This window comes from Myxococcus xanthus (assembly GCF_013116825.1).
Classification (GTDB): domain Bacteria; phylum Myxococcota; class Myxococcia; order Myxococcales; family Myxococcaceae; genus Myxococcus; species Myxococcus xanthus_B.
This window is the reverse complement of sequence record NZ_JABFNS010000061.1, coordinates 1-50,037: the sequence shown is the minus strand read 5'-3', so window position 1 is coordinate 50,037 and position 50,037 is coordinate 1. Positions and strand designations below refer to the sequence as shown.

The 50,037-nt window shown below is 68.9% G+C and carries 33 protein-coding genes and 1 pseudogene; 12 read left to right on the top strand and 22 right to left on the bottom strand.

Going from position 1 to position 50,037, the window contains the following annotated elements; genetic code table 11:
* The 11 genes from HNV26_RS19205 to HNV26_RS19155 form a co-directional block, all read right to left on the bottom strand.
* Window positions 1–723, bottom strand: a 723-nt coding sequence (locus HNV26_RS19205; protein ID WP_171452844.1) for an HsdM family class I SAM-dependent methyltransferase, incomplete at its 3' end; no start/stop codon positions are given.
* 347 nt (window positions 724–1,070) lie between these two features.
* On the bottom strand, window positions 1,071–1,784 hold the full coding sequence (locus HNV26_RS19200; protein ID WP_171444726.1) for an MBL fold metallo-hydrolase: 714 nt from the start codon (window positions 1,782–1,784) through the stop codon (window positions 1,071–1,073).
* 148 nt (window positions 1,785–1,932) lie between these two features.
* Window positions 1,933–2,760, bottom strand: a complete 828-nt coding sequence (locus HNV26_RS19195) for an ion transporter (protein WP_171444725.1) — start codon at window positions 2,758–2,760, stop codon at window positions 1,933–1,935.
* 43 nt (window positions 2,761–2,803) lie between these two features.
* Entirely contained in the window at window positions 2,804–4,438 is a 1,635-nt protein-coding gene (locus HNV26_RS19190; RefSeq protein WP_171444724.1) for a sodium:solute symporter family transporter, read from the bottom strand.
* 7 nt (window positions 4,439–4,445) lie between these two features.
* Window positions 4,446–4,730, bottom strand: coding sequence for a DUF485 domain-containing protein (locus HNV26_RS19185; RefSeq protein WP_171444723.1), 285 nt, complete (start codon window positions 4,728–4,730; stop codon window positions 4,446–4,448).
* Window positions 4,731–4,746: 16 nt separating this feature from the next.
* Window positions 4,747–6,711 (bottom strand): acetate--CoA ligase, encoded by a 1,965-nt coding sequence (acs, locus tag HNV26_RS19180; RefSeq protein ID WP_171444722.1) that lies wholly within the window; start codon window positions 6,709–6,711, stop codon window positions 4,747–4,749.
* A 28-nt stretch (window positions 6,712–6,739) separates the two neighbouring features.
* Complete coding sequence (locus HNV26_RS19175; protein ID WP_253816782.1) at window positions 6,740–7,846, bottom strand: hypothetical protein; 1,107 nt, start codon at window positions 7,844–7,846, stop codon at window positions 6,740–6,742.
* A 154-nt stretch (window positions 7,847–8,000) separates the two neighbouring features.
* Window positions 8,001–8,828 (bottom strand): hypothetical protein, encoded by an 828-nt coding sequence (locus HNV26_RS19170; protein ID WP_171444720.1) that lies wholly within the window; start codon window positions 8,826–8,828, stop codon window positions 8,001–8,003.
* Between the two features lie 136 nt (window positions 8,829–8,964).
* Window positions 8,965–10,347 (bottom strand): sigma-54-dependent transcriptional regulator, encoded by a 1,383-nt coding sequence (locus tag HNV26_RS19165; protein WP_171444719.1) that lies wholly within the window; start codon window positions 10,345–10,347, stop codon window positions 8,965–8,967.
* Entirely contained in the window at window positions 10,344–13,316 is a 2,973-nt protein-coding gene (locus HNV26_RS19160) for an ATP-binding protein (RefSeq protein ID WP_171444718.1), read from the bottom strand. The genes HNV26_RS19165 and HNV26_RS19160 overlap by 4 nt, the downstream gene beginning before the upstream one ends.
* A complete protein-coding gene (locus HNV26_RS19155; protein ID WP_171444717.1) occupies window positions 13,313–13,507 on the bottom strand; it encodes a hypothetical protein in 195 nt (64 codons plus the stop codon). The genes HNV26_RS19160 and HNV26_RS19155 overlap by 4 nt, the downstream gene beginning before the upstream one ends.
* Window positions 13,508–13,718: 211 nt before the next feature.
* Between HNV26_RS19155 and HNV26_RS19150 the strand changes: the two genes are divergently transcribed.
* From HNV26_RS19150 to HNV26_RS19140, 3 genes are all read left to right on the top strand, one after another.
* Window positions 13,719–14,927, top strand: a complete 1,209-nt coding sequence (locus tag HNV26_RS19150; protein WP_171444716.1) for a GNAT family N-acetyltransferase — start codon at window positions 13,719–13,721, stop codon at window positions 14,925–14,927.
* 77 nt (window positions 14,928–15,004) lie between these two features.
* Window positions 15,005–16,000 carry an NAD-dependent epimerase/dehydratase family protein gene (locus HNV26_RS19145; protein WP_171444715.1) on the top strand — a complete coding sequence of 332 codons (996 nt, stop codon included), beginning with the start codon at window positions 15,005–15,007 and terminating at the stop codon, window positions 15,998–16,000.
* 3 nt (window positions 16,001–16,003) lie between these two features.
* Complete coding sequence (locus HNV26_RS19140; protein ID WP_171444714.1) at window positions 16,004–16,870, top strand: WGR domain-containing protein; 867 nt, start codon at window positions 16,004–16,006, stop codon at window positions 16,868–16,870.
* A 67-nt stretch (window positions 16,871–16,937) separates the two neighbouring features.
* Here HNV26_RS19140 and HNV26_RS19135 read toward each other — a convergent pair whose 3' ends face one another.
* Window positions 16,938–17,780, bottom strand: coding sequence for a hypothetical protein (locus tag HNV26_RS19135; RefSeq protein ID WP_253816780.1), 843 nt, complete (start codon window positions 17,778–17,780; stop codon window positions 16,938–16,940).
* 170 nt (window positions 17,781–17,950) lie between these two features.
* On the opposite strand from HNV26_RS19135, the gene HNV26_RS19130 reads away from it, so the two are divergent.
* Complete coding sequence (locus HNV26_RS19130) at window positions 17,951–19,153, top strand: substrate-binding domain-containing protein (protein ID WP_171444712.1); 1,203 nt, start codon at window positions 17,951–17,953, stop codon at window positions 19,151–19,153.
* A gap of 27 nt (window positions 19,154–19,180) precedes the next feature.
* On the opposite strand, the gene HNV26_RS19125 is transcribed toward HNV26_RS19130, so the two are convergent.
* Together HNV26_RS19125 and HNV26_RS19120 are read right to left on the bottom strand one after the other, a co-directional pair.
* Window positions 19,181–19,978 (bottom strand): M14 family metallopeptidase, encoded by a 798-nt coding sequence (locus HNV26_RS19125; protein WP_171444711.1) that lies wholly within the window; start codon window positions 19,976–19,978, stop codon window positions 19,181–19,183.
* 91 nt (window positions 19,979–20,069) lie between these two features.
* Window positions 20,070–20,513, bottom strand: a complete 444-nt coding sequence (locus HNV26_RS19120; RefSeq protein WP_253816778.1) for a Spy/CpxP family protein refolding chaperone — start codon at window positions 20,511–20,513, stop codon at window positions 20,070–20,072.
* A gap of 381 nt (window positions 20,514–20,894) precedes the next feature.
* Between HNV26_RS19120 and dnaE the strand changes: the two genes are divergently transcribed.
* The 3 genes from dnaE (at window position 20,895) to HNV26_RS19105 (ending at window position 26,420) form a co-directional block, all read left to right on the top strand.
* The gene (dnaE, locus tag HNV26_RS19115; RefSeq protein ID WP_171443844.1) at window positions 20,895–24,452 is read left to right on the top strand and encodes a DNA polymerase III subunit alpha; all 3,558 of its coding nucleotides are present in this window, start codon (window positions 20,895–20,897) and stop codon (window positions 24,450–24,452) included.
* Between the two features lie 21 nt (window positions 24,453–24,473).
* Window positions 24,474–25,301 (top strand): crotonase/enoyl-CoA hydratase family protein, encoded by an 828-nt coding sequence (locus tag HNV26_RS19110; RefSeq protein WP_171443845.1) that lies wholly within the window; start codon window positions 24,474–24,476, stop codon window positions 25,299–25,301.
* Between the two features lie 81 nt (window positions 25,302–25,382).
* Window positions 25,383–26,420, top strand: a complete 1,038-nt coding sequence (locus tag HNV26_RS19105; RefSeq protein WP_171443846.1) for a prephenate dehydrogenase/arogenate dehydrogenase family protein — start codon at window positions 25,383–25,385, stop codon at window positions 26,418–26,420.
* An 18-nt stretch (window positions 26,421–26,438) separates the two neighbouring features.
* On the opposite strand, the gene HNV26_RS19100 is transcribed toward HNV26_RS19105, so the two are convergent.
* The gene (locus HNV26_RS19100; RefSeq protein ID WP_171443847.1) at window positions 26,439–29,075 is read right to left on the bottom strand and encodes a U32 family peptidase; all 2,637 of its coding nucleotides are present in this window, start codon (window positions 29,073–29,075) and stop codon (window positions 26,439–26,441) included.
* A 118-nt stretch (window positions 29,076–29,193) separates the two neighbouring features.
* On the opposite strand from HNV26_RS19100, the gene HNV26_RS19095 reads away from it, so the two are divergent.
* The 3 genes from HNV26_RS19095 to HNV26_RS19085 all read left to right on the top strand — a co-directional run bounded on the left by HNV26_RS19095 (window position 29,194) and on the right by HNV26_RS19085 (window position 37,838).
* Window positions 29,194–29,997 carry an SDR family oxidoreductase gene (locus tag HNV26_RS19095; protein ID WP_171443848.1) on the top strand — a complete coding sequence of 268 codons (804 nt, stop codon included), beginning with the start codon at window positions 29,194–29,196 and terminating at the stop codon, window positions 29,995–29,997.
* A 167-nt stretch (window positions 29,998–30,164) separates the two neighbouring features.
* Entirely contained in the window at window positions 30,165–35,729 is a 5,565-nt protein-coding gene (locus HNV26_RS19090) for a lamin tail domain-containing protein (protein WP_171443849.1), read from the top strand.
* A 156-nt stretch (window positions 35,730–35,885) separates the two neighbouring features.
* On the top strand, window positions 35,886–37,838 hold the full coding sequence (locus HNV26_RS19085; RefSeq protein WP_090490379.1) for a M3 family metallopeptidase: 1,953 nt from the start codon (window positions 35,886–35,888) through the stop codon (window positions 37,836–37,838).
* A 15-nt stretch (window positions 37,839–37,853) separates the two neighbouring features.
* Here the strand turns inward: HNV26_RS19085 and HNV26_RS19080 are convergent, their stop codons facing one another.
* The 3 genes from HNV26_RS19080 to HNV26_RS19070 form a co-directional block, all read right to left on the bottom strand.
* Window positions 37,854–38,927, bottom strand: a complete 1,074-nt coding sequence (locus tag HNV26_RS19080; RefSeq protein WP_171443850.1) for a hypothetical protein — start codon at window positions 38,925–38,927, stop codon at window positions 37,854–37,856.
* Between the two features lie 165 nt (window positions 38,928–39,092).
* Window positions 39,093–39,227, bottom strand: a complete 135-nt coding sequence (locus tag HNV26_RS39020; RefSeq protein ID WP_301338515.1) for a hypothetical protein — start codon at window positions 39,225–39,227, stop codon at window positions 39,093–39,095.
* Between the two features lie 189 nt (window positions 39,228–39,416).
* The gene (locus HNV26_RS19070) at window positions 39,417–41,921 is read right to left on the bottom strand and encodes a glycogen/starch/alpha-glucan phosphorylase (RefSeq protein WP_171443851.1); all 2,505 of its coding nucleotides are present in this window, start codon (window positions 41,919–41,921) and stop codon (window positions 39,417–39,419) included.
* 225 nt (window positions 41,922–42,146) lie between these two features.
* Here HNV26_RS19070 and HNV26_RS19065 point away from each other — a divergent pair, with 225 nt between their 5' ends.
* Window positions 42,147–42,731 carry a DUF2378 family protein gene (locus HNV26_RS19065; protein WP_171443852.1) on the top strand — a complete coding sequence of 195 codons (585 nt, stop codon included), beginning with the start codon at window positions 42,147–42,149 and terminating at the stop codon, window positions 42,729–42,731.
* Window positions 42,732–42,778: 47 nt separating this feature from the next.
* Here the strand turns inward: HNV26_RS19065 and HNV26_RS19060 are convergent, their stop codons facing one another.
* From HNV26_RS19060 to HNV26_RS19045, 4 genes are all read right to left on the bottom strand, one after another.
* Window positions 42,779–43,957: a M23 family metallopeptidase gene (locus tag HNV26_RS19060; RefSeq protein WP_171443853.1), complete on the bottom strand. Its 1,179-nt coding sequence runs from the start codon at window positions 43,955–43,957 to the stop codon at window positions 42,779–42,781.
* Between the two features lie 218 nt (window positions 43,958–44,175).
* On the bottom strand, window positions 44,176–45,669 hold the full coding sequence (locus HNV26_RS19055; protein ID WP_171443854.1) for a SpoVR family protein: 1,494 nt from the start codon (window positions 45,667–45,669) through the stop codon (window positions 44,176–44,178).
* A 35-nt stretch (window positions 45,670–45,704) separates the two neighbouring features.
* Window positions 45,705–46,814 (bottom strand): DUF444 family protein, encoded by a 1,110-nt coding sequence (locus HNV26_RS19050; RefSeq protein WP_090490373.1) that lies wholly within the window; start codon window positions 46,812–46,814, stop codon window positions 45,705–45,707.
* Between the two features lie 22 nt (window positions 46,815–46,836).
* Window positions 46,837–48,900, bottom strand: coding sequence for a PrkA family serine protein kinase (locus HNV26_RS19045; RefSeq protein ID WP_171443855.1), 2,064 nt, complete (start codon window positions 48,898–48,900; stop codon window positions 46,837–46,839).
* Between the two features lie 918 nt (window positions 48,901–49,818).
* On the opposite strand from HNV26_RS19045, the pseudogene HNV26_RS19040 reads away from it, so the two are divergent.
* Window positions 49,819–50,037: pseudogene (locus tag HNV26_RS19040) on the top strand (hypothetical protein); the annotation flags it as partial.

The following is a 50,037-nucleotide window of genomic DNA, read 5'->3' as shown; positions in this document are numbered from 1 at the left end:
GTGGGGGCCCGGGAGGGAGCTCCACACGGTGATGCAGGTCCGCACCTGGGTGCCCGCGAAGGCGCCGGGGCCCAGGTCCACCACCTCGCGCAGGGAGAGTGTCTCCAGCAGCGACTGGCGCAGCGGCGCGTACATGAAGGCGTCGAGGAAGCTCGCGGGGATGATGAAGGCGAGCGCGCCGGGGCGGGTGGCCAGCCGGTGCGCGGCCACCAGGAGGAAGAAGGCGAAGTCGTCTCGCAGGCTGGTGCCAGGCATCAGCGCCAGTGGGAGCAGGGCGCGCAGCCGCGCGTAGGTGCGCGGGTCCTTCAGCACGGAGGAGGTGCCGTTGTAGGGCGGGTTGCCCACCCACAGCTCCTGGTGGTCTGGCGGAGTGGTGGCGAGCAGGGGCTCCAGTCCGTCTCGCAGCGCGTCTCCCGCGCGCACGGTGGCCTCGGGCACGCGGGCCTGGCAGAGGCGGGCGACCTCGGGGTCCAGCTCGAGGCCGCAGAGCCGGACGCCGGGCCGCAGCCGCGACGCGGCGGTGAGGAAGGCGCCCGCGCCGCACGAGGGGTCCACGACCGTGAGGGGGCCTCCGCCCACGTGCTGGAGCGCGAGCGCGAGGGTGCGTTCCGCCAGCGGTGCGGGCGTGAAGAAAGCACCCACGGCCTTACGGTCCAGGCTGGGGAATTGAAGGACGAGCTTCTCCTCATCCACTTCCAGCGGCCTATGCGCGGTGCGAGGCATGGAACCGCATCCTACCCAGCGTGGTGCGGAGTGAACGTCGGGGGCCTGCTTTCTGGCGGGTGTTTCATCGAGTTGTGCGCTTGGCATCAACAGACCTGCCCTGGAGTCGCAGGCGTGTGTGATGTCTGGGTGGGGCTCGCTGCCGTGTCGTGACAGGTTGGCCCAGGAACGTGGCGGGTGCGCCAAGATTCCCGGAGGCTCGCGAGTCGATGTCGTGGCGTGCCGGCGCGGGCTCCGGGCCGGACGGGCGGCTTGCTGTTCGGAAATGTCGGGACATTGGCGGCGGGCAAACCCCCGACATTTCCGAACAGCAAGCCTTGAACCGGTGCCGCTCCCTCCCCTGTACCTCAATGTGTGAGGCTGGCTCGCGCGCTGACCGATGCCGTTAGTCCGCAGGCGCGGTTGGCGGGAACCGCCACGTCGATGAGCTTGGGCTTCGGCAGGCCCAGTTTGTTCATGAGCTCGATGAAGCCATCGCGGCTCCGGCCGGCCACGCGCGGGTTGTGTCGCTTCTCCTCGCCGATGGTCGTCACAGTCAGCCCCTTGTAGTCATGGGCCGGGTACACGAGCGTCTCATCGGGGAGCGCGAACAACACCCGGGTGATGGAGTCATACAAGGTGCCGGCGTTCCCATTCTGGAAGTCTGTCCTGCCATTGCCACGGATGAGCAGGGCATCCCCGGTGAAGACGCGGTCTCCCAACAGGTAGCTCACGCTGTCATCCGTGTGGCCCGGCGTCGCGAGCACCTGGAGCGTGAAGTTCCCGGCGCGCAGCGTGTCGCCATGCTTCACGTGGATGTCAGCGCATGGTGCCCCGGCGATGCCGCCCACCACCTTGGCGCCCGTGCGAGCCCGGAGCAGGCCGGACGCAGTGACGTGGTCCGCGTGCACGTGCGTGTCGAGCGCATGGGTGAGGGAGAGGCCAAGCTCCCGCAGCAGTGTGAGGTCCCGGTCGAGCTTCTCCGCGACCGGGTCGATGAGGAGCGCCGTTCCTCGTCCCTCATCACCAAGCAGATAGGTGTACGTCGACGACGTCGTGTCGAAGAGCTGGCGGAAGAGCATGGTTGCCTCCAGGGAATCGAGAGCCAGGGCTCCGTCGATAAGCTTCACCCTGTGAGGGAAATGGGCTGGAAGTGGACGTCCGTTCCGCCTCCGTCCAGTCCAGGAAGCGCCCGGCCGCCGGTGCGGTGACCAAGCGAGCGACCGCGACCTAGAGCCCGTGCCCGCAGTGCTTGCAGAAATGCGCGTCCAAGTCATGCCCCTGCTGGCCACAGGCGGGGCACGCCCGGTTGTCCACCGCGTGCCGCGTGGCGGCGGCCAGCTCCACGGAGACGATGCCCGTGGGCACCGCGATGATGCCGTAGCCCATCACCATCAGAATGGAGGCGATGAACTGCCCCGGCACTGTCTTGGGCGTGATGTCGCCAAAGCCCACCGTCGTCACGGTGACGATGGCCCAGTACATGGCGCGGGGGATGCTGTCGAAGCCGTTCTCCTGGCCCTCCACCACATACATCAGCGCGCCCATGATGACGACGATGGTCAGCACCGTACCCAGGAAGACGATGATTTTCGGGCGGCTGGCGCGCAGCGCGGTGAGCAGCACCTCCGCCTGTCCGAGCAGGTGCGTCAGCTTGAGCACGCGGAAGACGCGCAGCAGCCGCAGCACCCGAATCACCAGCAGGGATTGCGCCCCGGGGAGAAGCACACTCAGGAAGGTGGGCAGGATCGCCAGCAAGTCCACCAGCCCGAAGAAGCTGCGGGCGTAACGCAGCGGCTTGCTGACGGAGAAGAGCCGGAGCAGGTACTCCAGGGTGAACAGGCCCGTGAAGAACCACTCGAAGCCGAGCAGCACGCTCCCGTACTGGGCCCGCACCGAGGCGACGCTCTCCAGCATCACCGCGATGATGCTGAAGAGGATGGCCCACAGGAGGCCGACGTCGAATGCCCTGCCCGCGGGCGTCTCCGCCTCGAAGATGATTTCGTGCAACCGACCGCGGAGGCCCTCGGTGGGGCCCTGCTCTGAGGCGTTGGACACGGGCCCAGTGTAGGCGACCCGTGCCCCAGGGGAATGCCTGTCCTCAGGCCTTGGCCTCGCTGCCCGTGGCGGCGGGGCGGGGCGGCCCCTCCGCGGGCTTCGGTGCCACGGCGGCCACCGCGGGAACTGGCTGGGGCACGCCCACGTGCATCCGGTGCTTCACCTCGGCGAAGCGGGCGGCGGACTCGTGCTCGGGGAAGAGCAGCGACACCGCCGCGCCCACGATGAAGGCCAGGGGAATGGTGATGACGCCCGGGTTGCGCAGGGGGAAGAGCGCGGACGTGTTGCCCAGGAGGTCCACCTGCACCGTGGGGGACAGGAAGATGAAGAGCACCGAGCTGATGGCGCCCGTCAGCATGCTGGCCACCGCGCCATTCGTGGTGAACTTCTTCCAGGCCATGGACAAGAGCAGCGCCGGGAAGTTGGCGCTCGCCGCGATGGCGAAGGCCAGCCCCACCATGAAGGCCACGTTCTGCCCCTTGAAGACCACGCCCAGGATGATGGCCAGGACGCCCAGGAAGAGGCTGGCCAGCCGGGCCACCTTGAGCTGCTCCGCCTCGGGGGCCTGGCCCTTGCGCACCACGCTGGACCACAAGTCGTGGGACAGCGCCGCCGCACCGGACAGCGTCAGGCCGGCCACCACCGCCAGAATCGTGGCGAAGGCGACGGCGGAGATGAAGCCCAGGAAGCCCGTGCCCCCCACGACTTCGGCGAGCATGGGCGCCGCCATGTTGCCGCCCTTGTCCACGCCGGTAATCGCCTGACGGCCCACCAGCACGGACGCGCCGAAGCCCAGGATGAACGTCACCAGGTAGAAGTAGCCGATGAGCCCCGTGGCGTAGAAGACGCTGCTGCGCGCCGCCTTCGCGTCCGGCACCGTGTAGAAGCGCATCAGGATGTGCGGCAGGCCCGCGGTGCCGAACATCAGCGCCACGCCCAGGGAGATGGCCTCCAGCGGGTTGTTCACCAGCTTCCCAGGTGCCAGCACCTCCGCGCCGTACTGGGTGGCGGCCTCGTTGAAGAGCCGCAGCGGGCTGAAGCCGAACCTGGACAGCACCATGCCCGCGAGCCCCGTGGCGCCCGCCAGCAGCAGCACTGCCTTGACGATCTGCACCCACGTGGTGGCAATCATCCCGCCGAAGAGCACGTAGAGAATCATCACCGCGCCCACGATGACGACCGCCGCCTCGTAGGACAGACCGAACAGCAGGTGGATGAGGTTGCCGGCGCCCACCATCTGCGCAATCAGGTAGAAGCTGACCACGGTGAGCGTGCCCACCGCCGCGGACAGGCGCACCGGCGTCTGCTTCAGCCGGTAGGCCACCACGTCCGCGAAGGTGTACTTGCCCAGGTTGCGCAGGGGCTCGGCGATGAGGAACGTCACCACCGGCCAGCCCACCAGCCAGCCCACGGAGTAGATGAGCCCGTCGAAGCCGGACGTGGCCACCAGGCCCGCGATGCCCAGGAAGCTGGCGGCGCTCATGTAGTCACCCGCGAGCGCGAAGCCGTTCTGCGCCGCGCTCACGCCGCCGCCCGCGGCGAAGAACTCCGAGGTCGTCTTCGTCTTGCGCGCCGCCCAGTACGTAATCGCCAGGGTGACGCCGACGAAGAGGAGGAAGAACAGGATGGCCGTCGCGTTCGGCTGGCCGAGCTGCGTCGTCGTTTCTGCCGGGTTCATGCCTGCCTCACTTCCCACCGCGGAGTTGGTGCAGGGCACGGTCGTACTTCCCGTTTGCCCACAGCATGTAGATGCCCGTCAGCGCCCAGGCCGCGATGATGACCAGCGCGCCCAGCAGGATGCCAATGGACAGGCCCGGGACGAGCTGCTGCCCCATGAGCGGCTTGTCGAACGCCACCAGCAGGATGAAGCCCAGGTACGCCACCAGCGTCGTCACGGTGAGCACGCCGGCCACGCGCCAGCGCGCCGCCGCGAGTGCTTCCAGCGCTTCCTCATTCGGATTCATGGACATGGGATGTCTCCTCCGGTCAGCGCTTCGCCTGTGGGGGCGTGGCCTTCGCGAGCAGTTCATCGAGCACCGACGGGTCCGCCAGGGTGCTGGCGTCACCCAGGTTCTCCACCTCGCCCGAGGCAATCTTGCGGAGCATGCGGCGCAGAATCTTCCCGGAGCGCGTCTTTGGCAGGCCGTTGACCAGCACCACCCGGTCCGGCGTGGCGATGGGGCCAATGACATGCCGAACCTGCTCCTTGAGCGCGCCCACCATCTGCTCGGAGGCGGACTCCTGCCAGTCCGGCTTCACCGTGACGAACGCGCACACGCCCGTGCCCTTGAGGTCGTGTGGGAATCCCACCACCGCGGCCTCGGCGACGGCCTCATGGGCCACCAGCGCGCTCTCCACCTCGGCGGTGCCCAGGCGGTGCCCGGAGACGTTGAGCACGTCATCCACGCGGCCGGTAATCCAGTAGTACCCGTCCTCGTCGCGGCGGCACCCGTCACCGGTGAAGTACAGGTTGGGGAAGCGCGCGTAGTACGTCTCCTTGAAGCGCTGGTGGTGGCCGTACAGCGTACGGGCCTGGCCCGGCCACGAGCGCGCCAGACACAGGTTGCCGCTGACGCCGTTGCCTTCGATGACGCGGCCCTCGTCGTCCACCAGCACCGGCTCCACGCCGAAGAAGGGCAGGGTGGCGGAGCCCGGCTTGGTGGGCGTGGCCCCCGGCAACGGGGCAATCAGGATGCCGCCCGTCTCCGTCTGCCACCACGTATCCACCACGGGGCAGCGGCCTTCGCCCACCACGTCGTGGTACCAGCGCCACACCTCCGGGTTGATGGGCTCGCCCACGCTGCCCAGGAGGCGCAGCGACTGGCGCGAGGACTTCTTCACCCACGCGTCACCCTCCTTGATGAGCGAGCGCAGCGCGGTGGGCGCGGTGTAGAGGATGGTGGCCTCCAGGTCGTCCACCACGCGCCACAGCCGCCCCGCGTCCGGGTGGGTGGGCGTGGACTCGAACATCACCGTGGTGGTGCCGTTCATCAGCGGCCCGTAGAGGATGTAGCTGTGTCCGGTGACCCAGCCCAGGTCCGCCGCGCAGAAGTAGACGTCCTCCGGCTGGATGTCGAAGACGTAGCGGAACGTGGTGGCCGCGTAGACGAGGTAGCCGCCGGTGGTGTGCAGCACGCCCTTGGGCTTCCCCGTGGAGCCGGAGGTGTAGAGGATGAAGAGCGGATCCTCGGAGTCCATCCACTCCGCGGGACAGACGCCGCGGTGCTTCGCCATCTCCACGTCCAGCCAGTAGTCGCGGCCGGCGAGCATGGGCACGTCCTTGCCCGTGCGGCGCACCACGAGGATGGACTCCACCAGGGAGAGGCCCTCCACGGCCTCGTCCGCGATGGCCTTGGTGGGCACGAACTTCGGGCCGCGCGGCCCTTCGTTGGCGGTGATGAGCACCTTGGCGCCGGAGTCGAGAATCCGCTCGCGCAGGGCCTCCGATGAGAAGCCGGCGAACACCACCGAGTGCACCGCGCCGATGCGCGCGCACGCGAGCATGGTGTAGGCCAGCTCCGGCACCATGGGCAGGTAGATGCAGACGCGGTCGCCCTTGCGCACGCCGTGGGCCTTCAGCACGTTGGCCACGCGGCCCACGTGGTGCTGGAGGTCGCGGTAGGTGATGGATTCGTACTCGCCCGGCTCGTTCTTCGCCCAGATGATGGCGACCTTGCCGGGGCGCTCCGTCGCGTGCCGGTCGATGCAGTTGTAGGCCGCGTTGAGCTTGCCGCCGCCGAACCAGGAGAAGTCCACCTGTTCGGTGTCCAGGTTCATGATGGCGTCTGGCTTGTGGAACCAGGTGAGCTGTTCGGCCATCTCACCCCAGAAAGCCTCGGGCTGCTGGATGCTGCGCTGGTAGAGGCGCTGGTAGTCCTCCAGGCTCTTCACGTGGGCGTTGCGGCTGAAGGCGTCCTTCGTGGGGATGAGCGCGTCCTGCGTCTGGGCCATCGTTGGCTTCCTTGGGAGTGGAGGAGGGTCAGTAGAAGAGCTGCAGCTGGCTCGTGCCTGTCACGGCGGCACGTGCCTGGGAGATGTCGCCGGTCCAAGAGACGGCGACCTCTGTCCGGAGGTTGAACGTGTGCTTCCGGAACCAGATGTTGAAGCCGGGCTTGAGCGCGAGCAGGTCCTGGCCTTCTACGCGCGCGCTGAAGTACTCGCCGGAGATGAGCGGCTGGAACTTGCCGAAGCGCCAGCCCGTCTCCGCGTAGAACCCCGTGCCGCTCTGCGGGTTGTCCAGGCCCTGGCGGTAGTGGAAGAGGGTGGCGTTGAAGACGAACTCCTGGTCGTTCGCCAGGGGCACGTCGAGGAACACGTCCGCGGCCGTACCCAACGCATCATGGAGACCGGATTCCGTGGCCACCGCTTGGGGCTGGTAGTCGGCGCCGATGCCCACCGACAGGCGCGGCTCGGAGGCGAAGTAGATGCCTTGGAAGAAGAGGTCCTCCTCGCGCGTGAAGAAGTTCCAGCGCGCCATCGCCGTGACGCGAGGCAAATCGTCCGGGTTGAGCACGGTGCCCTCCGGCGTCGTCTTGCCGTTGACGCCATTGAAGATGGCGGCCCGGAATCCCAAGGGGCCGGCGAAGCCGCGGACCTGCACGCCGATGTCCCGCCACACCTTGCCCACGCCAGGCGCCCAGCGGACCAGGCTGGAGTGGTAGTCCACTGCCTGCAACGCGACGGCGCCCTGGAGGACATGGCGCGTCAGCGGCGGCAGCAGCATGCCCACGTCAATCCAGACCTTCTCCGCCACCTCATAGGAGATGAACGCGTCCTGGATGAAGAAGGCGACGTTCCAGTCGCCGTTCTTGCCGTAGTTGGGCTGGTCCGTCTCGGCGAAGAACGACAGCTTCTGGGTGATGTTTCCGAAGACGAGCAGGCGCGTGCGCCGCAGGAACATGTCGGAGCTGGGGCCGCCGGACGGCGCGCCTTCGTCGACAATCTGGAGCTGCGGCTGCAGGAGGATGGCGACGTTGAGGGAGGACTCCTCGCTGAGGGGAATCTTGAATGCGCTCGACGGCGTGGCTGACAGCAGGACCGCGAGCGCGGCCATGAACGACAGCATGCGTGCGGGGGCAGTGCGCATGCTCCAGCACAGAGCAACGTGTCTGCCAATGCGCCGCGCTCGGAGATTCAAGACGTTGCAGGTTGGCTCGGCGCGTCAGGACGTTACCGAAGGTGACGTTCGTGTTACCGCGGTAACGCTTCGTGCGCTGCGTCGTAACGCTTTGCGCGCGGCGTCAGGTCTGCTTGGAGTTCGAGTGGTCGCCTGTCTTTCCTAGCAGGTATCCACCATGACTGATGGCCAGCAGGGCGAGCATGCCTTGCGACAGGGCGGGCATCGCGTGGGTCGTCCCGCGCGCCACCGACATGGCCACGTCCATGAAGTAGCCCACCGCCGCGATGAGCGTGAAATAGAACATCTGCACCTTGGCCAGGTCGATGTGCGCGGTGTTGCCCACCTCGTCTCCCTGGAACATGTCCGCCATGCGTGCGTCTGTCATGTTCGCGTTGGCGTAGAGCACGCCCTGGCGGTGAGCGTCGATGTCCGTGGGGGACTCCGCGAGCTGGACGGAGGTGTTCTGCACCAGCTTCTCGTCCGGGCTGCGCGCACGCTTGCCGCCCAGCACCAGCGGTGTGCCCAGCAGGGACGTGGTGGAGATGCCCATGGCAATCCAGAGCTCCTGGGGGATGTCGACTCCCACGGCGTTGGGCGCGCCCGACTTCACGCGGGAGAGCGTCATCGTCAGGTAGCCCGCCATCACCACCACGGTCCACACGAGCGCCTGGAATCGGGAGAGGCTCATCAGGTTGCGCTCACTGATGAGCAGCGCCAGGGGCACGCCCGCGATGGCCTTGCCCAACACCAGCAGGAAGCCGGTGAGCATGGCGGCCGTTCCGAGCAGGTTCCATCCCGGCGGCAGGAACCACGTCGTGGTGATGATGGCCATGGGCATGACCGTGGTGAGCACCACCATCCGCCCGTACTCCGCGCGAGGAATGACGCCAACGACGTCCCCCGCGCGATTGCCAGCCCCACTGCCAATCACAGGCACGCTGTCTGCCATGAACGCCCCCCTGCGGTGTGTTGGCGGAAATCCTAGCGATGGGGCGCGGCAGGCGTTCCGCCGCGCTGGGGCGGCGCCCCTGGCGGACGGGCTTCCAGCACTGGAGGGCAGTGGACAGGCGCGAGGGCGCCGTGCCTCAGGCGCGAGTGCGAGGGATGCCCAGCTTCTGGCGCTTCTCCCACAGAGCCTTGCGGCTGATGCCCAGGCGCTTCGCCAGCTCCGTCTCGCCCATGTGCTCCTGGTGCTCCAGGACGAAGCGGCGGAAGTACTCCTCCATGGAGTCCGGTGATGCGCCGCTGGCTTCCTCCGCGGCGGCGGGGCTCGTATCGGCGGACTCGGTGGACGCTCCGAAGCTGTCCGCCGTGTCGGGGAGCTCCAGCGCCAGGAGGCCCGCCGTCACCACCGGGCCATCCGCGAGGATGACGGCGCGCTCCAGGGCGTTCTCCAGCTCGCGCACGTTGCCCGGCCAGGGATGGGAGGTGAGCGCTTCCAGGGCCTCGGGAGACAGGCTCGCCGTTGGGCGGCCAAGCTTGCGGCTCGCCTTCTCCAGCAGGTGCCTGGCCAGCGCGGGCACGTCCTCCGTGCGCTCCCGCAGCGGCGGCAGGCGGATCTCCACCACGCGCAGGCGGAAGTAGAGGTCCTGACGGAAGGACCCCTCCTGCACCCGGCGGGGCAGGTCCCGGTGGGTCGCCGCGACGATGCGCACGTCCACCTTGCGGGGCCGCGTCGCGCCCACGCGCCGCACTTCTCCGTCCTGGAGCATGCGCAACAAGCGCGCCTGCGCGGGGGCGGGCAGCTCGCCAATCTCGTCCAGGAAGAGCGTGCCGCCGTGCGCCGCCTCCACGAGCCCGGGGTGCGCGGCCTGCGCGCCGGTGAAGGCGCCCTTCTCGTGGCCGAAGAGCTCGCTCTCCAGCAGGCCTTCGGGGATGGCCGCGCAGTTCACCGCCACCAGCGGCCCGTCCGCCCGGGGACTCTGGGCGTGGAGGGCCCGCGCCACCAGCTCCTTACCGGTGCCGGACTCCCCCAGCACCAGCACGGTGGCGGGGGAGGGCGCCACCTTGCGGACGCGCTCGAAGACCTCGCGCATCGCGGCGCTGTTGCCCACCATGCCGCTGACGGGGTGGGCCTGCTCCACCTCGCGCTTGAGCGCCGCGTTCTGCCGCGTCAGCAGGCCTTCGCGCAGCACCCGCTCCACCTGCATCAGCAGCTCGTCGTGGTCGAAGGGCTTGGCGATGTAGTCCACCGCGCCCAGCTTCATCGCGTCCACCGCGGACTTCACGGTGGCGTAGCTGGTCATGATGAGCACCGGCACACCCGGACACATGGCGATGATGTCCGTCCCCGGGGCGCCCGGCAGGCGCAGGTCCGACAGCACCAGGTCGAACGAGTCCAGCGGGTAGTCGCTCGACGCCTCGTGCACGGAGCCCGCTTCGGACACGTCGTGCCCCGCGCGCACGAGCAGCCGGCGAAGCTCCGTGCGGATGATGGGCTCGTCTTCGATGACCAGGATGCGGCTCATGCCGGGGCCTCCCGCTCGGGGTTCACGCTGGCTTCCATCCGGCGTGGCTCCGGAAGGCTCACCACGACGCTAGTCCCTCCCCCCTGCCGCTTGTCCACCTGCATCGTTCCGCCGTGCTCCCGGACGATGCCCGCCGCGAGCGCCAGGCCCAGGCCCGTTCCCTCGCCGGGGCCCTTCGTGGTGAAGAAGGGCTCGAACACGCGCTGCGCCAGCTCGGTGGGAATCCCGTGTCCCCGGTCCATGACGCGCAGCCGCACCGCGCCACCGTCGATGTCCGCTTCCAGCTCCACCACGCCGTGCTCGGGTGAGGCGTCCATCGCGTTGGTCAGCAGGTTGACGAGCACCTGCTCCAGCCGCTGCGCGTCGCCTTGCACCTCCAGGCCCTCTGGACAGCGATGCTCGAAGCTCACCCCACGCTGCTTGCGCGCCAGCCGCGCCAGTTGCACGGCTTCGCTCAGCAGCGGCGCCACGGCGACGCGCGTGAAGGGCCGCGCCTGCCCGCCCACCGTGCCTTCGTGGCTGAAGCCCACCAGCGTCCGGACGATGGCGTCGATGCGCCGGCACTGCTGGAGGATGAGCCCCGCGCGCTCCTGCACCGCCGCCGGGTCCTCCAACTCGTACTTGAGGTTCTGCGTCAGGCTGGCGATGGCCGTCAGCGGGTTGCCAATCTCATGGGCCACGCCCGCGGCCACGCGCCCCAGCGAGGCCAGCCGGTCCTGATGCGCCATGCGCGCGTCCACGGCCTTTCGCGCCGTGAAGTCCTCCACCAGGAGGGCCATCCCCTCGGACGTGCCCGTGCCCTGCTCCGCGGGGGAGAGCCGGGAGCGGTGCAGCCGGAGGATGCGCTCGGCGCCCGCCACGGTGACGCGCGTCTCCGTGTCCCCGTCCACACCGCTGGCGAAGCCGGACAGCAGCGGGCCCCAGGGCGCGGGCAGGGCCTCCAGGGGATGGCCACGCACGGTGTCCACCGGCACGCCGGAGAGCTGCTCGAGCGCCCCGTTCCAGATGACGACCTCACCGTCCGGCCCCACGGCGCAGACGCCCACCGGGAGGTCCTCCAGGATGCGGCGCAGGTAGCGGCGCACGGCCTCCAGCGCGGGCACCGGGCCTTGCAGCCCTCGCGCGTCGCGGAGGCGCTCCTCGACGAAGCGGAGTTGTTCGGCCAGGGCCGTGCGCGCGCCGGGCTCCAGCCGCAGCGCCTCCTCCACCGTCATCCGCGCGAGCACGGGGCCCAGCAGGCCCGACAGGTTTCGCTCCACGCCGTCGCGCAGGCGGCGCAGCTCGGAGGGCCGGCGTTCATCCTGCGGCAGCGACAGGGACTTCAGCGCCCGGTCCACCTCCGCCGTCGCGGCCTCCTCACCCAGCAGCGGGGCCAGCTTGCGGCGGAACTCGTCGGGCGAGCCCGCGACCACGCCACCCGCGGCGGGCGCGGCCTCTTCGCGTGTGCAGGCCCGCGCGGCCTCTGCTTCCTCGGCGGACTGGCGCGTCGCCAGCGACACGCCGATGAAGGCCAGCCCGTTGAGGCTGAGCGATGCGAAGGTGGCGAAGCCCCAGGGCTCACTGCCGGAGAACCCGAGCAGCGCCGCCATGCGGTGCGTCCACGCGACGACGTCCGGCGACGCCCACAGGGGCACCACCAGCGTCAGGAACCACAGGCTGGCGCCCACCGCCAGGCCCGTCAGCAGCCCGGCGCGCGTGCCCCGCTTCCAGAACAGCAGCCCCAGCACGCCGGGGATGAACTGCGCCACCGCGACGAAGGACACCAGCCCCAGGTCCACCAGTCCCGTGCCGCGGATGTTCAGCAGCCAGTGGAAGCCGTAGCCGGCCAGGATGATGATGCCGATGAACAGCCGGCGCGCCCACAGCAGCCAGCCGTAGAGATGCGGCTGCCCGCGTGCGTAGCCCAGGGGCAGCACCAGGTGCGTGAGGCACATGGGCGCCAGGGCCAGCGTGGTGACGATGACCATGGCGCTGGCCGCGGAGACACCGCCCAGGAAGGCGCCCAGCGCCAGCCACGTGGCGCCGCGGGACGCGGGCACCGCCAGCACGTGGAAGTCCGCGGGCCAGGGCAGTCCCAGCGCCTCGCCGCTCCAGAGCACCACGGGGACGACCAGGTTCATCACCAGCAACAGCAGCGGGAAGGCCCAGGTGGCGGTGGCCAGCCCCTCACGCTCCGGGGCCTCGGTGAAGGCCACGTGGTAGCTGCGAGGCGTGAGGAACGCGGCCGCGCAAGAGAGCACCAGCAGCGGTGACCAGGAGGCATCTCGCGCCGGGCGCTGAAGTGCGTCGATGGCCTCTGGATGCGCGTCGACCCATGCCAGCAGCCCGTCCACGCCGCCGAACACGTTGGAGACCGCCCAGACGCCCACGGCCACCAGTGCGACGAGCTTCACTGCGGACTCGAAGGCGATGGCCAGCATCAGGCCTTCGTGCCGCTCGCGCGGGGTGAGGTGTCGTGCGCCGAAGAGGACGGAGAAGACGGTGAGGACCGCGCAGAAGCCCAGGCCCACCAGCGTGGGAGACGCGGAGGGGCTGAGCACGCGCGCGGACTCCACGACGGCCCGCACCTGGAGCGCCAGATAGGGCAGGCTGCCCGCCAGCAGGAACAGCGTCACCGCGGTGCCGGTGGATTGCCCCGGGTAGCGGAAGGCCAGCACGTCCGCTAGCGACGTGAGCTGCAACTCGCGGGACAGGCGCAGCAGCGGGCGCCACAGCACGGGAATCAGCAGGCACGCAAGGGTGACGCCCAGGTAGATGCCCAGGTAGCGGAAGCCGTGGCGGGCCGCGTAGCCCACGCTGCCGAAGTAGGACCACGACGTGGCGTACACGCCCAGGGCCAGCGCGTAGACGAGCGGATGCTGGGTGATTCGCGCGGGGATGGCGCCTCGCTCCGCCGCGTAGGCCACCAGGAAGAGCACCAGCAGGTAGGCGACGGACGCGGCGACGAGCGAGCCGAGCTCGAGCGTCATGGGCCACGACTCCGGTGCGCCGCCCAGCCGCCCAGGAGGATGATGCCCAGCCACACCGCGAAGGGCAGGTACCCCGGCGCGCCCTCCGCCAGCCACAGCCGGCGCAGGGGAGAGCCGAAGAGGAGCACCGCGACGGCGAAGACGAGCAGCGACGGCATCACGGGGGCGTCGGGCTCGGTAGGGCGCTTCATGGCGGCGAGGATACCAGCCGCGCCGCCTTGGGGTGGCGAAGCCGCCACGCGCGTCGGGTGGAGGCGGTGGGACGGTTCGCCGGGCGCGGGAGGCGCATCCTCACGGCGCGCCTGCTGTCCGGACGTGGGCGCACGGGCCTGCCGGGCCGTGGCTTGTCGCTCGACAGGCAGGCCGGGCCGTCGTGAGAATGCGGGCGGCCGAGGCGCCAGCGTGCGTCATCGGGAAACGGAGATGCGCGTGGAGACGCAGCCTGGCGACTTCGGACCGCCACGAGATGAGCGTGAGATGGCCGCCGTCGCGGACATCATGATGCAGTCGTATGCCGTGTCCCCCGCGGACGGCGCCGCCTGGGTGCAGCGGACGTCGCGGCCGGACCTGCGGTTGTTGCGCGAGGGCGGCGAGGTGGCGGCCACGCTCGTGCTCATCCGCATGGGGCAGTGGTACGGCGGGCGCAGTGTGCCCGTCATCGGCGTGGGAGGGGTGGGCGTGTCTCCCGTCCACCGGGGACGCGGCATCGCCACGCGACTGATGCAGCACCTACTGCGCGAGGCCCGCGCGACGGGCGCCCCGCTGTCGGTGCTCTATCCGGCGACGCAGCCACTCTACCGGCGCGTGGGTTACGAACACGCGGGCACGCGGCAGGAGATCCGCATCCAGGTCCCATCGCTGGACGTCAGTGAGCGGACGTTGTCGCTCCGGGCCATCGAGGAGAAGGACATGCAGGCCATCGTCCTGAGCTACCAGCGCCACGCGCGTCACCGGCCGGGCTGGCTGGACCGCGGAGACTTCTCATGGGGCCGCGTCCGCAACATGCGTGGCGAGGTGGCACACGGCTACCTGGTGGAGGGCAGCGCCGGTGTGGAGGGCTACCTCTACGTCATCCGCCGGCCGCTCAAGGACTTCAAGCAGGAGCTGTTCCTCACCGACGTCGTGGCCCATACGCCCGCGGCGGCGCGGAGGATCCTGAGCTTCCTGGGGGACCACCGTTCCCTGGCCACGGATGTCTGCTGGTACGGCGGCGTGGACGACCCGTTGCTCCTGCTGCTTCGCGAGCAGACGTACTCGGTGAAGCTGTACATGCACTGGATGGTGCGGGTGCTGGACGTGGCCTCCGCGCTGGAGGCGCGCGGCTGGCCGGAGGGACTCTCCGGTACCCTCCATCTGGACGTCGAGGACGACCTCTTCCCGGAGAACCAGGGCCGCTTCGTGCTGGAGGTCGCGGAGGGGCAGGCGCGCGTGCGCCGTGGCGGCGACGGCGGCCTGCGGCTGCACGTGCGGCACCTGGCGCCGCTCTACACCGGCCACCTGTCCGCGGAGTCGCTGCGGGCCATGGGCGCGCTGGAGGGTGATGATGCCTCGGTGCGCGCGGCGGGCAGTCTCTTCGCCGGGCCGCCGCCGTCTCTGCGCGACATGTTCTGACCCGGGCCGGGCGCTCTATCGGGCCCGGCGCGGGAGTGCTAGGAGCGCGAGCAGTCCTTCACAGGAGCGTGCAGGCAATGCGGGCATTCGTCACCGGTGGTTCAGGCTTCGTGGGCAGGCACCTCCTCACCGCGCTGAAGGTGCGCGGGACGCCCGCTCGGGCCCTGGCGCGCTCCGCCGCGGCAGTGGCCTTGGTGGCGGAGGCCGGCGGGGAGCCCTTCGAGGGCGACCTGTCGGACGTGGAGAAGCTGAAGGCCGGCATGGAGGGCTGTGACACCGTCTTCCATTGCGCCGCGGTGGTGAAGGGCTGGGGCGCGCGCAGCGAGTTCTACGAGACGAACGTGCGCGGCACGGAGCGGGTGCTGGAGGCGGCGCGCGCCGCGGGCGTCAAGCGGCTGGTCCACGTCAGCACGGAGGCGGTGCTCGCGGATGGCTCGCCCCTGGAGCGGGTGGATGAGACGATGCCCCTGCCCGAGCGCCCCATTGGCGACTACCCCTCCACCAAGGGCGAGGCGGAGCGCCGGGTGCTCAGCGTGAATGCGCCGGACTTCGTCACCGTGGCGGTGCGCCCCCGCTTCATCTGGGGCGCCGGTGACACGTCGCTGCTGCCGCAGTTCCAGGAGGCGGTGCGGACCGGGCGCTTCCGGTGGTTCGGCGGCGGCCGTTACCTGACGTCCACCTGCCACGTGGCCAACTGCGTGGAGGGCATGCTGCTGGCGGCGGAGAAGGGCCGCGGCGGCGAGGCCTATTTCCTCACCGACGGGGAGCCCGTGGAGTTCCGGGGCTTCATCACCGCCATGCTCGCGACGCAGGGCGTGGACGCGGGCGAGCGCACCCTGCCGTACGGCGTGGCCGCGACGGTGGCCACGGTGGGGGACTTGCTGTGGGGCACCTTCGGCCTGGGCGGCAGGCCTCCGCTCACCCGCACCGAGGTGCTGCTCATGGGGCGGGAGGTGACGGTGCGGGACGACAAGGCCCGCCGGGAGCTGGGGTACGAGGGCCGCCGCTCCCGTGAAGAAGGGCTCCGCGAGATGAAGGCGGAGCATCAGGACACGGCGTCGCGTATGCTCTGAGGCATGCGAAGGTTCGAGTTCGTGGAAGGCTCCAGCTCCAAGTTCTGGGAGCCGGAGCTCAAGGGCAACACCTTCATCGTCACCTTCGGTCGCATCGGCACCGCCGGTCAGCGGCGGGAGAAGGCTTTCGCGGACGAAGCCGGCGCCCGGAAGGAATACGAGAAGAAGGTCGCTGAGAAGCTGCGCGAGGGTTACCTCGAGGTGACGGAGGGCGGCGCCGCGGAGGCCGCGCCCGCGTCCGCGCCACCGCCCGCGCCGAAGAAGGCGGAGCTCCCCCGCCGCGTGCCCGCGGTCACGCCCACGTCCGAGTCGCTGAAGGCCGCCGCCGAGGCGCTGGCCGCGCTCCGGGCCCGGCTGGGGTGGCGGAGCTGGGAGGTGACGTCGCGGGCCCGGCGTGCGAAGCGCGCGCTGCGGGCCCTGGGCGGCGTGGACCCCGCGGCCCACTCGGAGCTGGCGGGCACCTTCACCGCGTTGATGGAGCGCGTCGTCGCTCCGAAGAAGGACGGCCGGCTCCCGCTGCGGCACGCGCTCGCGCTGCTGGGCGAGTTGGACGTGGCCGCCTTCACCCGCGCGGCCGAGGTATGGCTCGCCGTGCCGGACGCCGTCCCCGCGGCGACGACCGTGGCCCGGCAGGCGTCGGCGCTGGGGCAGCCCGAGCTGGCGCTGCGCATGGGCATGCTGCTGGCGGAGCGTCCCGGTCTGGCGGGCGCGCCTTCCGAGGAGGGGTGGAGCAAGCGGTGGACGCGCCTGCGGCCGCACGTGGAGGAGCAGCTGTCCTCCAGCGGCGGCTCGCTGGCCACCTGGGCCCAGTCCGTCGATGCCTCGAAGGACGCGCACCTGGCCAGCCGGTTGGCCCGCCTGGAGGCGTGAGGCGCCAGCGTCGCTGGCTCTCAGGAGCGCGTGGGAGTGCCCCACGCGCTCCGCGAGGGGCGGTGGCCTAGCCCGGGCCGCCGTCGCTGGGCGCGGACGACTTCTTGGCGGCGCCCTGGCCCGAGGACGGAACGCTGTCGGGCTGACGGTCCATCTCCGCCGTCGGATAGTCGCGCGCGGCGTCCAGGTAGGACTGGGGCTTGATGCGCCGGCGCATGCGCCACGTCAGGTTGTCGGGCTGCACGAGCACGGGCTCCCCTTCGGCGCGCTGCTCCACCAGATGTCCGTCGCAGAAGCGCCACAGCTTGCGGCCGTCCACCTCCTGCCGCGCGTAGAACAGGTCCGTCTGCCCCACCTGGGGGTTGGGCGGGCACCAGGTGCGGCGGGCGGCCTCCTCCCGCTCGGGCATCTCCTCGCGCCACTGCCGGCGGGCATCCTTCAGCGCCACGGCGGCCAGCACCTTGGGCCCTTCTTCCAGCCGGGCATCCACCTCCGTCAGCAGCTCCTGGCCACGACGGGCAATCTCCGGGAAGGCCCCGGTGTTGCGGAAGCCGCACTCCTTCAGCCGGTTGAGCGTGTAGCGGTGCACCTCCATGATGGGCGGAAGTGAGCCGGTGGCCTCCCGCATCATCGCCAGTTGGCGAGCGTGGTCCGGCGCGTCCAGCTTGGCGAGGTTCTCCGTCTCCCGGAGGAAGCGGGCCATGGTGCCATTCACCGTCGTCAGCTCGTCCGCCAGCCACCGCGGTTCCGAGGACGCACAGGGGTCCGCTTTCGCCTTCTTGTAGTCCCGGTACTCCGCTCGAGACATGCCGAGCGAATAATGCTCCACCGGAGGAGCGGGCCTGGTCGCGCACGCGCTCAGCGCCGTGCCCAGGCCCGCAAGCACGAGCTGCCGAATGTTTGGCGTCATCCGCCCATTCTGGCATGTCATTTGTGTTCAAACAAACGTGCGGAAGTGGACACTTCGGGTTCCAGGGCTGGGGGCCGAGGCGGACGTGCCGCCCCTGTACGGCGTCGCGGAGGTTGCCTACAAGGATGCTCAGGAGCAGAGCACCCGTTCCCAGAAGTGCGAGCCGGTCCATGAAGCCCGCGGTCCTCATCATCGTCGGGGTGCTCACTGCGTTGGGTGGGGCCCTCTACCTGTCTTCGCGGCGCGCGGCGGAGCGAGCGGAAGAGGTGCGTCCCGCGGCCCAGGCGCCCGTATCCACCCGCGCGGTGCGGACGGAAATCACGTTCCTCTACAGCACGGAGAAGAAGGCGTGGGTGGAGGAGGCCGCGGCGGACTTCCAGAAGGCGCATCCGCTCATCCGGGTGAACCTGGTGGGCCAGGGCTCGCTGGAGGCCGCGCGGGCCATCCTCGAAGGCCGTGAGCGGCCCACCGTGTGGAGCCCCGCCGACAGCGCGGTGCTGCGGATGCTGGAGTCGGACTGGGCCACGGACACCACGCGTGAGCCGCTGTTCGCCTCGGAGGGCGAAGCGGCGCCTCGGCCGTTGGTGAAGACGCCGCTCGTCTTCGTGGCGTGGGAGGACCGGGCGGAGGTGCTCCTGCGCGCCAGCGGCGGGGGCGCGGTGTCCTGGAAGGTCATCCACGACGCGGTGTCCAGTGACCAGGGCTGGCCGGCGGTGGGTGGCCAGCCGGAGTGGGGCTTCGTGAAGCTGGGCCACACGGACCCCACGCGCTCCAACTCCGGGCTCCAGGCGCTGCTGCTGGCGTCGCTGGAGTTCTACGGCAAGCAGAGCGGATTGACGGTGGCCGACCTGCTGGAGCCGCGGTTCCAGACGTGGCTGAGCCAGTTGGAGCGGGGCACGGGCCGCTTCGAGCAGTCCACGGGCGCGCTGATGGCGGACATGGTCCGCTTCGGCCCGTCCCGCTACGACATCGCCGTGGTGTACGAGAACCTGGCCATCGCCCAGCTCTCCCAACCGCCGGGGAAATGGGGGGCGCTGAAGGTCCTGTACCCGACGCTCACGTCCTGGAGCGACCATCCGGCGGCGGTGCTGGACGGGGACTGGGTGCTGCCCCGCCAGCGCGAGGCCGCGCTGGAGTGGCTGCGCTACCTGCACAGCCGGCCGGTGCAGCAGCGCGCGCTGGCCTTCGGCTTCCGCCCCGCGGATGACTCCGTCCCGCTGGAGCCCCCTGGAGAGGACAGCCTCTTTCCCCCGCTGGCCGCGCGGGGCCTCCAGGTGGACGTGCCGGCCGGCGCTGAGGTCCCCGAGGGCGCGGTGGTCCGCAACCTCCTCACGCTGTGGACGCGGCGCGTGGGCAACGCGCGGTCGCCGTAGCCCGCCGCTTCGTCTGGTGCTCCGCCCTCAGCCGCCGCGCGCCACCAGGTCGATGAAGCCGCGAATCCAGATGAGATTCACCGCGTCGCAGACGTCACGCGGCGTCGGCGTCGTCGTCTCCAGCGCGGCCGTGTAGGGCACGCCCTGGCGCGAGTACCAGTCGGTGACGCTGCCATCGTGGTACTCGATGAGGCCGTCCGCGTCGGCGAAGCTGTGGTCGTCCACCTTCTGGCTGCGCACCACCGCGACGTGCTTCGCGCTGGCCTCCACCAGCGGGCGGTAGGCCGCCTTGTCTCCGAAGGTGTACGCATATGTCGACGCCCCGCCCAGGTAGTCGTCCTGGTGGATGTCGAGCGCGGCGGCCGGAGCGGCATAGCGCGCCAGCTCGCTGCGTATCGCACGCGTCTCCTTGGGGCCTCCGTCATACAGCGCCCAGCGGAGGAAGGGGCGCGCGACGTTCAATTCGCCCACCCACTCCCCGGGGGCGATTTCGTAGCGGAGGAAGTCGTTGTTGGGCTTCTCGCCGCTGCGGTTGTACCGGGTCCCCGCCTCGAAGCCGGACGGATTGATGCAGGGATAGACGCGCAGCCCCACGCCGCGCTCCACCGCGTACGCCGCCACCGCCGGGAAGTGCTCGGCCAGGGTGAGGGGACCGGCGGGCTCCTCCCCGTGGAAGCCGGAGGTGATGACCAGCCAACGCTCTCCCGGGACGACGAGCCGGAAGAGGGGGTAGTCCTGGTCCCCCTCCGTCACGCGGCCGTATTCGGAGACGTCCGCGACCTGGGCGTGGGCGCGGATCCGCTTTGCGTAGTCGGTGTAATTCACGCACCTAAACTAGCCGTGCGCCGCCGCCCCGCCCACCCTTTCCCGCAAGCACACACCCCACCTGTCCTGACGCCACGGTGGCGCGCGCGGACTACGGGCCTACGTGCTCGCGGAACTGTTCGGCCAGCGCCTTGCGCTGCTGCGGCGTCAGCGTGCCGTGGACCTCCAGGGCGGCGTCTGTCGCCTGGTGAGCGAAGGCGCGCATGGCCTCGATGCGGGCGTCCACCAGGGCGTGGAGCTTCTGCCGGTCCGGCGTGTCCGACGCGAGCTGTTGGAAGGCCTCCTCGCGCACCGCGCGGTGCTCCTGCATCAGCTGCACTCCGTCTGAGAACAGTCGGTCCTTCACGGCGTGGATGGACTGGCGCTGGGACTCCGTGGCGTCCAGCGAGTCCAGCTTGTCGTCGAGCTTCCACGTCACCAACTGCTTCACGCGCTCCGGGTCCTTGCCCCAGCGGGGGCCTCCCCGCAGCGCGAAGCCGCTGAGCAGCGCGACGGCGAGCATCGCGGAACCGACGATTGCGAACCTCTTCATCATGGCCTTCTCCTGGGTGGAGCGCGGACGGCTCCACGTGAAGTCGCCACCCCTCGCGGCGACGGTGGGCAATGTGCCGGCCCGCCGTTGCTGGGACTTGTACGAGGCGTGAAGAAGTATGAAGCCGCCCGAGCGCTCACCGGCCCAGGGGCCACGTCCTGGCGCCTGAGGGTTGGACGCATCGTGACTTCCACGGAGACGGGCGGTGGGAAGGGCGGGCGTTAGCATTCCGTCCAGGGTTTCCGCTCATGGCGGAACGCCGCAAGAGGCCGATTTTCCGGCCTCTCCCGCGCGTCTCCGCCAGGGGCAACACTGGACTGGCGAGCAGGGGAGCACGGCCCTAGTGTTCGGCGGCACCCCGGCCTCCAGGAGCGGAACGCGCTTATGTCCTTTACCCACCTCCACCTGCACACCCTCTACTCGCTCCTCGATGGGGCGATCCGGATGAAGGACCTCATCAAGACGGTGAAGGAGAAGGGGATGAGCAGCGTCGCCGTGACGGACCACGGCAACATGTTCGGCGCCATCGACTTCTACAAGAAGGCGAAGGACGCCGGCATCAAGCCGATTCTGGGCATGGAGGCCTACGTCGCCGGGCCCAAGGGGCGTGAGGACCGCTCCGAGAAGGTCTCCCACCACCTCATCCTGGTGGCGAAGAACGCGGAGGGTTACGCCAACCTGCGCTACCTCTCCTCCACCGCGTACATGCACGGGTTCTACTACCACCCGCGCATCGACAAGAAGGTGCTCGCCGAGCACAGCAAGGGCCTGTTCGCGCTCACCGCGTGCCTGGGGGGGGAAGTCACCAGCGCGTGCTTCCGCGGCGACATGGACCACGCCCGCCGCGCCGCGCAGGAGTACAAGGACATCTTCGACCCGGGGCACTTCTTCCTGGAGGTGCAGTCCAACGGGATGCCGGAGCAGGACAAGGCGAACGAGAACCTCAAGCAGCTCTCGCGTGACCTGGACATCCCGCTGTGCGCCACCGCGGACGCGCACTACATCAAGCGCGAGGACGCGCGCGCCCACGAACTGCTCATGTGCATCGCCAGCGGCAAGACGCTGGCGGACGGCAAGCGCATGAAGCACTCCACGGACAAGCTCTACGTCACCAGCCCCACGGAGATGCTGGAGTTCTTCAAGGACATCCCCGAGGCGGTCCACAACACCCAGCGCATCGCCGAGCAGTGCAACCTGGAGCTCAAGCTGGGCAAGCCGATGCTGCCCACCTTCAAGGTGCCCGACAGCCACACGCCGGACAGCTACATGGCGGAGCTGGCGTATGAGGGGCTGCGCGAGCGCTTCAACGAACTGGCGGCCACCGTCACGTACCCCATCGACCGCGAGCAGTACCAGGCGCGGCTGGCGCTGGAGATTGGCGTCATCCAGAAGATGGGGTTCTGCGGCTACTTCCTCATCGTCCAGGACTTCATCAACTGGGCGAAGAAGATGAACATCCCGGTGGGCCCGGGCCGTGGCTCCGGCGCCGGCAGCCTGGTGGCCTACGCGCTGCGCATCACCGACGTGGACCCCATCCCGTACAACCTCCTGTTCGAGCGCTTCCTGAACCCGGAACGCGTGTCGATGCCCGACTTCGATATCGACTTCTGCCAGGACCGCCGGGACGAGGTCATCCAGTACGTCGGCCGGAAGTACGGCGAGATGAACGTGGGGCAGATCATCACCTTCGGTTCGCTCAAGGCCAAGAGCGTGCTGCGCGACGTGTGCCGCGTGTTCGCGCTGCCGTTCAGCGAAGGTGACCGCATCGCGAAGCTGGTTCCGGAGGTGCTCAACATCACCTTGAGGGAGGCCATCGAGATGGAGCCTCGCCTCAAGGAGATGATGGAGACGCCCTCCAACATCGGCGAGGTGGAGGGCAAGCCCGTCACCACCAGGGACGTGCTCGAAATCGCGCTCGCGCTGGAGGGCCTGCACCGCCAGCCCGGCATGCACGCCGCAGGCGTGGTGATTGCCGACAAGCCGCTGTGGGAGTTCGTGCCCGTCTACCAGCCGCCGGGTGAAAAGACGCTCATCACCCAGTTCGCCAAGGACGAGGTGGAAGCGGCCGGCCTGGTGAAGTTCGACTTCCTCGGTCTGAAGACGCTCACGGTGATTCAGCACGCGCTGGACCTGGTGAAGCGCAACCACGGCAAGGACATCCCGCGGCACGAGATTCCGCTCAACGACGAGAAGACCTGGGAGTTGATGGCCAAGGGCGACACGGCCGGCATCTTCCAGATGGAGTCCAGCGGCTTCACGGAAATGGTCGTGAAGCTCAAGCCGAACTGCTTCGAAGACGTCATCGCCGCCGGCGCGCTCTACCGCCCGGGTCCGCTGGACTCCGGCATGGTGGACGTCTTCATCAACCGCAAGCACGGCCGGGAGAAGGTGTCGTACCCGCACCCCGCGCTGGAGCCGGTGCTCAAGGACACCTACGGCGTCATCGTGTACCAGGAGCAGGTGATGCAGATTTCGCAGGTCCTGGGTGGCTACACCCTGGGCCGCGCGGACCTGCTTCGCCGCGCCATGGGCAAGAAGAAGGCCGAGGTCATGCAGGCCGAACGGGCCGGCTTCCTCGAGGGCTGCGCGAAAAACAACGTCGACCTCAAGGTCGCCGGTGAAATCTTCGACCTGATGGAGAAGTTCGCTGAGTACGGCTTCAACAAGAGCCACTCGGCGGCCTACGGCCTGGTCACCATCCACACGGCCTGGCTGAAGGCGCACTACCCCTGCGAGTTCATGGCGGCCCTTCTCTCCAGCGAGAAGGACAACACGGACAAGGTGGTGAAGCACATCGGCGAGGCGCGCGAGTCGGGCCTCGAGGTGCTGCCGCCGGATGTGAATCAGTCCGACATGGAGTTCGGCGCGGTGAGCGGGAAGATTCGCTTCGGCCTGGGCGCCATCAAGGGCGTGGGCGAGGGCGCCATCGAGTCCATCCTGGAGGCGCGCAAGGATGGCTCCTTCAAGAGCCTGTTCGACTTCTGCGAGCGCGTGGACAGCCGGAAGGTGAACCGGAAGGTGATGGAAGCGCTGGTGAAGGCGGGGGCCTTCGACTTCGAGAAGCGCTCGCGCCGGCAGATTTTCGACACCATCGAGAAGGCGATGAACCGCGGCTCGGCCAGCCAGAAGGACAAGGCGGCCGGCCAGAGCTCGCTGTTCGGCATGCTGGCGGGGCCGTCCTCGGACGGTGGTGGCGGCGGGCTGAAGGACGACTACGTCGAGGTGGAGGACTGGTCGGAGAAGGAGCGGCTGTCGCTGGAGAAGGAGGCCATTGGCTTCTACGTGTCCGGCCATCCGCTGCACCAGTACGACAAGGAGCTGAAGCGCTACGCGCGGCCGATTACGGCGGTGCAGCGCGCGCGCAAGGACGACAAGCTCACGGTGGCGGGCATCGTCACGGTGCTGCGCGAGCGGCCCACGAAGACGGGCAAGCGCATGGCGTGGGTGACGATTGAGGACTTGTCCGGCTCCATCGAGTTGGTGTGCTTCCCGGGCAAGGACGGCACGCGCAACGTGATGGGCCGGGACGGCAAGTGGGCGAAGCAGGGCCCCAAGCCGGGCTTCGAGAACTGGGAGCACCTGCTCAAGTCGGACGACCCCATCCTGGTGTCGGGCACGGTGCAGATCAGCCAGCGTGACGAGGACACGCCGACGCCGGAGCTCATCGTCGACGACATCCAGAGCCTCAAGGCGGTGCGTGAGAAGCGCACCAAGCGGCTGGAGCTGCGCGTGCCGGCGGACCTGCTCACGGAGGAGCGGGTGGCGAAGCTGCACGAGTTGGCGAAGAAGTACGCTGGCGCCACGCCCGTGGCGGTGAGCGTGCTCTTCAAGGGCGAGGGGGAAGCGCTCATCGGCAACACGTCCATCAAGGTGCAGGTGAATGACGACCTGCTGCTCGCGGTGGACCGCCTGTTCGGCATGCGGGTGGTGGAGTTCGGCTGACGTCTTGAATCGGAGGCCTGAATGGACGGGACCTACAAGTCGCTGCGCATCGAGAAGAATGAAGGCGTCGCCGAGCTGGTGCTCACCGGCCCTGGCAAGGGCAACGCCATGGGGCCTGACTTCTGGCGGGAGATGCCCGAGGCCATCCGCGCGCTGGACGCGGATGACTCCGTCCGCGTCGTGCTGGTTCGCGGAGAGGGCAAGCACTTCACCTTCGGCCTGGACCTGGTGGGGATGATGGAGTCCCTGGGGCCGCTGCTCACTGGCGAAAGCAACCTGGCCCTGGAGCGCTTGAAGCTGCTGTCGCTGATTGGCGACATGCAGCAGGCCACCGAGGGCATGGCCCGCTGTCGCAAGCCCGTCATCGCCGCCGTGCACGGCTGGTGCATCGGTGGAGGCATGGACCTCATCGCCGCGTGTGACTTCCGGTACTGCTCCGAGGACGCGAAGTTCTCCCTGCGCGAGGTGAAGGTGGGCATCGTCGCCGACCTGGGCGCGCTCCAGCGCCTGCCTCGCATCATCGGCGAGGGCCACACGCGCGAGCTGGCCTACACCGGAGGTGACGTGGACGCCGCGCGCGCCCTGCGCATGGGGCTGGTGAACGAGGTGTTCCCCACGCCGGAGGCCCTGCTGGCGGAGGCCCGAGCGACCGCGAGGCGCATCGCCGAGAACGCCCCGCTCGTCGTCCAGGGCGCCAAGCAGGTCTTGGAGTACTGCGCGGACAAATCCATCGTGGATGGCCTGCGTTATGTGGCGGTGTGGAACTCCGCGTTCCTTCAGTCCCATGACCTGGCCGAAGCCTTCTCCGCATTCGTGGAGCGCCGCCCCCCTCACTTCCAGGGGCGCTGAGCCCCCGGGCCGAGGGGCTTCCTCCGCTTGCGCTGGCGATGCGAGAATTCCAGGCGCAACTGGGATTTGGAGTCCGGCGTCATGACGGAACGCATCGCGCTGCTGGGGTACGGCCGCTTTGGCCGTGCCCTGTCGGGCCTCCTGCTGGAAGCGGGCATCCCGCATCGGGTGTTCGAGCCGCGCCAGGATGACGTGCCCGACGCACTGAGGGCACCGACGCTCGCGGAGGCTGTCGAGGGCGCGGGGCTGGTGGTGCTCGCCATGCCCGTGTCTGGAATGCGCTCGGTGCTGGAGGCGCTTCGCCCGCGTCTGTCGCCCGAGCAGACGGTGCTCGACGTCGGCAGCGTCAAGGTGCGCCCCGTGCAGGTGTTGGCCTCCGTGTTGGGGCGGGACATCCCCTGGGTGGGCACGCATCCGCTGTTCGGCCCGGCCAGTCTGGCGAGGGGCGACCTGCCGCGCCGCACGGTGGTGTGCCCGAACGAGCTGCACCCAGAGGCCGTGCGCAAGGCCCGGGGGCTGTTCGAACGCATCGGCTGTGAAGTGACGGAGTTGTCGCCGGATGCGCACGACGCGCTGATGGCGCGCACGCACGTGCTCACCTTCTTCCTGGCCCACGGACTGCTCAAGGCGGAGGCCGGAAAGGGGCTGCCCTTCGCGCCGCCCAGCTTCCAGCCCGTGGCCCGCCTGGAGGAGTACGCACGGCTGGAGGTGCCCCACCTCTTCGGCGTCGTGCAGTCAGAGAACCCCTATGCGCGGGACGCACGCGTGCGGCTGCTGGATGCCCTGACGCAGCTACACCTGGGGTGTGAATCAGGGCACTCGGGCGCGCCGGAGCCTGTCGCCGCGCCGCCCGGGCTGACGGAAGTCCGCGAGCGCGTGGATGCGCTGGACCGCGAGTTGGTTCAGCTCCTGGAACGTCGCGCCCAGCTCATCCAGCAAGCAGCACACCTGAAGGCCGAGCACGGACTCCCGCTGCCAGACGCGGAGCGCGAGGCGAGCCTGTTGGAGTCCCGGCGCCAGTGGGCCGAGCAGCAGGGGATGGACGCGGACGACACGGAAGACGTGTTCCGCGCCGTCCTGCGCTTCTCACGCCGCGCCGTGCCCACGGGCTCCCGCTGAACGCGGTGGGCTACAGCGTCAGCGCTGCACGTTGAAGGTGGGGTTGAGCACCTTCATCGTGCCCTTCGTCACACCGAACTGCTCATGCACCGCCGCGCGGCGCACGGCCTCCGCAGGGGAGATGCGACCGGCCAGCAGCTCCTGGTACGCGGAGAGCACGCGCGACGCCTCCTCGCGGGACTCGCGCACGAACTCCACCCGGAAGCGCCGCACGCCCCGCGCGAGCAGCGACGGCACGAGGGAGGCCGCGCTCTGCGCCTGCGCGTTGAACACCGTGTTCCGGCACCCCACGTCCACCACCACCGGGTGCTCCAGCCCCTTGTGGTCCCTCAGGGACACGCGGTGCTTCTCACACGGCCGTCCACAGCTCCGGTAGTCCCGCCCGTGGGACAGCGTGTGGGAATACACGCAGTGCTCGGTGTGGAACGTGGAGATGTGGTGATGCACCGTCACCGTGAAGCGCTCCGCCGGCAGGTGCTCCAGCATGGCCCCCAACTGCACCGCGTCCAGGTCATGCGCGAACGTCAGCGTGTCCAGCCCGAGCCCCAGCAGGTGCAGCGCCGTCACGGAGTTGGTGACGTTGAGCGAGAAGTCCGCGTGCAGGGCGGGGCGCGTCTCCCCGGGCGCGGGCGGACGCTCCAGGAAGTGCATCATCGCGCCCCAGTGCCGCACCAGCACCGCGTCCGGCTTCAGCTTCGCGATGCGCGCGTCGTAGCCTTCCTCGCCCGGCTTCTGCACGCGCACCGTGGCAATCGTCACGCGCAGCCCCGCCGCGCGCGCACGCTCCACCGCGCGCTGCAGGCCCACCAGCTCCATCCAATCCAGCTCGACCTCGGGCAACCCCGCGGCAATCACCGCTTCGAGCTGCTCATCCGTGCGGCACAGCGGCAGCAGGCGCACGTCCTCCGCCGCCCGGGGCGCCGGCCGCACGCGCTCACGCAGCGACGCGCGCAGGGACTCCAGCGTGGAGCCTTCGTTCACGGTCCGCACCGGACCGCGCGCCACGGCTTCCGACAGCTCCGCCACCAGCCGGCGACGCAGCGCCTTCATCTCCGACACCGGCAAATGGAGCCCCGCCGCCAGCCCGGACGTATCCAGCCCCGTCAGCGTGAAAGGCGTTCCGCCCAGCGCCGCCAGCTTGTCCCGCAGCAGCGCTTCGTCGATGCCCCCACCGCGCGCCTCGGCCAGCGCCACCTCGCTGGACACCGAATAGACGTGTCCACCGCGCGCCCGGCCCAGCACCGTCAGCGGCGAACCGGCGGCGCCTGTCACGGTCAGCTCCAGGGGCACGCGGCCTTCGGGCTCGCCGCGCCCCAGCAACTCCTCCGTGCGCTTCGCCAGGGCCGGGTCGCTCGTCATCCAGACGCGCTGGCCCGGCTTCACCCGGCCCATGTTCGGACCGGGATTGCCGAAGCCGAGCACCCATCCACGGCCCTTGCGCTCCACTCGGAACAGCGGACCGCCGGGCTCGTGCTTGTCCTCGGGGTGCCCGTCGTCGAACACCACGCCCATGCCGGGGCGGGGCGACACCTCGGCCGCCACCGGTGTCTCCGTCTCCAGCGGAGAGGACACCTTGCCCACGGGCGCGTCGGGGCGCGCCTTCTCGTCGTCCTGGCCCAGCCCGCCCGTCCAGGGACGGCCCTCCGTGTCGTCCACCACGCGCACGTCACGACCGTGCACGGACTCCACGCGGCCCAGGTACGCGCCCCGGTGCTTCGGGAAGCGTCCCTCCACCAGCGTCTGGTGGTCCGAGCCCGCGAAGAAGCCGTGCGAGAAGCCCCGGCTGTACGACAGCGTCATGTCCGCCAGGTCCTTGCGCAGCGCCCCTGTGTCCGGCGTCCCCGCGGACACGCCATCCACCCAGCGCCGGTAGCCCTGCACCGCCGTGGCGACGTACTGCGGCCCCTTCTGCCGGCCTTCAATCTTCAGCGAATGGACGCCAATCTCCACCAGCTGCGGCACCGCCATCACGCCCGCGAGGTCCTTGGGGCTGAGCAGGTACTGCACGTCGCCTAGCTCCCGCGTCTGGCCATCCACCACCAGGTCGTACGGAAGCCGGCACGACTGCGCGCACTGCCCGCGGTTGGCGGAGCGTCCACCCCACGCCTCGCTCGTGAGGCACTGACCGCTCCACGACATGCAGAGCGCGCCGTGGATGAAGACCTCCAGCTCCACGTCCGTCTCCGACGCCAGCCGGCGAATCTCCGCCACGGACAGCTCGCGCGGCACCACCACGCGCGTGGCGCCCAGGCCCTTGGCGAAGCGCGCGCCCTCCGCGCTCGAAATGGTCATCTGCGTGGAGGCATGGACCTCCATCTGCGGACACACCGCGCGGGCCACCAGCGCAATCGCGGGGTCCTGGACGATGAGCGCGTCCACGCCGGCTTCGGCGATGCGGCGCAGGATGTTCTCCACCACCGGGAGCTCGGGCTCGAAGACCAGCGTGTTCAGCGTCAGATAGGCGCGGGCGCCGGCGCGGTGCACGAGCGCCAGCGTCCCCGGCAGGGTGGCGAGCGAGAAGTTCTCCGCGCGGGCGCGTGCGTTGAACCCTTCGTCCAATCCGAAATAGATGGCGTCCGCGCCACTGGCGAGCGCGGCCTTCATCGAGTCGAGGTCCCCAGCGGGGGCGAGGATTTCGGGGCGGCGGCGGGTCATGGCGCGACCTCTAACACACGGCCCCGGGTTCCGCTGTCCGTCTGGCGAACGTCATGGACGCAGTGCGGCAGGTTTGTTCAAGTCCCTGCCCGGTTGCTTCCACAGGAGACGGGTCCAAATGGCTGATGGCGTGTTCCGGGACGGGCTGCTCGCGGGCAAGGTGGCGTTCATTTCTGGCGGCAGCAGTGGCATCAACCTCGGCATCGCCGAGGCCTTCGTGAAGGCGGGCGCCAAGGTGGCCATCAACGGCCGCAACGTGGAGAAGCTCGAGGCCGCGGTGAAGGGGCTCCAGGCGCACGGCACCGCCATGGGCGTGGCCGCCGACGTCCGGGATTATGCCGCGGTGGAGAAGGCCCTCCAGACGGTGCGCGAGGCCTACGGTGAGCTGGACGTCGTCGTGTGCGGCGCCGCCGGCAACTTCCCCGCGCCCGCGCTGGGCATGTCCTCCAACGGCTTCAAGGCCGTCATGGACATCGACGTGCTGGGCACCTTCAACATCAGCCGCGCCGCCTTCGAGCACCTGCGCAAGCCGGGCGCGTCCCTCATCAACATCTCCGCGCCCCAGGCCTATCTCCCCATGGCCATGCAGGCCCACGTCTGTGCCGCCAAGGCCGGCGTGGACATGCTCACCCGCGTGCTGGCCATTGAATGGGGTGGCTCCGGCGTGCGCGTCAACGCGATTACCCCCGGCCCCATCGACGACACGGAAGGCATGCGCCGGCTCGCCCCCAGCGACGAGGGTCGCGACAAGCTCGCCCTGGCCCTGCCGCTCCAGCGTTTCGGGAAGAAGCAGGACATTGCCCAGCTCGCGCTCTTCCTGGCGTCGGAGGGCTCGTCCTACATCACCGGCTCCATCATGGTCTGCGACGGTGGCCAGTCCCTGCTGGGCGGCGGCGCGCTCATGGCCGCGCTCGGCATGTGACGGGGACGCACTCAACGGGGCATGGGTCACGATAGCCCCGTGGGTTCCACCCGGGATGCAAAGCTCTGGTGGAGGTCTACGTGGTGAAGGGACTTGTCTGGTAGAAGGCACTGGGACCTCGCGAGTGCTCTCTTCCGTGCGGGGTCCGTTCGTTCCCGGAGCCGCTCATGTCCCGTTGTCCTCTCGCGCTCACCCGGTTGCTGGGGTTGGGCGTGCTGTGCCTCGGCGTAGTGCTGGTGGGGTGTGGTGACAGCGGCACGTCGCCGCTCCCGCCTTCAGCGAAGTCTCTGCCCGACGCGACGCTCTCCACGGTGCAGGTGGACCGGGTGGAGCAGGTGCTGGCGGACGGCGTGGACCGGGTCACCATCACCGTGACGGTCCGGCGGAAGGACGGCTCTCCCATGGAGGGCCGCGCGGTGCGGGTGGAGGTCTCCGGCGACGGGAACACCGTGACGCAGCCCGCGGACCGGACGAATGCCCAGGGCGTGGCCACCGCGTCCGTGGTGTCCACGCGAGGCGGCTCGAAGCGGGTGACGGCCTCGGTGGATGCCGAGGGAGGCGCGGTGGTGCTGGGCTCGCGTCCCGTCGTCGGCTTCACCGTGCTGCGGGCCTCGAGGCTGGTCTTCGCGGCGGCCTCGCTGTCGGCCCGAGCGGGTGCGCCCATTGGCGGGCTGGAGGTCGAGTTCCGGGACGCTGACGGCCGCCCGGTTCCGTCCGTCACGGGGGAGGTGACGCTCTCGCTGGCTGCTGGCCCGGGTGGGGCTTCCTTGGGCGGCACGCTCCAGGCTCAGGCCGTGGACGGCGTCGCCCGCTTCCAGGAAGTGGTGCTGACGCGCGCGGGCCTGGGCTATCAGCTCAAGGCCGAGGCCACCGGCGTCGAGGGCGCGGTCAGCCCTTCGTTCGACGTGACGCCGGCCGCCGCCGCCACCGTCGAGGTGACGGGGCTGCCGCAGACCGCCATCGCGGGCTCCACGCATGACGCGGAGGTGACGGTGCGTGACGCGTTCGGCAACGTCGCCAGTGGCTATCGCGGTACGCTGAGCGTGCAGTCCTCGGACGCCACGGCCACGCTGCCGGGCGGGCACACCTTCACGGAGGCGGACGCGGGCCGCTTCCGTTTCACGGGCATCACCCTGCGGCGGGCGGGCACCCAGCGTGTCGATGTGCAGGACGCCGCGCAGGCGGGACTTGCGGGGCGCCAGGACGTGCGCGTCTCGGCGGACCGGACCTCGGCCTTGGCTTTCGCGCGCGTGCCCTCGCATGCGTCCGTTCGCGCCGCGCTGACCGCCGTGGAGGTGGTGCTCCAGGATGCGCATGGCAACCAGACGCCCGTGGGCGCACCGTCGGTGACGCTGTCCCTGGTGCCGGCGGGGGGCGTGCCCCTGCGTGGTGTCACCGAGGTGGCGCCCCTGGAGGGGCTGGCGTCGTTCTCCAGCGTGCACGTGGACACGGAGGGCCGCTTCCAGCTTCATGCCACCGCGGACGGACTGACGCCCGCCACGAGCTTGGACATCGACATCATCGATGATGTGTTCCCCGCCGTCCCTGTCCTCGCGGCGACCGCGGCCACGCCCGACAGCGTCACGGTGTCCTGGATGGCCGTGGGGGATGACGGCGACCAGGGGCGGGCCGCGTCGCATGCCCTGCGTTACTCGCTGAACCCGATTGAGACGGATACGGACTTCAACCAGGCGACGCCGGTGGGCGGCCTGGGTGAGCCCGCGGAGGCTGGTACGCAGGAGTCCGCTGTCCTCACGGGTCTTCAGCCCGGCACGAACTACTACGTGGCGCTGCGCGTGGCGGACAACCAGGGGAACGCGGTCCGCTCCTCCAGCTTGATGGTGCAGACGCAGGTGCAGGGCGTCACGCGGCTCGTCTTCTCCCAGCAGCCCGTGGATGGTGACGCGGGCGATACGCAGCCGGAGATCCGCGTCTCGTTGCTGGATGACGATGGACAGGTCGTCACCACGGCCACTTCGCCGGTGACGCTGACTCTGGAGGATGAGCCCGGCTTCACGCCGTTGCAGGTAGCGGCGGTCGCGGGCGTGGCGACCTTCTCTGGCGTGGTGGTGGAGCAGGCGGGAACGCACCGCTTCATCGCGGCTGCCACGGGGTTGGGCTCGGAGCCCAGCGACACGTTCACCATCGCGCCGGGCGACGCCGTCCGTCTGGCGCTCGCGGGCCTCGTTTCACCCGTGGCCGCGGGCGCTGTGGGCAGCGTCGTGGTGACGGCCCATGACGCCTTCGACAACGTGGCCACGGGTTACACCGGCGCGGTGCGCTTCTCGTCCACTGACGCCAACGCGGAGCTGCCTGGCAACTACACGTTCACCGTGGCGGATGCGGGCCGGCGGACCTTCAGCGGCGTGAGGCTGCTGACGTCGGGGACCCAGCGCGTCACCGTGGAGGACACGGCGCGGTCGGAGCTGACCGACACGCTCGAGGTGGAGGTGAGCACCGGTGCGGCCGCCGAGTTGGTGCTGAGCGCGCTCCCCACGGAGGTGGCGGCCGGCGAGGCGCAGAGCCTCACCATCACCGCGCGCGACGGCTTCGGCAACATCGTCACGGGCTACACGGGCACGGTGCACTTCGAATCGAATGACCCGGAGGCGACGCTGCCCGCGAACTACACCTTCGTTCCCGGGCAGGCCGCGGGGCAGCGCGCGTTCTCGGTGACGCTGGTGACCTCCGGCGCGCGCTCGGTGACGGTGCGGGAGGTGGGCAACACGGAGTTGGCGGCGACGGTGAACACCCAGGTCCTGTCTGGCCCCGCTGTGCAGTTGACGGTGCAACTGGACTCAGCGGCGACCCGCGCGGGTGAGCCCGTGGTGGCCACCGTGTCGGTGCGGGATGTCCACGGCAACCTCGCCTCGGGCTACCGGGGCACCGTCCACTTCGAGATTCCTGGGGACGCCCAGGCCACCGTGCCTTCGGACTACACCTTCACCGAGTCGGACGCCGGTGAGCGCCTCTTCAATGTGGAGTTCGCGGCAGTGGGCACGGGGCAGCTCGTCGTCACGGACACCACGACGGCGACGTTGACCGGGAATGCCTCTGTGACGGTGCAGCCCGGGCTCCTCGCGGCGTTGTCCGTGGTGGGGCCGACGGAGTCCATTGTCGCGGGTGAGCCTCAGTCCTTCACCGTCTCCGCGCGTGACCGCTTCGGCAACGTGCTGACGGCGTACCAGGGGACGGTGGCGCCCGCGTCCACGGACCCGGAGGCTGCGCCCCTGTCGGCGCACGTGTTCACCGGGGCGGACCAGGGAGCGCACAGCTTCACCATCACCTTCGAGACGGCGGGCGCGCAGTCGGTGACGTTCACGGACGGCGATGCCGGGGTGTCCGGTACGTCCGACTTCACCGTGGAAGCGGGGGCGCCCGTGCAGCTCGCGTTCGTCGCGCCTCCGGAGCCGGGCACCGTCCTGGAGCCGCTGTCCGAGACGCGGGTGGCCTTGCAGGATGCGTTCGGCAACGTCTCCAACGTCACGGCGCCGTCCGTGACGCTCCAATTGGTGGGGGCGGTCGGTGTGACGCTGGGCGGCACCTTGACGGTGGCGCCGGAGGCGGGCGTGGCCGTCTTTAGCGACCTCACGGTGGACCAGGCGGGCAGCTTCGTCCTCTCCGCGACCACGGAGAGCCCATCGCTGCCGTCCGTCGACACGATGGTCACCATCACCGACGACGTCGCGCCCGCCGAACCCGTTTTGAGCGCCAGCCTGGTGGACAACACGACGGTTCGCCTGACGTGGCTTGCCACGGGAGACAACGGCGTCGTGGGCAACGCCGCACGCTACGAGCTGCGCTACAGCGCGGGGCCGATTGACGCTCAGAGCTTCGCGCTGGCCAGCGAGGTGCCCACGGCGGCGCCACGGGCGCCGGGACAGGCGGAGGAAGTGACTCACGCGCTGCCGCCATCCCAGGCGGCCACCTGGTACTTCGCGCTCCGCGTCTTCGATGGCGCGAACAACGGCAGCACCGTGGCGTTCGTCTCCATCGCGGTGCCGGGCCCCTGCGGCGATATCGTCTGCGCGCCGCGCGCGCCGGAGTGTGACGAGGACGGTGTGCAGCGCGTGACCTACGAGGAAGCGTGCGTGGTGACGGCGGGGCTGGCGGAGTGCCAGTACACGGCCACCCCGGAGGTCTGCCCGGGGCAGGACGGAGTCTGTGTCGCGGGGGCGTGTGACACGGCGCCCGCGCCCGTGGCGGGTGAGTTGGTCATCAGCGAGGTGATGCACCGCCCGGACGCGAACACCACCGAATACATCGAGCTGACCAGCACCGTTGACGGACCGCGGGATATCGCGAACCTGCGCATCCGCTTCGACAATGGCGCGGGCAGCGAGACGGACTTCAGTGTGCTGACGCCGGGCGACCGGCCCCTCATCGTCCCGGGGCGGGGCACCTTCGTCCTCGCGAACAACGCGGATGCCGCCACCAACGGCGGCGTGGTGGCGCAGTACGGCTACGGGAGCACGCTCTTCGAGCTTGGCCACTCGGGGCACCTCTTCGTCGAGATGGGCGCCACCGTGGTGGATGACGTGGCGTACTCGGCCTCCTTCCCTCAGACGACGGGGCGCTCGATGAACCTGTCGTCCGTGGTGGTGGGCACGCGGGCCAGTCAGCACGCCTGGTACTGGTGTGACTCGGAGGCGGTGCTTCCTGGCGGAGGACGGGGCACGCCGGGCGGCGCCAACGCGTCCTGCGGTGTGGAGATCACCGGCCCGGTGGATTACTGCGCCATCCAGTCCCCGAAGTCCTTCGCCACTCCCATCCGGGCGGGCCGCGCGGAGTCCGTCTACAGCCAGTTCTCTGAGCCCCAGGTCAGCACTCGGAACCAGAACGGCAACGACGGCTTCCCGCACCTCGTGGCGGAGCTGGGCTACGGAACCGATGCTTCGTCACCCGCCTCGTGGACGTGGGTGACGGCGGAGCCGAACGCGGGCTTCGCCACGCCGGGCAACAACGATGAGCTGGTGGCTCCGTTGAACATCGCGGCGCCGGGCAACTACATCTACGGCTTCCGCTACCGTTTCTCCCAGGGGCCCGCGGCGGCCCAGGCGTGGGTGTACTGCGACCAGGACGGCGTCGTCGCTCAGGGCAGTACGGGCAACTACGGCACGGTGACGGCGGTTCCGCCGCCGGCCGTGGCCAATCACGTCGTCATCAGCGAGGTGTGCGGCGGCAACGGAAGCGGTTCCGCGGCGACCGATGAGTTCATCGAACTTTACAACCCGACGAACGTCGACGTGAACATCGGCGGCTGGCTGGTGCAGTACAAGTCTGCGACAGGGTCTTCGTACTCCGGCACCGTCACCATCCCCGCCGGGACCGTCATCCGCGCCCACGGGTACTTCCTGCTGGGGGGCGCCAATTACAGCGGCTCAGTGGTGCTGGATCTGGGCTATTCGTTCGACGTCTCGTCGTCCACGACGGCGGGTGGCCATGTTCGTATCGGTCCCGGCCTGACGGCTGCCGCCAACGACGTGGCGGTGGACAAGGTGGCGTGGGGCACGGGGAACTCGCCCGAAGGCACCGCCGCGCCCTCTCACCCCGCGGTGGGCGGCAGCCTGGAGCGCAAGGCCCTGAGCACGTCGACCTCCGCCACCATGGCGGCGGGCGGCGCAGACGCGTCCTTCGGCAACGGCCGGGACTCGGACAACAACAGCGCGGACTTCGTCACCCGGGCCGTCCGTCAGCCACAGAGCTCCCTGAGCCCGACGGAGCAGCCGTAGCCGGGCTGGAAGCACCGCGTTTCTCATGGAGGCCGCCGGGCGTGCATGCGCCGGGCGGCCTCTCGCATTGGCGCCGCCAATCCCTGCTGCTCCCCGGCGTCCGGCGCATTACCTTTGCGGCCGTATATTCGCCGTCATCACGTCCAGGAGCAGATTGTGTCAGAGAGCCAAGTCCCCGACGCCGCCCGCCTCGTCACCTGCCCACCGGCCGAATTCACGCGCGCCGGTGAGGAGGCCATGGCCGCCGCCCGAGCGGGAATCGCCCAACTCAAGGCCCTCCGCCCCCCCTACGTCACGCGCGAGGTGCTGGAGCTCTACGACGAGGCCACGGCCGCGCTCGACGATGCGGGAGCCCGCGCCAGCGTCGCCCGCCATGCGCACCCGGACGCCGCCATGCGCGAGGCCGCCGAGGCCGCCGAGCAGGCCCTGGAGACGCTCAGCAACGACATCCGCATGGACCGGGGCGTCTATGACGTGCTGGCCGCGCTGGACTTGTCCGGCGAGGACGCCGCCACGCGGAAGTGGATGGAGAAGGTGCGGCGGGAGTTCCGCCGCGCGGGCGTGGACCGGGATGACGCCACCCGCGCCCGGGTGAAGGCGCTCCAGGAGGAGTTGGTCCGCATTGGCCAGGAGTTCAGCCGCAACATCCGCCAGGACACGCGCACGGAAGCGCTGGCGCCGTCGGCGCTGGAGGGCCTGCCCGACGACTACGTGCGCGCCCACCCGCCCGGGCCGGACGGCAAGGTGCGCATCACCACGGACTACCCGGACATCGTCCCCTTCATGACGTACTCGCGGGATGCCCAGGCCCGCGAGCAGATGTGGCGCGTCTTCCGCCAGCGCGGCCACCCCGCCAACGCGGACGTCCTGCAGCGCATGGTGTCCCGCCGGAACGAGCTGGCCACGCTGCTGGGCTACCGGAACTGGGCGGCCTACGCGACCGAGGACAAGATGATTCGGGACGAGGGGGCGGCCTCGGATTTCATCGAGAAGATCGCCGCCGCGTCCGGTGCGCGCATGGAGCGCGACTACGCCACGCTGCTGGAGCGCAAGCGCCGTGACGTCCCTGGCGCCGAGCGCGTCAACCCGTGGGACCAGGCGTACCTGGAGGACCGCGTGAAGGCGGAGCAGTACGCCTTCGACTCGCAGGTGGTGCGGCCCTACTACGAGTACACGCGCGTGAAGCAGGGTGTGCTCGACCTGACGGCGCGCCTGTTCGGCGTCACCTACCGCCGCGTCGCGGACGCGCCGGTGTGGCACCCGGACGTAGAGGCCTACGACGTGTTCGAGGGCGCCACGCTGCGCGGGCGCTTCTACCTGGACATGCACCCGCGCGACGACAAGTACAAGCACGCGGCCCAGTTCACGCTGACCAGCGGGAAGTCGGGCCGGCGGCTGCCGGAAGGGGTGCTGGTCTGCAACTTCCCCCGTCCCGGCGCGGAGCCCGCGCTGCTCCAGCACAGCGACGTGGAGACCTTCTTCCACGAGTTCGGCCACCTGCTGCACCACATCTTCGGAGGCCACACGCGCTGGGCGGGCGTGTCCGGCGTACGCACGGAGTGGGACTTCGTGGAGGCGCCGTCGCAGATGCTGGAGGAATGGGCGCGTGACACCGCCAGCCTCCAGACGTTCGCGAAGCACTACCAGACGAATGAGCCCATCCCCGCGGATGTGGTGGAGCGCATGCGCCGCGCGGAGGAGTTCGGCAAGGGGCTCTGGGTGCGCCAGCAGATGTTCTACGCGGCGCTCAGCCTGGAGCTGTACCGGCGCAAGCCGGAGGGCGTTGACGCGGTGTCGCTCGTGCGCGAACTCCAGGGGAAGTTCACACCCTTCCCGTACGTGGAGGGCACCTACTTCCACCTCTCCTTCGGCCACCTCGACGGGTACTCGTCCAACTACTACACGTACATGTGGTCGCTCGTCATCGCGAAGGACCTGTTCACGGTGTTCCAGCAGAAGGGGATGCTGTCCCCGGAGCCCGCCCAGGCCTACCGGCGCGCGGTGCTGGAGCCGGGCGGTTCGGACGACGCGGCCCGACTGGTGAATGCCTTCCTGGGGCGCGACTACGACTTCCGCGCCTATGAGGAGTGGCTCAATCAGGCGGCGTGACGTCCCATCCGCGTTTCAGTTGCGCCCCCACTGCCGGGGGCGCGTGAAGCGGAAGAGGCCACTGGCCTCTTCCTGGGCGATGACGTCCGCCTCAGCGCCGAAGTAGCGGGCGCGCACCTCCTGGAGCCGGGCCTCCAGCGCATCGCCGGAGAGCGCCCGTGCCAGGGTCGCACGCTCCGCCATGTACCGGAGGCCCGCTTCCCAGCGGGCATCCCGTGTCTGGTCCAGAGAGTCCCATCGCCGCAGCGCTTCGTCATTCAGCCCCATCTCCTGGCGCACGGCCCACAGGCTGCGCGCGCGTTCGGCCGGTGTCATGTCCGTCAGTTCACGTTGGACGGAGGGCAGCGCCAGGAAGCGGTTCATCGTCTCCTGTGGATGCCGGGCGAGCTGCGCGGGTGCCCCGTCTCCGTAGACCTCTCCCAGCCGCGCCTTGTAGGCAGACAGCTTCTCCGAGAGGGGCAGGTCCTGCCTCGCATCAATCACCTGGAGCGCGTCCACCAGTGCCTGGTGCTTCAGCTCCGAATCCCAGAGGCGTTGCGCCGTCTCCTTCCCGAAGAGGCGGTTGCGCGCATCCCAGACGGCGGCACGGCGCTGCTTCTTGTCCAACCCTCGCAGGTAGGCGTCGTTGTCCTTCACCCACTTCTCGTAGTCCAGACGGTCGCGCAGCAGGGTGGTCAGCGCGTCGTACTGGCCGGGAAAGGCGCTGCGGAGGAATGTCTGGAGTTCTTCTCGCCACCGCTCGGGTGAGCGCGTCTGGAAATACCGCATGAGCTGCTCCAGCATCCGCAGCTGGACGGACGGTTCGTGCAGGCGCGAGCCGAAGCGCTCGAGCAGGGAGAGGCGCAGCACCTCCAACTCCGAGGCCAGGGACTCTGCCGCCGGTGCTGCTGCGTTGATGGCGCCTGGTGTGGGCGGCGCACGGCTCGCCGAGGCGCCCACGGGCGTAGGAAGGGCGCGGCCGCGAGGACTCGTGGTGCCAGGGGAGGGAGGTGCGCCAGACGTGTGTCCAGCGGGGAGGAGTCGCCAGCCCACGAGCAGGCCCAGGATGACGGCACTCGTTCCCAGCACGCGTTTGGCTTGCAGGCTCATGCCGCCAGGTCGTCGGACGTGACAGCTCCAATGCCAATCGTCCCCCAGTCCTGCGAGCGGAGTCGGAGGCCTCGGACGTCCGCTGAAGCGCAGCGGACCACCGTGGATGTGTTCCCTACAATGCAGTGCGCGTGCTGGAGCCGCTGAGCCCGGCCTTGCCTGACCTCAAGGCCTCCCGCGTCGTACCAGGGGCAGCCCGGCCTGGGCATACGTCCGCTTCTCGCGCAGGCGGCCTGCTTCCCAGTGCAGGACGTCCAGCCCGTACCAGCCGAAGTGCTGGCCGTACATCAGCCGGTACATGAGCTGGCGCGAGGCCCCGGCACAGCTTCCCGTCGTATGTCTCGTACAGCGCGTCCGGCGTGAAGTACGCCATCACCGCATCGAGGTCGTCGCGGTTGAAGGCGTCGGTGAAGGCCCGCACCACGTCCTCCAGCGCCCTCCGGTCGGCGTCGTCACCGGCCGGGAGGGGAGGGGAGGCGGGCCCTGTGCTCACGGGTCCACCGGCGTCTGCTGGATGCGCCAGATCTCCTCGGCGTACTGCTTGATGGTGCGGTCGGAGGAGAAGATGCCGCCACGCGCCACGTTGATGATGCACTTGCGCGCCCAGCCGTCCGCGTCCTTGTAGGCGTGCGCGACGTCCTCTTGCTTCGCCATGTACGACGGGAAGTCCGCCAGCATGAGGTAGCGGTCCTCCTCCAGGAGGCTGTCCACCAGCGGCTTGAAGAGGTGCTTGTCCTCCGGGGAGAAGAAGCCGGTGGAAATCAGGTCCAGCGCCTCGCGCAGCTCCTGGTGCTGGTTGTACTCGTCGCGCGGGCGGTAGCCCTCGCGCTTGCGGGCAATCACCTCGTCCGCGGTGAGGCCGAAGAGGAAGAAGTTCTCATCGCCCACCGCGTCGCGAATCTCCACGTTGGCGCCGTCCAGCGTGCCCAGCGTCAGCGCGCCGTTGAGCATCAGCTTCATGTTGCCGGTGCCGGACGCCTCCATGCCCGCGGTGGAGATCTGCTCGGACACGTCCGCGGCGGGGATGATGCGCTCGGCCAGGCTCACCCGGTAGTTGGGGGCGAACACGACCTGCAGGCCCGTGGTGCCCGCGTCGCTGTTCACCACCTCGGCGATGCCGTTGATGAGCCGGATGGTCAGCTTCGCCAGGTGGTAGCCCGGCGCCGCCTTGGCGCCGAAGATGAACGCCCGCGGGTGGATGATGGTGGACGGGTCCCTGCGCGCCTTCATCCACAGCGCCACGATGTGTAGCGCGTTGAGGAGCTGGCGCTTGTACTCGTGCAGGCGCTTGATCTGCACGTCGAAGATGGCGTCCGGATTGAGCTGCACCCAGCGCAAGTCACGGATGTGCCGGGCCAGGTCTTCCTTGTTGGCGCGCTTCACCTCGCGGAAGGCCTTGCGGAACTCCGGGTCCTCCGCGTGCGCCTCCAGCTTCGTCAGCTCGTCCAGGTCCGTGACCCAGCCCTCGCCGATGCGGGACGTAATCAGCTTGGACAGGCGGGGGTTGCACCATGCCAGCCAGCGGCGCGGCGTCACGCCGTTCGTCTTGTTGTTGAACCGCTCCGGGTTCATGGACGCGAAGTCCGTCAGCACGTCCCGGCGCAGCAGGTCGGTGTGCAGCGCGGCCACGCCGTTGACGCTGTGGCTGCCGACGACGGCGAGGTGGGCCATGCGAATCTTCTTCTCGGCCCCTTCCTCCACCAGGCTCATCCGCTGCATCTTCTCCTGGTCGTACGGGTAGCGAATCTGCACCTGCCGCAGGAAGCGCGAGTTGATTTCGTAGATGATCTCCAGGTGGCGGGGCAGCAGCCGCTCGAAGAGCGTCACCGGCCACTTCTCCATCGCCTCGGCCAGCAGCGTGTGGTTGGTGTAGCCGAACGTCTCCTGGGTAATCGTCCAGGCCTCGTCCCAGAGCAGGCGCTTCTCGTCCACCAGCACGCGCATCAGCTCCGCCACGCCAATGGCCGGGTGCGTGTCGTTGAGCTGGATGGCTGCCTTGCGGGAGAAGTCCTTGAAGTCCGTGTGGTTCTTCAGATAGCGCCGGACGATGTCCGCGATGGAGCACGCGACGAAGAAGTACTGCTGCTTGAGCCGCAGCTCCTTGCCGGCCTGGAACGCGTCGTTGGGGTAGAGGACCTTGGAGATGACCTCCGAGTCGTTCTTCTCCACCACCGAGCGCTCGTAGTCGCCCGCGTTGAACAGCAGCAGGTCGAACTCCTCGGAGGCGCGCGCCTGCCACAGCCGCAGCGTGTTGACGGTGTTGTTGTGGTACCCGGCGATGGGCGTGTCATACGGCACGCCCACCACCGTCTTGCCGCCCACCCAGCGCGCCACGGGACGGCCATCCGGGCCCTGGTGGTGCTCCACGCGCCCGAAGAAGCGCACCGGCACCGCCTTCTCCGGCCGGACGATTTCCCACGGGTTGCCGAACTTGAGCCACTCGTCGGCGCGCTCCACCTGGTACCCGTCGACGATGTCCTGCGTGAAGATGCCGAACTCGTAGCGGATGCCGTACCCCATGCCGGGGTAGGCCAGTGTGGCCAGCGACTCCATGAAACACGCGGCCAGGCGCCCCAGGCCGCCGTTGCCCAGGCCCGCGTCCGGCTCCATCTCCAGCAGGTTGGTGAGGTCCACCCCCACCTCCTGCATGGACTCGGCGGCCGCTTCGTACATCCCCAGGTTCAGCAGGTTGTTGCCCAGGGCCCGACCCAGCAGGTACTCGGCGGACAGGTAATAGGCGCGCTTGACGTCCTTTTCGTAGTACGTGCGCGATGTCTTCACCCACCGGTCCGCCAGCCTGTCACGCACCGCGAGCGACAGCGCCATGAAGCGGTCGTGGGGGGTGGACGACTCGTAGTTCTTTCCTCGCGAATAGCGGACGTGGTCGAGGAAGGAACGGCGCAAGCTGGCCGCGTCGTGCCCGAGCCCGCCGTCGTCGGTCGTGACCGGCTGGGCGGGGCGGGGCTGCTGGGAGGCGGAGGCAGGAGGGGCCATGGCGCTGGGTATCTCTGGACGGAGTTGCTGCGGGTTCATGGTTTCGCGGGCGCCGGGGTTTCCCGGGTTCGCGAAGGTGTGTCAGGCTAGCGCAGCCGTGTCTCGCACCGCACCGGTAAAGCGCGTCCCGGCCCTATGGGACAGCTCACCTGGAAGGGCGGCGGACTGCCTGCCGGTGGATGGCGCGCCAACCCGGAGACGGATTGATGTAGAGAGCAATCCGCCATGGGCTTTCCGCAGAACGACCTCGAACAACGGTTGGCCGTCATCCGCCCCGACGACACGGTGCGCGGGCTCGTCTTCAACGCGGTGTTCAACCTGGCGGAGAAGAAGCTGGGCGTGGAGGCGGCCACGCGCCTGCGTGAGCCCTTCTTCAAGCGTTCCCCGGTGGACTTCTTCTCCTACCCGGCCGTGGATGCCCTGCGCCTCTTGTACGCGACGTCGGAAGCGCTCACGCCCGTCTACGGCTCCATGGAGGACGCGGTGCGGGCCTGCGGGGCCGCGGCCGTCACGCACTTCTTCCAGTCCACGGTGGGGCAGACGCTCAACCGCCTCATCGGCAAGGGCGACCCCAAGCGGCTCCTCTCCCACGCGCCCACCGCGTACTCGACGCTGGTGAGCTACGGCCGGCGCGAATTCGCCGTGCTGGGAGACAAGCAGGTGCGCCTGGCCTTCCATGGGGACATGCAGCCGGTGCAGTACCACGAGGGCGTCTTGAAGGAGGCGCTGAGCGTCGTCGGCTGCAAGAGCCAGGTGGTGGGCACGCCTCGCGGCGTGACGGGCGCTGACTACGTCATCACCTGGGTGTAGACCTGTGGCGCGCGTCCCTCGGAGGGGACGCGCTCGGCGTCACCGCGTCACGGCATGGCCGCGGCCTGCCCGGCGACGGCGGCCATGGACACGGCCTCCATCTGCCCCGTCAGCTCCTGCGCCTTGGCGAGGAAGTCCGGCAGCAGCGCCTTGGGCAGCGGGTCCGCGCGGGGGAACTGCTGGTTGAGCGGGTTGGTGTACTGGCCGTTGCGCTTGAGCCCGAAGTGCAGGTGCGGCCCGGTGGAGCGGCCGGTGTTGCCGGAGTAGGCGATGACCTGCTTCTGCCGCACGCGGGCGCCCGCGCGGACGCCTTCGCCGAAGCGCGACAGGTGCATGTACTGCGTCTCGAAGCCGTTGGCGTGGCGGATGACCACCATGTTGCCGGCGGCGCCCGCGTAGCCCGCCTGCGTCACCGTGCCGTCCGCCACCGCCCACACCGGGGTGCCGATGGGGGTGCCGTAGTCCACGCCATTGTGGGCCTTGAGGTACTTGAGCACCGGGTGGAAGCGCGAGCCGAAGCGGCTGGTGACGTTGGCGTACTTCAGGGGCGTCTTGAGGAAGGTCTTCTTCGCGCTGGCGCCCTCCTCGTTGAAGTAGTTGGGCTGCCCGTCCGGGAGCACGTAGCGGTACACCTTCTTGTTGCCCACGAGCCCGCCCGCGTACGTCGCCGCCAGCACGTCGCCGTAGCGCAGCAGGCGGCCCTTGGAGACGAACTTCTCCACCAGCGCGCGCGCCGTGTCGCCCTTGCGCACGTCACGGTAGAAGTCGATGTCCCAGGCGAACACGTCCGCCAGCACCATGCCGATGGCCGGGTCCTCGCCGGCGGCCACCGCCGCCTCGTACAACGACGACTGGATTTCCAGCGCCACCACGGCGACCTGCTTCTCCACCTCGATGGCGCGCTTGCTGCCCACGTACTTCTCGCCGTCGCGGCGGACCTGCCACTCGTCCACCATGCTCTGGCGGTAGTCGAAGAAGTCCAGCTCCCCGTCGCGGATGACGAGCCGCAGCTGGTCGCCCACGCGCGACTTGCGGAAGTCGAATACGCCCTCCAGCGCGGAGATGACGGCGGCCACCTGCGCGTCCGGGAGCTGCGCGTCGTGCAGCGCCTTCGCGAGCGTCTGGTTCGGCTCGATACGGCGGTTCTTGATGACGTGACGGACCGCGGCTTCGGACGTCGAAGCCAGCAGCGCGGCGGCCAGGCAGAGCAGGGGAGCGATTCTCATGGGGCGGCGGCCGAGTGTAGTGGACGCCCTGGCGCTCGCCCAGCGGAGGGCCGGGAAATTTCCGGGCTCGGCTGCCTGGCTGCTTGAAACCCCCTGAGGAGCGCCTGGCCCGGCCTCCGGCGCATCGCCGAGGCCCGTGTCCGCGGGGCCCCGCTACCTCGAACAGGCGATGCCGCCGGTGAACCTCTGACGCACCGCCCGAGGCCGGGTACGGCTGCTCAGAGCTCCACCTTCCGCTCGGAGTGGCTCTGCCCGTCGAAGCGCAGAAGGGCGCCCTTGTTGTCGTACCGGGTGAGGATGTTGACGGGCCGGCGCCACAGGGACTGGAGGTTGCGCAGCGTCTCGCGGGCGTAGTCGCCCTTGAGGTCCTGTCCGTCGTGGCGGTGCGCCAGCAGCAGCTCGCTGCGGTTCTCGAAGTTGCCGTCCACCACCTCGATGATGGGCTGGCCGAAGTTGGTGAGTCCCTGGAGGAGCTTGTTCTTCACCTTCTTGAACTCGCGGTCGAGGATCTCCCACGAGTTGCGCTTGTCGTTGAAGCCGTACACGAAGAGCTTCTGCTCCATCGCGAACTCGGGCGTCAGGAACGTGTCGATGAAGGTGATGTCGTTGTAGTGCTTGCGGACCTCGAAGATCTTCTCGCGGCCGGCGCCCAGCTTCTTGTCCCAGGAGCGGCGCGCGCGCAAATCATCGCACTCGTCCCACTCCTTGCCGAAGCGGCCCTTGTTCCACCGCTCCTCGATGTCGCGCCACAGCTCGATGCCGAGCTTGTACGGGTTGATGGCGCCAGGGCGGGTCCCCATGGTGCCGGAGTGGTGGTCCGCGTAGTCGATGATTTCGTCGTCCTTGAGGGCCCGGCGCGTCATGATGGTGGAGTGCCAGTAGCTGGCCCACCCCTCGTTCATGATCTTCGTCTGGCCCTGGGGCGCGAAGTAGTAGGCCTCGTCGCGCAGAATCGCGAGGATGTCCGCCTCCCACGGCTCCAGCGGCGCCTCTTCCAGCAGGAAGAGCAGCACGTCGCGCTGGGGGCGCTCGGGGAACTTCTTGGCGCGCTGCTTCTCGTCCTCCACCTTCTTGCGCTGGGAGTCGAGGAACTCGGACGGGTTGATGTAGCCGCGCATGTACTCGCGGCCCACCTTGAAGCCCTCCACGCGCTCGTTGGCCTTGAGCTCGTCCTCGGCCTTCTTCGGGTCCGGGTTGCGCCGGATGTGCGGCGCGTGCTGGTCGATGAGGTTCTCCAGGCTCAGCGTCCGGTCGATGAAGTCCTCGACCTTCTCCACGCCAATCTTGTCCACCCAGCGCCTCACTCGCGTGGCGTGGTTGGCCATCTCATCAATCATCCGGCGGTTGGTGTGCCGGAAGGAGAAGTTGTTCTTGAAGAAGTCGCAATGGCCGTAGACGTGGGCCATGACGAGCTTCTGGTCCACCTCCGGGTTGCTCTCCATCAAGTAGGCGTAGCAAGGGTCGTTGTTGATGACGAGCTCGTAGATTTTGCTCAGCCCGTACTCGTAGCCCTTGGCGAGCTGCTCGTACTCCATGCCCCAGCGCCAGTGGGGATAGCGGGTGGGAAAGCCGCCGTAGGCGGCCACCATGTTCATCTCGTCGTAGGACACCATCTCGAAGTGGGTGTCGAAGAAGTCCAGGCCGAACTCCTTGGCGTAACCATGGATTTCGTCCCGGAGCGAGGCGAGGCGAGGGGGGAGGCTCTTGGGCATCGGGCAGTCGCTCCGGTGGGAAAGGACCGCTGAAGTCAGCGGCCCTTGCCGAGGAAGTCCTTGATGGACGCGTAGATGGCGTCCTTGTCCGCGATTTCGCTCAGTGCGACGTTGGGCGTGTCCCCCACCGCCTCGCGCAAATCCTTGATGAACTGGCCACTGCCGTAGGGGGACTCCACCTGGCCGTAGGCGAACTGGTTGACGTTGGGGAGCACGTCGTTGCGCAGCATTTCAATGCACTGCCGCGTGTCGTCCGCGCTCCAGTTGTCCCCGTCGCTGAAGTGGAACGGGTAGATGTTCCACGCGCTCTTCGGGTAGTCCGCCAGGATGATGTCCCGGCAGAGCTTGTAGGCGCTGGAGATCATCGTCCCGCCGGACTCGCGGGTGTGGAAGAACGTGTCGCGGTCCACCTCGCGCGCCACCGCGTCGTGGATGATGTAGCGCGCCTCCAGCCCCTTGTATTGGTGGCGAAGCCACGTATCGAGCCAGAAGCTCTCGATGCGGACAATTTCCTTCTGCTCGTCGCCCATGGAGCCGGACACGTCCATCATGTAGATGATGACCGCGTTCGTTTCGGGCAGGTCCTGGAGCTTGTAGCTGCGGTAGCGGCGGTCCTCGCGCGTGGGGATGATGACGGGCCGCGCCGGGTCATACGTGCCAGCGGCGATCTGCCGCCGCAGGGCCTGCTTGAAGGTCCGCTTGAAGTGCCGCAGTGACTCCGGGCCGGTGGTGTTGACGCCGGTGTAGCGGATCTTCTGGGTGATGATGCGCTCGTTCTGCCGCCGCTCGATGTTGGGCAGCTGCAGCTCCTCACCCAGAATCTGGGCGAGCTCGTCGAGCGTGACGTCCACCTCCATGGCGTGGTCGCCTTCGCCCTGGCCGGCCTGCTTGCCTTCCCCGGGCTCCACCGCCCCGGGCCCGAGCTGCTGGCCGACCTCGCCGTCACCCTGCCCGACGCCACCCTGTTCCTTGTGGCCGTACTTGAAGCGGGGGATGTCGATGAAGGGGATGGGGATGGAGATGGCGTCCTTCCCCTTCTTCCCAATCATCTCGCCCTTCTGCACGTACTTGCGCAGGTTGGCTTTGATCTTCCCCCGGACGATCTGTTTGAAGCGGGAGTGGTCCTGGTGGATCTTCAAGGTCACGACGGCTCGCCCCTCTCTGGTGTTACTCCTTCGCGTCGCCGCGGGCGAAGATGCTGGCCACGAAGTTCAGCACGTCCGTGGAGCAGATCTCGCAGTAGCCGTAGTTCTTCATCATCCGGTCCTTCACCAGGTCGATCTTCTCCTGCGTCTCCTTGTCGACGACGGAGGACACCAGGTTCTTGAGCTTGATGCTGTCCTTCTGGTCCTCGAACAGCTTCAGCTCCAGCGACTTGTGGAGCCGCTCGTTGGTCCGGTAGTTGAAGGTCTTCCCCTCCACCGCGAGCGCGCCGATGTAGTTCATGATTTCGCGGCGGAAGTCGTCCTTGCGGGTATCGGGGATGTCGATCTTCTCCTCGATGGACCGCATCAGCCGCTCATCGGGCTCCTCGTAGAGGCCGGTGTACTTGTTCTTGACCTTCTCCTTCTGGGTGTAGGCCTTGATGTTGTCGATGTAGTTGCCGCACAGCTTGGCGATGGCGTCCTCGTCCGCGGAGATGGCGCGCTGGACCTCGTTCTTGACGATGTCCTCGTACTCCTGCTTCACGGACGTGAGCAGCTCCTTCATCCCCTTGCGCGTGTCCTCGCTGTTGATGAGGGAGTGCGTCTTGAGGCCGGCCTCCAGCTCGTTGAGGACCATGAAGGGGTTGATGCAGCCCTCGCCCTTGTCGCTCACCAGGGCGTTGGAGATCTTGTCCTGGATGTAGCGCGGAGAGATGCCCTCCAGGCCCTCGCGGTTGCTCTCCTTGCGCAGCTCCTTGATGTTGTCCTCGGTGAAGTTCGGGAGCGTCTTGCCGTTGTAGAGCTTGAGCTTCTGGAGCAGCGACAGGTTGTGCTTCTTGGGCTCTTCCAGGCGCGTGAGCACGGCCCACATGGCGGCCATCTCCAGCGTGTGCGGAGCGATGTGCTTGCCCTTGATGGCGCGGGAGTTGAAGTCCTTCTCGTAGATCTTCACCTCTTCGGACAGCTTGGTGATGTACGGGACGTCAATCTTCACCGTGCGATCTCTCAGGGCCTCCATGAACTCGTTGTTCTCGAGCTTCTTGTACTCGGGCTCGTTGGTGTGGCCGAGGATGACCTCGTCGATGTCCGTCTGCGGGAACTTCTTCGGCTTGATCTTGTGCTCCTGCGACGCGCCGAGCAGGTCGTAGAGGAACGCGACGTCCAGCTTCAGCACCTCGACGAACTCGATGATGCCGCGGTTGGCGATGTTGAACTCGCCGTCGAAGTTGAAGGCGCGCGGGTCGGAGTCGGAGCCGTATTCGGCGATCTTCCGGTAGTTGATGTCACCGGTGAGCTCGGTGGAGTCCTGGTTCTTCTCGTCCTTGGGCTGGAAGGTGCCGATGCCCACGCGGTCCTTCTCGCTGAAGACGAGCCGGTTGACGCGGATGTGGCTCATGACCTTGGCGAAGTCGCCCTGGTACTGCGTCATCAGGTCCTTGAAGACGAAGCGGCAGGCGGGGCACAGCTCGGAGCCATCCGGAATGGCGTAGCCGGACTCGGGCGGAGACAGCTCGGCGTAGATCTTGGAACGCCACTCCCGGGGGATGAGGTTGAGCGGCTCCTCGTTCATCGGGCACTTCATCTTCTCCTTCACCGGGGCGCCGTCGGAGCCCTTCTTGTCGGTGAGCCAGGAGAAGGTGTACGCGGCGCCCTCCGGCGTCTTGGAATAGTCCTCGGTGCCCTTCTTCAGCAGGCGCGCGATGGTGGACTTGGACGAGCCCACGGGGCCGTGGAGGAGGATGACGCGCTTCTCGGTGCCGTAGCCCTGGGCGGCGGACTTGAAGACGTTGACCAGCTTCATGAGCGGGACATCGAGCCCGAAGATGGCGTCACGGCCGCCGAACTTCTCGTCGCTGAAGAAGTGGTAGCGGATGAGCTTCTTCTTGTTGTCGATGTACTCCGTCTTTCCGTGGCTGAGGATCATGTCGTAGATCCTCTGGAAGGCGGTGCGGGTGACCTTGGGGTTCTGCCGGACGATTTCGAGGTACTCCTCGAACGAGCCTTCCCAGTTGAGCTCCGCGTAGGTCTTCACGTCCTGCAGCGCGGCGATTCTGGAGACCCACGAACCCTTCTCAGCGTCCTTCATGTCTCTCCCTCGGAGCCACCCGGGGACGCGGAAAGCCGCGCCGACAGGGGGGCCAAAATGGTCAACCTGGAGGGCATGACTGCCATTCCACACCCACCCCGACGAGGTCCCAGGCACGACAGCCCTGCTGCCCCTTCGGGACCCCGCCGCGGAGTGGGACCGCGCGTTACGCTCGTGTCAGGGGTGGAACACCCGAAGGCGCACCCCCTCCACGGGGTGAAAAGGCATCTTGATTATAAGGGCCCTCGCCCACGGGGGTAGGCGCACACCGGCTGCACGAAGGGTAGTGAACGCCTGAACGGTCATTTCCCCGGCGCCCGGCAGCAGCAATGCTCGTGTGGGTTGTGGGGCAGCGTGCCCTTTCGCTCCACATGTCGGCGCGGAGCCTTCACGGGCGAGGTTGGCGTCGCATGCATGAAAGCAGGCGAGCGGTCGTGTGGGACGGGCGTCGGGTACCGAGTGAGTGTCGTGCGCCTGACGCGCGTCCCGCGAGGTGACGATGGGATGATGCGCGGCTCGCGTCACGGCCAGGCGCGACGGACATCGCGCATGCCATGTCAGGTATCGGGCAGGCGTGAAGGGGGCCCGTGGCCCAGGGGCTCGCCGCCACCAGCCAGGCCGGGTGAGACATCAAGGCGTGTAGGAAGGCGACTCGTCGCAGGCGCGCTTTGCTGTGAATGAAACGCGGCACGGCGCATCCGCGTCTGGCGCGGCGCAGCCCCTGCTTCACTCGAAGGGTCTCCCATTCTGGACGGCCCAGGGGCGTGCACGAGAGGACGACCTCTGAGCATGGCGTATGCAATGGGGGGCATGGCGTCTGTCCTTCCTTGGAGCCTCCTGGTGCCCGTCCTGCTCGTCGCAACCTGTCTTCTTGGCGCATGGGTCCAGGCAACAGTTCCTCATGCGGAGGGAGACGTGGTGGCGACGGCACTGCTTGATGCGGGGCGCTCACCCCGCCGAGCGCTGCGGCTGGAGCAGCGGCCAGGGTGGGGCCAGGGCATGGTGGTGTCTGTCTCTCCCGAGGTTGAGACGGTGCTGGGCGTGGGGGCCGGCCGCGAGCTGCGAACGGAGTATGGCCCCGAGGTCTCGGTGCCGCTCTACGTGGAATGGCAGGCGGGGGCGGGGAAGGGGCAGGCG

Excerpts from the sequence above, each read along its gene's own strand:
- HNV26_RS19070 (WP_171443851.1), bottom strand. The coding sequence starts at position 41,921 with ATGGCCCCTCCTGCCTCCGCCTCCCAGCAGCCCCGCCCCGCCCAGCCG.
- HNV26_RS19135 (WP_253816780.1), bottom strand. The coding sequence starts at position 17,780 with ATGACGCCAAACATTCGGCAGCTCGTGCTTGCGGGCCTGGGCACGGCG.
- HNV26_RS19170 (WP_171444720.1), bottom strand. The coding sequence starts at position 8,828 with ATGGCAGACAGCGTGCCTGTGATTGGCAGTGGGGCTGGCAATCGCGCG.
- HNV26_RS19060 (WP_171443853.1), bottom strand. The coding sequence starts at position 43,957 with ATGAGAATCGCTCCCCTGCTCTGCCTGGCCGCCGCGCTGCTGGCTTCG.
- HNV26_RS19045 (WP_171443855.1), bottom strand. The coding sequence starts at position 48,900 with ATGAAGGACGCTGAGAAGGGTTCGTGGGTCTCCAGAATCGCCGCGCTG.
- HNV26_RS19105 (WP_171443846.1), top strand. The coding sequence starts at position 25,383 with ATGACGGAACGCATCGCGCTGCTGGGGTACGGCCGCTTTGGCCGTGCC.
- HNV26_RS19175 (WP_253816782.1), bottom strand. The coding sequence starts at position 7,846 with ATGCGCACTGCCCCCGCACGCATGCTGTCGTTCATGGCCGCGCTCGCG.
- acs (WP_171444722.1), bottom strand. The coding sequence starts at position 6,711 with ATGGCCCAGACGCAGGACGCGCTCATCCCCACGAAGGACGCCTTCAGC.
- HNV26_RS19155 (WP_171444717.1), bottom strand. The coding sequence starts at position 13,507 with ATGAAGCGCCCTACCGAGCCCGACGCCCCCGTGATGCCGTCGCTGCTC.
- HNV26_RS19110 (WP_171443845.1), top strand. The coding sequence starts at position 24,474 with ATGGACGGGACCTACAAGTCGCTGCGCATCGAGAAGAATGAAGGCGTC.
- HNV26_RS19140 (WP_171444714.1), top strand. The coding sequence starts at position 16,004 with ATGCGAAGGTTCGAGTTCGTGGAAGGCTCCAGCTCCAAGTTCTGGGAG.
- HNV26_RS19185 (WP_171444723.1), bottom strand. The coding sequence starts at position 4,730 with ATGTCCATGAATCCGAATGAGGAAGCGCTGGAAGCACTCGCGGCGGCG.
- HNV26_RS19165 (WP_171444719.1), bottom strand. The coding sequence starts at position 10,347 with ATGAGCCGCATCCTGGTCATCGAAGACGAGCCCATCATCCGCACGGAG.
- dnaE (WP_171443844.1), top strand. The coding sequence starts at position 20,895 with ATGTCCTTTACCCACCTCCACCTGCACACCCTCTACTCGCTCCTCGAT.
- HNV26_RS19080 (WP_171443850.1), bottom strand. The coding sequence starts at position 38,927 with ATGAGCCTGCAAGCCAAACGCGTGCTGGGAACGAGTGCCGTCATCCTG.
- HNV26_RS19160 (WP_171444718.1), bottom strand. The coding sequence starts at position 13,316 with ATGACGCTCGAGCTCGGCTCGCTCGTCGCCGCGTCCGTCGCCTACCTG.
- HNV26_RS19100 (WP_171443847.1), bottom strand. The coding sequence starts at position 29,075 with ATGACCCGCCGCCGCCCCGAAATCCTCGCCCCCGCTGGGGACCTCGAC.
- HNV26_RS19055 (WP_171443854.1), bottom strand. The coding sequence starts at position 45,669 with ATGCCCAAGAGCCTCCCCCCTCGCCTCGCCTCGCTCCGGGACGAAATC.
- HNV26_RS19200 (WP_171444726.1), bottom strand. The coding sequence starts at position 1,784 with ATGCTCTTCCGCCAGCTCTTCGACACGACGTCGTCGACGTACACCTAT.
- HNV26_RS39020 (WP_301338515.1), bottom strand. The coding sequence starts at position 39,227 with ATGTACCGGCTGATGTACGGCCAGCACTTCGGCTGGTACGGGCTGGAC.
- HNV26_RS19120 (WP_253816778.1), bottom strand. The coding sequence starts at position 20,513 with ATGATGAAGAGGTTCGCAATCGTCGGTTCCGCGATGCTCGCCGTCGCG.
- HNV26_RS19145 (WP_171444715.1), top strand. The coding sequence starts at position 15,005 with ATGCGGGCATTCGTCACCGGTGGTTCAGGCTTCGTGGGCAGGCACCTC.
- HNV26_RS19095 (WP_171443848.1), top strand. The coding sequence starts at position 29,194 with ATGGCTGATGGCGTGTTCCGGGACGGGCTGCTCGCGGGCAAGGTGGCG.
- HNV26_RS19130 (WP_171444712.1), top strand. The coding sequence starts at position 17,951 with ATGAAGCCCGCGGTCCTCATCATCGTCGGGGTGCTCACTGCGTTGGGT.
- HNV26_RS19090 (WP_171443849.1), top strand. The coding sequence starts at position 30,165 with ATGTCCCGTTGTCCTCTCGCGCTCACCCGGTTGCTGGGGTTGGGCGTG.
- HNV26_RS19190 (WP_171444724.1), bottom strand. The coding sequence starts at position 4,438 with ATGAACCCGGCAGAAACGACGACGCAGCTCGGCCAGCCGAACGCGACG.
- HNV26_RS19065 (WP_171443852.1), top strand. The coding sequence starts at position 42,147 with ATGGGCTTTCCGCAGAACGACCTCGAACAACGGTTGGCCGTCATCCGC.